Annotated in this window: 61 protein-coding genes; 18 read left to right on the top strand and 43 right to left on the bottom strand. The window is 63.4% G+C overall.

The genetic code is table 11. From position 1 onward, the window contains the following. Positions 1 to 99 precede the first annotated feature (99 nt). Together AC1RTB_RS17325 and AC1RTB_RS17330 are read left to right on the top strand one after the other, a co-directional pair. Positions 100 to 1,008: a DMT family transporter gene (locus tag AC1RTB_RS17325; protein ID WP_492880298.1), complete on the top strand. Its 909-nt coding sequence runs from the start codon at positions 100 to 102 to the stop codon at positions 1,006 to 1,008. A gap of 232 nt (positions 1,009 to 1,240) precedes the next feature. Further along, a complete protein-coding gene (locus AC1RTB_RS17330) occupies positions 1,241 to 3,460 on the top strand; it encodes an AMP-binding protein (protein WP_492880297.1) in 2,220 nt (739 codons plus the stop codon). On the opposite strand, the gene AC1RTB_RS17335 is transcribed toward AC1RTB_RS17330, so the two are convergent. The 5 genes from AC1RTB_RS17335 to AC1RTB_RS17355 form a co-directional block, all read right to left on the bottom strand. Further along, a complete protein-coding gene (locus AC1RTB_RS17335) occupies positions 3,457 to 4,308 on the bottom strand; it encodes a CDP-alcohol phosphatidyltransferase family protein (RefSeq protein ID WP_492880323.1) in 852 nt (283 codons plus the stop codon). The genes AC1RTB_RS17330 and AC1RTB_RS17335 overlap by 4 nt on opposite strands. Positions 4,309 to 4,316: 8 nt before the next feature. After that, complete coding sequence (locus AC1RTB_RS17340; RefSeq protein ID WP_492880296.1) at positions 4,317 to 5,015, bottom strand: phosphatidylserine decarboxylase; 699 nt, start codon at positions 5,013 to 5,015, stop codon at positions 4,317 to 4,319. Between the two features lie 128 nt (positions 5,016 to 5,143). After that, positions 5,144 to 7,039, bottom strand: a complete 1,896-nt coding sequence (locus AC1RTB_RS17345) for an ABCB family ABC transporter ATP-binding protein/permease (protein ID WP_492880295.1) — start codon at positions 7,037 to 7,039, stop codon at positions 5,144 to 5,146. Between the two features lie 14 nt (positions 7,040 to 7,053). Then, positions 7,054 to 7,395, bottom strand: a complete 342-nt coding sequence (locus tag AC1RTB_RS17350; RefSeq protein ID WP_492880294.1) for an ArsR/SmtB family transcription factor — start codon at positions 7,393 to 7,395, stop codon at positions 7,054 to 7,056. 70 nt (positions 7,396 to 7,465) lie between these two features. Further along, a complete protein-coding gene (locus AC1RTB_RS17355) occupies positions 7,466 to 8,824 on the bottom strand; it encodes a LysM peptidoglycan-binding domain-containing protein (RefSeq protein WP_492880293.1) in 1,359 nt (452 codons plus the stop codon). A 110-nt stretch (positions 8,825 to 8,934) separates the two neighbouring features. Here AC1RTB_RS17355 and AC1RTB_RS17360 point away from each other — a divergent pair, with 110 nt between their 5' ends. Then, the gene (locus AC1RTB_RS17360; protein ID WP_492880292.1) at positions 8,935 to 9,546 is read left to right on the top strand and encodes an LOG family protein; all 612 of its coding nucleotides are present in this window, start codon (positions 8,935 to 8,937) and stop codon (positions 9,544 to 9,546) included. Positions 9,547 to 9,566: 20 nt separating this feature from the next. Here the strand turns inward: AC1RTB_RS17360 and AC1RTB_RS17365 are convergent, their stop codons facing one another. The 10 genes from AC1RTB_RS17365 to cysS all read right to left on the bottom strand — a co-directional run bounded on the left by AC1RTB_RS17365 (position 9,567) and on the right by cysS (position 17,749). Continuing rightward, positions 9,567 to 10,247, bottom strand: coding sequence for a glutathione S-transferase family protein (locus AC1RTB_RS17365; protein WP_492880291.1), 681 nt, complete (start codon positions 10,245 to 10,247; stop codon positions 9,567 to 9,569). 18 nt (positions 10,248 to 10,265) lie between these two features. Then, positions 10,266 to 11,174 (bottom strand): EamA family transporter RarD, encoded by a 909-nt coding sequence (gene rarD / locus AC1RTB_RS17370; RefSeq protein ID WP_492880290.1) that lies wholly within the window; start codon positions 11,172 to 11,174, stop codon positions 10,266 to 10,268. 129 nt (positions 11,175 to 11,303) lie between these two features. Then, positions 11,304 to 12,926 carry a citramalate synthase gene (gene cimA, locus AC1RTB_RS17375; protein WP_492880289.1) on the bottom strand — a complete coding sequence of 541 codons (1,623 nt, stop codon included), beginning with the start codon at positions 12,924 to 12,926 and terminating at the stop codon, positions 11,304 to 11,306. Continuing rightward, on the bottom strand, positions 12,923 to 13,879 hold the full coding sequence (gene pip / locus AC1RTB_RS17380; protein ID WP_492880288.1) for a prolyl aminopeptidase: 957 nt from the start codon (positions 13,877 to 13,879) through the stop codon (positions 12,923 to 12,925). Before pip ends, cimA begins: the two co-directional genes overlap by 4 nt. Next, a complete protein-coding gene (locus AC1RTB_RS17385) occupies positions 13,876 to 14,352 on the bottom strand; it encodes a GFA family protein (protein ID WP_492880287.1) in 477 nt (158 codons plus the stop codon). Before AC1RTB_RS17385 ends, pip begins: the two co-directional genes overlap by 4 nt. Beyond that, positions 14,349 to 14,825 carry a GFA family protein gene (locus AC1RTB_RS17390; protein ID WP_492880286.1) on the bottom strand — a complete coding sequence of 159 codons (477 nt, stop codon included), beginning with the start codon at positions 14,823 to 14,825 and terminating at the stop codon, positions 14,349 to 14,351. The genes AC1RTB_RS17385 and AC1RTB_RS17390 overlap by 4 nt, the downstream gene beginning before the upstream one ends. Beyond that, positions 14,822 to 15,313: a GFA family protein gene (locus tag AC1RTB_RS17395; RefSeq protein ID WP_492880285.1), complete on the bottom strand. Its 492-nt coding sequence runs from the start codon at positions 15,311 to 15,313 to the stop codon at positions 14,822 to 14,824. The genes AC1RTB_RS17390 and AC1RTB_RS17395 overlap by 4 nt, the downstream gene beginning before the upstream one ends. Positions 15,314 to 15,325: 12 nt before the next feature. Then, a complete protein-coding gene (locus AC1RTB_RS17400; protein ID WP_492880284.1) occupies positions 15,326 to 15,706 on the bottom strand; it encodes a VOC family protein in 381 nt (126 codons plus the stop codon). Next, positions 15,703 to 16,107: an endonuclease domain-containing protein gene (locus tag AC1RTB_RS17405; RefSeq protein WP_492880283.1), complete on the bottom strand. Its 405-nt coding sequence runs from the start codon at positions 16,105 to 16,107 to the stop codon at positions 15,703 to 15,705. Before AC1RTB_RS17405 ends, AC1RTB_RS17400 begins: the two co-directional genes overlap by 4 nt. 205 nt (positions 16,108 to 16,312) lie before the next feature. Beyond that, complete coding sequence (gene cysS / locus AC1RTB_RS17410) at positions 16,313 to 17,749, bottom strand: cysteine--tRNA ligase (protein ID WP_492880282.1); 1,437 nt, start codon at positions 17,747 to 17,749, stop codon at positions 16,313 to 16,315. Positions 17,750 to 18,097: 348 nt separating this feature from the next. Between cysS and AC1RTB_RS17415 the strand changes: the two genes are divergently transcribed. Then, positions 18,098 to 18,253: a transcriptional regulator gene (locus tag AC1RTB_RS17415; protein ID WP_476785292.1), complete on the top strand. Its 156-nt coding sequence runs from the start codon at positions 18,098 to 18,100 to the stop codon at positions 18,251 to 18,253. Here AC1RTB_RS17415 and AC1RTB_RS17420 read toward each other — a convergent pair. Together AC1RTB_RS17420 and AC1RTB_RS17425 are read right to left on the bottom strand one after the other, a co-directional pair. Then, positions 18,250 to 18,855, bottom strand: coding sequence for a LysE/ArgO family amino acid transporter (locus AC1RTB_RS17420; protein WP_492880322.1), 606 nt, complete (start codon positions 18,853 to 18,855; stop codon positions 18,250 to 18,252). The genes AC1RTB_RS17415 and AC1RTB_RS17420 overlap by 4 nt on opposite strands. Before the next feature lie 32 nt (positions 18,856 to 18,887). Beyond that, entirely contained in the window at positions 18,888 to 19,658 is a 771-nt protein-coding gene (locus AC1RTB_RS17425; protein ID WP_492880281.1) for an SOS response-associated peptidase, read from the bottom strand. Positions 19,659 to 19,775: 117 nt separating this feature from the next. Here AC1RTB_RS17425 and AC1RTB_RS17430 point away from each other — a divergent pair, with 117 nt between their 5' ends. The 4 genes from AC1RTB_RS17430 to AC1RTB_RS17445 all read left to right on the top strand — a co-directional run bounded on the left by AC1RTB_RS17430 (position 19,776) and on the right by AC1RTB_RS17445 (position 21,954). Then, the gene (locus AC1RTB_RS17430) at positions 19,776 to 20,198 is read left to right on the top strand and encodes an NUDIX hydrolase (RefSeq protein WP_492880280.1); all 423 of its coding nucleotides are present in this window, start codon (positions 19,776 to 19,778) and stop codon (positions 20,196 to 20,198) included. Positions 20,199 to 20,246: 48 nt separating this feature from the next. Next, entirely contained in the window at positions 20,247 to 20,624 is a 378-nt protein-coding gene (locus AC1RTB_RS17435) for a TIGR02301 family protein (RefSeq protein ID WP_492880279.1), read from the top strand. A 133-nt stretch (positions 20,625 to 20,757) separates the two neighbouring features. Next, positions 20,758 to 21,015, top strand: a complete 258-nt coding sequence (locus tag AC1RTB_RS17440) for a hypothetical protein (protein ID WP_492880278.1) — start codon at positions 20,758 to 20,760, stop codon at positions 21,013 to 21,015. Between the two features lie 126 nt (positions 21,016 to 21,141). Beyond that, positions 21,142 to 21,954: a hypothetical protein gene (locus AC1RTB_RS17445; protein ID WP_492880277.1), complete on the top strand. Its 813-nt coding sequence runs from the start codon at positions 21,142 to 21,144 to the stop codon at positions 21,952 to 21,954. Positions 21,955 to 22,426: 472 nt separating this feature from the next. On the opposite strand, the gene AC1RTB_RS17450 is transcribed toward AC1RTB_RS17445, so the two are convergent. Continuing rightward, complete coding sequence (locus AC1RTB_RS17450; protein WP_492880276.1) at positions 22,427 to 23,758, bottom strand: dihydroorotase; 1,332 nt, start codon at positions 23,756 to 23,758, stop codon at positions 22,427 to 22,429. Between the two features lie 71 nt (positions 23,759 to 23,829). On the opposite strand from AC1RTB_RS17450, the gene ygfZ reads away from it, so the two are divergent. Further along, entirely contained in the window at positions 23,830 to 24,690 is an 861-nt protein-coding gene (ygfZ, locus tag AC1RTB_RS17455; protein WP_492880275.1) for a CAF17-like 4Fe-4S cluster assembly/insertion protein YgfZ, read from the top strand. A gap of 3 nt (positions 24,691 to 24,693) precedes the next feature. Continuing rightward, a complete protein-coding gene (locus AC1RTB_RS17460) occupies positions 24,694 to 25,305 on the top strand; it encodes an HD domain-containing protein (protein ID WP_492880274.1) in 612 nt (203 codons plus the stop codon). Positions 25,306 to 25,307: 2 nt separating this feature from the next. On the opposite strand, the gene AC1RTB_RS17465 is transcribed toward AC1RTB_RS17460, so the two are convergent. From AC1RTB_RS17465 to AC1RTB_RS17510, 10 genes are all read right to left on the bottom strand, one after another. Further along, the gene (locus AC1RTB_RS17465) at positions 25,308 to 25,934 is read right to left on the bottom strand and encodes a glutathione S-transferase family protein (RefSeq protein ID WP_492880273.1); all 627 of its coding nucleotides are present in this window, start codon (positions 25,932 to 25,934) and stop codon (positions 25,308 to 25,310) included. A gap of 54 nt (positions 25,935 to 25,988) precedes the next feature. Beyond that, on the bottom strand, positions 25,989 to 27,173 hold the full coding sequence (locus tag AC1RTB_RS17470) for a low temperature requirement protein A (protein WP_492880272.1): 1,185 nt from the start codon (positions 27,171 to 27,173) through the stop codon (positions 25,989 to 25,991). Between the two features lie 126 nt (positions 27,174 to 27,299). Continuing rightward, a complete protein-coding gene (locus AC1RTB_RS17475; protein WP_492880271.1) occupies positions 27,300 to 28,091 on the bottom strand; it encodes an SDR family NAD(P)-dependent oxidoreductase in 792 nt (263 codons plus the stop codon). Between the two features lies 1 nt (position 28,092). Continuing rightward, complete coding sequence (locus AC1RTB_RS17480) at positions 28,093 to 28,677, bottom strand: SRPBCC family protein (RefSeq protein WP_492880270.1); 585 nt, start codon at positions 28,675 to 28,677, stop codon at positions 28,093 to 28,095. Continuing rightward, on the bottom strand, positions 28,674 to 29,042 hold the full coding sequence (locus AC1RTB_RS17485; protein WP_492880269.1) for an ArsR/SmtB family transcription factor: 369 nt from the start codon (positions 29,040 to 29,042) through the stop codon (positions 28,674 to 28,676). Before AC1RTB_RS17485 ends, AC1RTB_RS17480 begins: the two co-directional genes overlap by 4 nt. A 62-nt stretch (positions 29,043 to 29,104) precedes the next feature. Next, complete coding sequence (locus AC1RTB_RS17490; RefSeq protein WP_492880268.1) at positions 29,105 to 30,565, bottom strand: RimK family ATP-grasp domain-containing protein; 1,461 nt, start codon at positions 30,563 to 30,565, stop codon at positions 29,105 to 29,107. Continuing rightward, on the bottom strand, positions 30,562 to 31,668 hold the full coding sequence (locus AC1RTB_RS17495) for a peptidase C39 family protein (protein WP_492880267.1): 1,107 nt from the start codon (positions 31,666 to 31,668) through the stop codon (positions 30,562 to 30,564). Before AC1RTB_RS17495 ends, AC1RTB_RS17490 begins: the two co-directional genes overlap by 4 nt. 289 nt (positions 31,669 to 31,957) lie before the next feature. Next, positions 31,958 to 32,389 (bottom strand): GFA family protein, encoded by a 432-nt coding sequence (locus tag AC1RTB_RS17500; RefSeq protein WP_492880266.1) that lies wholly within the window; start codon positions 32,387 to 32,389, stop codon positions 31,958 to 31,960. A gap of 289 nt (positions 32,390 to 32,678) precedes the next feature. Beyond that, positions 32,679 to 33,473: an anti-sigma factor family protein gene (locus AC1RTB_RS17505; protein WP_492880265.1), complete on the bottom strand. Its 795-nt coding sequence runs from the start codon at positions 33,471 to 33,473 to the stop codon at positions 32,679 to 32,681. Then, on the bottom strand, positions 33,470 to 33,988 hold the full coding sequence (locus AC1RTB_RS17510) for a sigma-70 family RNA polymerase sigma factor (RefSeq protein ID WP_492880321.1): 519 nt from the start codon (positions 33,986 to 33,988) through the stop codon (positions 33,470 to 33,472). The genes AC1RTB_RS17505 and AC1RTB_RS17510 overlap by 4 nt, the downstream gene beginning before the upstream one ends. A gap of 235 nt (positions 33,989 to 34,223) precedes the next feature. Between AC1RTB_RS17510 and AC1RTB_RS17515 the strand changes: the two genes are divergently transcribed. Next, the gene (locus tag AC1RTB_RS17515; RefSeq protein ID WP_492880264.1) at positions 34,224 to 35,465 is read left to right on the top strand and encodes an MFS transporter; all 1,242 of its coding nucleotides are present in this window, start codon (positions 34,224 to 34,226) and stop codon (positions 35,463 to 35,465) included. 22 nt (positions 35,466 to 35,487) lie between these two features. Here AC1RTB_RS17515 and AC1RTB_RS17520 read toward each other — a convergent pair whose 3' ends face one another. The 14 genes from AC1RTB_RS17520 to AC1RTB_RS17585 all read right to left on the bottom strand — a co-directional run bounded on the left by AC1RTB_RS17520 (position 35,488) and on the right by AC1RTB_RS17585 (position 48,146). Then, positions 35,488 to 35,913, bottom strand: coding sequence for a type II toxin-antitoxin system VapC family toxin (locus AC1RTB_RS17520; RefSeq protein ID WP_492880263.1), 426 nt, complete (start codon positions 35,911 to 35,913; stop codon positions 35,488 to 35,490). Continuing rightward, the gene (locus AC1RTB_RS17525) at positions 35,910 to 36,155 is read right to left on the bottom strand and encodes a type II toxin-antitoxin system VapB family antitoxin (RefSeq protein ID WP_492880262.1); all 246 of its coding nucleotides are present in this window, start codon (positions 36,153 to 36,155) and stop codon (positions 35,910 to 35,912) included. Before AC1RTB_RS17525 ends, AC1RTB_RS17520 begins: the two co-directional genes overlap by 4 nt. 73 nt (positions 36,156 to 36,228) lie before the next feature. Next, positions 36,229 to 36,669 carry a hypothetical protein gene (locus AC1RTB_RS17530; RefSeq protein WP_492880261.1) on the bottom strand — a complete coding sequence of 147 codons (441 nt, stop codon included), beginning with the start codon at positions 36,667 to 36,669 and terminating at the stop codon, positions 36,229 to 36,231. A 179-nt stretch (positions 36,670 to 36,848) separates the two neighbouring features. After that, positions 36,849 to 37,481: an outer membrane protein gene (locus tag AC1RTB_RS17535; protein WP_492880260.1), complete on the bottom strand. Its 633-nt coding sequence runs from the start codon at positions 37,479 to 37,481 to the stop codon at positions 36,849 to 36,851. 446 nt (positions 37,482 to 37,927) lie between these two features. After that, positions 37,928 to 38,089 (bottom strand): hypothetical protein, encoded by a 162-nt coding sequence (locus AC1RTB_RS17540; protein ID WP_492880259.1) that lies wholly within the window; start codon positions 38,087 to 38,089, stop codon positions 37,928 to 37,930. Between the two features lie 251 nt (positions 38,090 to 38,340). Next, on the bottom strand, positions 38,341 to 41,067 hold the full coding sequence (locus tag AC1RTB_RS17545) for a DUF2339 domain-containing protein (protein WP_492880258.1): 2,727 nt from the start codon (positions 41,065 to 41,067) through the stop codon (positions 38,341 to 38,343). A 139-nt stretch (positions 41,068 to 41,206) separates the two neighbouring features. Further along, the gene (gene recO / locus AC1RTB_RS17550; protein ID WP_492880257.1) at positions 41,207 to 41,968 is read right to left on the bottom strand and encodes a DNA repair protein RecO; all 762 of its coding nucleotides are present in this window, start codon (positions 41,966 to 41,968) and stop codon (positions 41,207 to 41,209) included. An 85-nt stretch (positions 41,969 to 42,053) separates the two neighbouring features. After that, a complete protein-coding gene (locus tag AC1RTB_RS17555) occupies positions 42,054 to 43,235 on the bottom strand; it encodes an MFS transporter (RefSeq protein ID WP_492880256.1) in 1,182 nt (393 codons plus the stop codon). A 122-nt stretch (positions 43,236 to 43,357) separates the two neighbouring features. Then, positions 43,358 to 44,713: a PepSY-associated TM helix domain-containing protein gene (locus AC1RTB_RS17560; RefSeq protein ID WP_492880255.1), complete on the bottom strand. Its 1,356-nt coding sequence runs from the start codon at positions 44,711 to 44,713 to the stop codon at positions 43,358 to 43,360. A 61-nt stretch (positions 44,714 to 44,774) separates the two neighbouring features. Next, complete coding sequence (locus AC1RTB_RS17565; RefSeq protein ID WP_492880254.1) at positions 44,775 to 45,185, bottom strand: DUF2946 family protein; 411 nt, start codon at positions 45,183 to 45,185, stop codon at positions 44,775 to 44,777. Positions 45,186 to 45,243: 58 nt separating this feature from the next. Then, a complete protein-coding gene (locus tag AC1RTB_RS17570) occupies positions 45,244 to 46,563 on the bottom strand; it encodes an MFS transporter (protein ID WP_492880320.1) in 1,320 nt (439 codons plus the stop codon). An 89-nt stretch (positions 46,564 to 46,652) separates the two neighbouring features. Beyond that, positions 46,653 to 46,928 (bottom strand): metal-sensing transcriptional repressor, encoded by a 276-nt coding sequence (locus AC1RTB_RS17575; protein WP_492880253.1) that lies wholly within the window; start codon positions 46,926 to 46,928, stop codon positions 46,653 to 46,655. A 47-nt stretch (positions 46,929 to 46,975) separates the two neighbouring features. Next, the gene (locus AC1RTB_RS17580) at positions 46,976 to 47,206 is read right to left on the bottom strand and encodes a DUF4287 domain-containing protein (RefSeq protein ID WP_492880252.1); all 231 of its coding nucleotides are present in this window, start codon (positions 47,204 to 47,206) and stop codon (positions 46,976 to 46,978) included. 22 nt (positions 47,207 to 47,228) lie between these two features. Further along, positions 47,229 to 48,146, bottom strand: coding sequence for a DMT family transporter (locus tag AC1RTB_RS17585; protein WP_492880251.1), 918 nt, complete (start codon positions 48,144 to 48,146; stop codon positions 47,229 to 47,231). A 49-nt stretch (positions 48,147 to 48,195) separates the two neighbouring features. Here AC1RTB_RS17585 and AC1RTB_RS17590 point away from each other — a divergent pair, with 49 nt between their 5' ends. The 5 genes from AC1RTB_RS17590 (at position 48,196) to AC1RTB_RS17610 (ending at position 51,717) form a co-directional block, all read left to right on the top strand. Next, positions 48,196 to 48,735, top strand: coding sequence for a MarR family winged helix-turn-helix transcriptional regulator (locus tag AC1RTB_RS17590; RefSeq protein WP_492880250.1), 540 nt, complete (start codon positions 48,196 to 48,198; stop codon positions 48,733 to 48,735). Between the two features lie 49 nt (positions 48,736 to 48,784). Then, entirely contained in the window at positions 48,785 to 49,822 is a 1,038-nt protein-coding gene (locus tag AC1RTB_RS17595) for a serine hydrolase domain-containing protein (protein ID WP_492880249.1), read from the top strand. A 68-nt stretch (positions 49,823 to 49,890) separates the two neighbouring features. Next, a complete protein-coding gene (locus AC1RTB_RS17600) occupies positions 49,891 to 50,523 on the top strand; it encodes a LysE family translocator (RefSeq protein ID WP_492880248.1) in 633 nt (210 codons plus the stop codon). Between the two features lie 44 nt (positions 50,524 to 50,567). Continuing rightward, positions 50,568 to 51,227: a pentapeptide repeat-containing protein gene (locus tag AC1RTB_RS17605; protein WP_492880247.1), complete on the top strand. Its 660-nt coding sequence runs from the start codon at positions 50,568 to 50,570 to the stop codon at positions 51,225 to 51,227. 58 nt (positions 51,228 to 51,285) lie between these two features. Then, the gene (locus AC1RTB_RS17610) at positions 51,286 to 51,717 is read left to right on the top strand and encodes a GNAT family N-acetyltransferase (protein ID WP_492880246.1); all 432 of its coding nucleotides are present in this window, start codon (positions 51,286 to 51,288) and stop codon (positions 51,715 to 51,717) included. Positions 51,718 to 51,752: 35 nt separating this feature from the next. Here AC1RTB_RS17610 and AC1RTB_RS17615 read toward each other — a convergent pair whose 3' ends face one another. Next, positions 51,753 to 52,367: an NAD(P)H-dependent oxidoreductase gene (locus tag AC1RTB_RS17615; RefSeq protein ID WP_492880245.1), complete on the bottom strand. Its 615-nt coding sequence runs from the start codon at positions 52,365 to 52,367 to the stop codon at positions 51,753 to 51,755. Positions 52,368 to 52,460: 93 nt separating this feature from the next. Between AC1RTB_RS17615 and AC1RTB_RS17620 the strand changes: the two genes are divergently transcribed. Then, a complete protein-coding gene (locus tag AC1RTB_RS17620) occupies positions 52,461 to 53,087 on the top strand; it encodes a TetR/AcrR family transcriptional regulator (protein WP_492880244.1) in 627 nt (208 codons plus the stop codon). A gap of 412 nt (positions 53,088 to 53,499) precedes the next feature. Then, positions 53,500 to 53,994: a hypothetical protein gene (locus AC1RTB_RS17625; protein ID WP_492880243.1), complete on the top strand. Its 495-nt coding sequence runs from the start codon at positions 53,500 to 53,502 to the stop codon at positions 53,992 to 53,994. Positions 53,995 to 54,066 lie beyond the last annotated feature (72 nt).

Genomic DNA, 54,066 nt, shown 5'->3' on the forward strand with positions numbered 1-54,066 from the left:
GATGCGCACACACTTTCTTCTCCGCAATCTGCATCGCAGCGACGATCATCTTCTGGATCAATGAGTCCTGACCCTAGGCTCCTTCACTGGAGGTGTGGCATGACCAACGAGACCAACGCCGCTTCACAGCACAGGCTCGGCGCCCTGCTCATCGCCAGTTCGGCGGCCGTGTTCGGCCTTGCCGGCATCCTCACCAAGTCGATCGACGCCGATCCCCTGACCATCACCTGCTGGCGCGGGTTGGTGGGCGGCATACTGATCTCGGCCTATGTCTTGTGGCGGCGCCGCGACGGCGGTGGCGAAAGCCTCGAGCTCGGCTGGCAAGGCTGGGTGCTCGCCATATTGGGCACGTTTTCCAGCATCGCCTTCATCGCCGCGTTCAAGAACACCTATGTCGCCAATGTCGTTGTCATCTACGCCACAGTGCCGTTTGTCGTCGCCCTGCTCGCATGGCTGGTCGCCGGCGAGGTCTTCCGGCGCCAGACAGCGATTGCCGCCGCCATATGCCTGGTTGGCGTTGGGATCATGGTCTCGTCCGGGCTAGGCGGTGGCCATGCCTTCGGCGATGCGCTCGCCATGCTGATGACCCTCTCCTTCGCGCTTTATGCGGCACTTGTGCGCCGCTTCCGCAATGCACCGGTCGTCTGGGCCGGCGCCGTGTCGGCCTTTCTCGGCGTCATTCCTGCCTGGTTTGTCACCGATCCACTTGCCATAGCCACAGCCGACATTGCCCCGCTTGTAGCTTTCGGCTTCGCCTTCGCGCTCGCCGCCATCTTGTGGACCGAAGGTGCGCGCCGCATCCCTGCCGCCGAAGCAGGTCTTCTCGGCACGACCGAGGTGCCGTTCGGCATCTTCTTTGCCTGGCTGTTCCTGGCCGAGTTGCCGCCGGTCGCAAGCCTCGCTGGCGGCGCCATCGTGCTGGCCGCCGTGTTTGCGCACGCCTGGTACGACTGGGCCAGCGCCCGCCAAATTCCAGTTACCGCCACGCTGCGCGAAAAAGAAACATAAAAAGTCTGATCCTGCGGAACCAAATCCAAGGCACCGCGTTCTAGGCTCAGGACGGGTTGCCCCATCCCCCCATCCCCTCCACCCGTCCCTTTACCTTAAGCCGGTCGCAAGACCGGCTTTTTCCTGTCCCGGGGCCAAGGGGATGGCGGGATGACGATGCGCATTGACCTTGCGTCGTCATCGTCTAGTTTCAGTGCGCGCGGTGGGTGCTGCGTGCATTGGGAGGTGCGGCATGGTCCTGGCCAGTGCAATTGTGCTCGGCTTCGTCGCGGCATGGATGCTTGCCGCTGGTGTTTTGATGCATGGACGCGGCATCCGCTTCCGCCAGGCGCTGCTTTATCTGCCGCTCAAGCTGATCTACCGGGTGGACGATGCGGCCCTGCGCCAGGCGCGCGACGCCGATACGCCGGTGATCTACGTCATCTCGCACCAGTCGCGCATTGAGCCAGCGCTGATGCTGTCGCTGCTGCCCGAGCAGACGCTGCACATCCTCGACGAGGCATCCGCCCGCGCCCATTGGCTGGAGCCCTGGCGCGAGTTGGGCCGTACCATCGCCTTCAACGCCGAGCACGTCTTCGTCAGCCGCCGCCTGGTGCGCGTGCTGCGCGGCAAGGGCCGCCTCGCCGTCTACCTGCCCGACACCGTCGAGCCCGACGTCAAGTCGTTCAGGCTGTTTCGCGCCGTTGCCCGCATCGCCATGCAGGCCGACGCCCGGATCGTTCCGGTCTTCGTCAGCGGCGCCCGACATCTGCCCTTCTCGCTGACCCCGGCTGAACGCGCGCCGCGCCATTGGTTCCCGCGCCTCAGGATCGCAGCCCTTGCGCCGATGACCATGGCCGATCTGCTTCAGCGCGCCGGCTATTCGCAAACCACCACCGCCAACGCCTTGTTCGACCGCTTTGCCGAAGCGCGCCTTGCCGGCACCGATCTCGACCGGGGCGTGTTTTATTCGATGTGCGACGCCGCCAGCCGCTACGGCGCCTCGCGGCCCATCATCGAGGACGTCGTCAGCGGCGCCTTGAGCTACCGCAAGCTTTTGACCGGCGCGCGCGTGCTCGGCAAACGCTTCGAGGCCCTGTCCAGCCCCGGCGAAGCCGTCGGCATCCTGCTGCCCAATGCCAATGGCGTGGTGCTGGCCATGCTCGGCCTGATCTCGGCGGGACGCGTGGCAGCGATGATCAATTACACCGCTGGCAGCGCCAACGTCGCCTCGGCAGTGAAAACGGCCGCCATCAAGACAATCGTCTCCTCGCGCGCCTTCATCCAAAAGGCCGACCTCGGCGATGTCATCGCCGCCGCGGAACAGGCCGGCGCCGGGATGATCTGGCTGGAGGAGCTGCGCGACAGCGTCTCGACCGCCGAAAAGCTCGCGGCCGCGCTGCAATGGCGGCATGCGCTGTATCAGCAAGATGCGTCCAAACCGGCTGTCATCCTGTTCACCTCAGGGTCGGAAGGCACGCCCAAGGCGGTGGTGCTGTCACACCGCAACCTCGTCGCCAACGCCATGCAGGCCGAGGCGCGGATCACCATCTCGCCGGTCGACAAGCTGTTCAACGTGCTGCCGGTGTTCCACTCCTTTGGTCTCACCGGCGGCACCATCCTGCCGCTGCTCACCGGCGTACGGTTGTTCCTCTATCCCTCGCCGCTGCACTACAAGCTCATCCCTGACGTGGCGCGGAAAATCCGGCCAACGATCATGTTCGGCACCGACAGCTTCCTTTCCGCCTATGCGCGCACCGCCGAAGACGGCGATTTCTCCAGTCTGCGCTTCATCGTCGCCGGTGCCGAGCCGGTTCGGGCCGAAACGCGCCGCGTCTGGCGCGAGCGCTTCGGCGCCGAGATCATCGAGGGTTTTGGGCTGACGGAAGCCGCCCCCGTTGTCGCCGTCAACACGGCGACACACAGCCGCGACGGCACTGTCGGGCGTTTGCTGCCTGGTATGCGGATGCGGCTCGAAGAAATCGAAGGCGTGGCCGAAGGCGGGCAGCTCTGGCTATCGGGGCCCAACCTGATGATGGGCTACATGACCGCCGACCGTCCCGGCGAGCTGCAGCCGCTGGAAGGCTGGCACGACACCGGCGACATCGTTTCGGTTGACCGCGAGGGCTTCATCACCATTCGCGGCCGGGCCAAGCGCTTTGCCAAGATCGCCGGCGAAATGGTGTCGCTGGGTGCCGTCGAAATGCTGGTGCAGGCGCTGTGGCCGGAGGAACGCCATGCGGCGGTCGCCGTGCCCGACAAGCGCCGGGGCGAGCGCATCGTTTTGGTCACCACCGCCGGCAACGCTGATCCCGAGGCCTTGCGCCTCTACGGCAAGCAGGCCGGCGCCACGGAGCTGATGGTGCCGCACGACATCATCAAGGTCAGCGAGCTTCCGGTGCTCGGCTCGGGCAAGACAGATTATGTCGCCGCCCGCCGCATGGCGCTCGACCAGCTTGGATTGGCCGCTTAAGCTTCCGGCTTGGTATCGTCTGGCGTGGTTTCGGCGGCCGCTGCTTCGGCCGCCGCTAACGCCGCAGCACCTTCGATCTTGGCCCGGCGCGCATAAGCGCTGGCGCTCAGCGGCAAAAACAGCAGATAGCCGCCCACGGACGCCGTCAGCGTCTGCCAGGGATAGACGGTCAGAAGCAGCACGTAGAACACCGCAGCCAGCATCACCGGCAGCAGATATTCGCGCCGGACCCTGAGTGTCTTGCCGGAATAGATCGGCAGCCGGCTGACCAGCAGGAACGCGACCAGAATAGCAAAGGCGGTGCCGACATAGGCAACGGTGCGTGTCGGTTCGAGGCCGAGGAAACAGATGTACATCGGCGCCATCACCACCACGGCGCCTGCGGGTGCGGGCACGCCGACAAAATACTCCGCCTGCCAAGCCGGCCGGTCGAGGTCCTCATCAAGCACGTTGAAGCGGGCGAGCCTGAGGCCACAGGCAATGGCGAAAAGCAGCGCTGCGATCCAGCCAAGCGGGCCGGCACGGTCGAGCAGGAAAGCATAGAGCACGAGCCCGGGCGCCACGCCAAAATTGACGATGTCGGCGAGCGAATCCATCTGCGCGCCGAACTTCGACGTCGCCTTGAGCATCCGCGCCAGCCGCCCGTCGATACCGTCGAGGAAGGCAGCCAGCAGCACCATCACGACTGCCGATTCGAAGCGGCCTTCGAAGGCGAGGCGAATGCCTGACAAGCCGGCGCAGATCGCCAGAACGGTGATCAGATTGGGCAGCACCATGCGCAGCGGAATCTCGCGAATGCGCGGGCCGCCCTGGCCATGGGGTTCAAAGGGTTTGAAGGATGACACCAGCGTTGTCCTCAGGAGACCCGCACCAGCGGTGCGTGGCTGGTGCCGCCGAATTCGGCAAGCACGGTTTCACCCGCAACCGCGGTCTGGCCGACGGCGACGCGTGCAACAGCTGAAGTAGGCAGGAACACATCGACGCGCGAGCCGAAGCGGATCAGGCCGAAACGCTCGCCAACGCCGATATTGCCGCCGACATCGGCCCAGCAGACGATGCGCCGTGCGATGAGACCGGCGATCTGCACGGCAGCCACCTGGCCATTGGGGCTGTCGATGACAATGCCGTTGCGCTCGTTTTCCTGGCTCGCCTTGTCGAGTTCGGCATTGAGGAACTTGCCCGGACGATGCTCGATGCGCACGATCTTGCCGCGCACCGGCGCCCGGTTCACGTGGCAGGAAAAGACGTCCATGAACACCGAGATGCGGGTCATTTCGGCGGTGCCAAGGCCAAGCTCGCGCGGCGGCACGGCGGGACCGACTGCCGACACCACGCCATCGGCGGGACTTACCACCAGCTTGTCGTCGACAGGCGTCACGCGCTCGGGGTCACGGTAAAAATAGGCGCACCAGGCGGTGAGAATCGCCCCGACCCAGAACAGCGAAGTAGAGAAGAAGCCCAGCAGGACGGCGACCGCCGCAAATCCGGCAATGAAGGGGTACCCCTCGCGATGGACCGGAACGAAGGCGTTGCGGATCGTGTCGGCTATGCTCATGAAGGGGAGGCCGTTGCTGTTGAAGTCCCGGAGTGCTTACCGGAAACGACGCTAGGCCGCAACGCGGCATTGGCAGCGCCCACCGCTATCACCGGCAACGGGCGGCAGATGCCGCCCGCATGCGCGGATTACCCGGCGTCGGTGACCTCCGGGGTCCGGCGGCGCACAACGACGCCGAACTCGTCGGCCTCGCGCGCCTGGCGCAGCCGCTCCTCGGCCTCGGTGGCTTCGCGCTGGCGATCCCACATCGAGGCGTAGAGCCCGCCCTGCCCCAGAAGCTCACCATGGGTGCCGCGCTCGGCAATGCCGCCGTCGGCCAAAACGATGATCTCGTCGGCCGAAATGACCGTCGACAGCCTGTGGGCGATAACGATCGTGGTGCGGCCCTTGCTGACCAGGTCGAGCGCGCTCTGGATTTCCTGCTCGGTCTGGGTGTCGAGCGCCGATGTCGCCTCGTCCAGCATCAGGATCGGCGGCGCCTTGAGGATGGTGCGCGCGATCGCCACGCGCTGCTTCTCACCACCCGACAGTTTCAAGCCGCGCTCGCCGACCATCGACTTGTAGCCGTCCGGCATGCGCTCGATGAAGCTCGAAATCTGGGCCAGGTCGGCTGCCCGACGCACATCCTCTTCATCCGCGTTCATGCGGCCGTAGCGGATATTGTAGGCAATCGTGTCGTTGAACAGCACCGTATCCTGCGGCACCATGCCGATCTCCCCGCGCAGGCTCTCCTGGGTGACGTCGCGAATATCCTGGCCGTCGATCAGGATAGCGCCCTGCTGAATGTCGTAGAAGCGGAACAGCAGTCGCGAGATTGTCGACTTGCCGGCACCGGAAGGGCCAACGATCGCCACCGTCTTGCCGGCCGGCACCTCGAAGCTCACGCCCTTGAGTATCTGGCGGTTCGGGTCATAGGCGAAATGCACGTCGCGGAACTCGACGCGGCCGGAGCCGACAACGAGTGCCTGGGCGCCCGGTCTGTCGTTCACCTCCTGCGGCACGTCGAGCAGCTCGAACATCTTTTCGATGTCGGTCAGGCCCTGGCGGATTTCACGGTAGATCATGCCGATGAAGTTGAGCGGCACCGAAAGCTGCATCAGCATGGCGTTGACGAAGACGAAGTCGCCCACAGTCTGGGTGCCGGCCATCACCTCTTTTGCCGACATCCACATGACCACCGTCATGCCGAGACCGAAAATGACGCCCTGGCCGAAGTTGAGCCAGCCGAGCGAGGTCCAGGTCTTGGTCGCGGCCGACTCGTAGCGCGCCATCGAACGGTCGAAGCGCTCGGCTTCCATGCTCTCGTTGTTGAAGTATTTCACCGTCTCGAAATTGAGCAGCGAATCGATCGCCTTGGTGTTGGCGTCGGTGTCGGAATCGTTCATCTCGCGGCGGATGGCGATGCGCCAGTCGCTCGCCCGCACAGTGAACCAGACGTAGAGCCACACAGTGACGGCCACCACCGCCACATACTGCCAGCCATAAGCGAAGGCAAAGATGCCGGCCGTCAGCGCGAATTCCAAAATGGTCGGAGCGGTGTTGAGAATGGTGAAGCGGACAATCGTCTCGATGCCCTTGGTGCCACGCTCGATGATGCGCGACAGCCCACCCGTCCGGCGCTCGAGATGGAAACGCAACGACAGCTGGTGCATGTGCACGAAGGTACGATGGGCGAGCTGGCGCACCGCATATTGGCCAACGCTGGCAAACAGCGCGTCGCGCAGCTGGTTGAAGCCGAGCTGGACGATGCGCACGAAATTATAGGCGACCACCAGCATGACCGGAGCTGCCAGCAATGCCGGCAACGCCAGCGGCGTACGCTGGTCGCCGGCGAGCGCATCGGTCGCCCATTTGAAGAAATAAGGCCCAGCCACCAGCGTCAGCTTGGCGACGAACAGGAACACGGTTGCCCAAATCACGCGGGCCCTGAGGTCGGGCCTGTCTGCGGGCCACATATAGGGCCACAGGTTCTTGATCGTGCTGAGGGTCGAGCCGCGTTCGGCGGAGACGGTCTTGTTAGCCACTATGCTTGCCTTGATTAGATGTCCGCGCCTTCAACGGCGCAGCAGGATTCGACGAGCGCCGAGACGGATGCGGAAACGGCAGTCAGTGCCGCCTGGTCGATCTGATAGCGCGAGCGTTGCCGCTCCGGCGCGTAGCGGACCAGTCCGGCCTCGACGAGGATTTTCAGATGTTGCGAAACTGTCGACTGGGCGAGGTCGAGATGCGCGACCACTTCCTTGCAGCAGCACGACCTGCCGCCGCCGAGGCGCCGCAGGATTTCAAGCCGTGCGGGATGCGAGAGTGCCGCAAGCTTTTGCGCCACATCCGCAACGGATGGGGCGCGGCATGACGGTGCGGCGGCGGAGAATGATTTCATCGTTCATCGACGATAAACGATGAAATCTATCCGCGCAACCCGCCTTAACTGAAATGCGGTACCCGAAAAGCTACGGCTTGGGCGCGGGCATCGCCTGCTCGCCCATCGCGCCCATGTTGGCAGCCTCGCCCTCCTGGGACTTTTCCGGCACACGGAACACCTGGCCCGGCCAGATGCGGTCGGGATCGCTGATCTGGTCCTGATTGGCGAGATAGATGTTGGAATAGCGCACGCCCTGGCCATAGACGCGGCGCGAGATGCGCCACAAGGAATCGCCGCGGCGGATGATGACGGCACCATCGACCGATTCGAGTTTGGGCGCCGTCGCTTCGGGCATGGCCGGTGCCGAGGCAACTTCGGCTGGCTTTTCTTGCGACGCCGGAGCCTGAGCCGATGGCGCTGCGGGCACTTCGCCAGCCGTCGCTGCCGGGGCTTGGGGCTTTGCTGCGGCGTCAGCCGGTGCCGGCGCGACAGCCGCGACCGCTTCGCCCGGCTCGCGCTGGAACGGCACGGCCGCACGCGCCACGACCTTCACACCGTCCGGCTCAAGCGCGTCGGCGCGGATGATGTAGTCGCCGACTGGCAGTTCACGCTCGGCTTCGATCAGGAAGCGGCCTTCCGGCGTCGTCTGGGTTTCGCCGATCAGGATCTCGTTGGCATAGGCACGCACCTTGCGGCCCGCATCGGCAATACCAGCGATGAAGATCTTCTTGCCTTCGATCTCGACGGCTTCGACTGCGATCTTCACCTTCGATGCTGATGTGACAGGTTTTGCCGGCGCCGGCTGCGATGCGGTCTGTCCTTCGGGTGCCGCTGCCGGCGCGTTGGCCGGCTGTTCCGCGGCGGGCAGCTTCGTCGGTGCCTGGGCAGGCTTGGGGACGGTAATCAGCTCGGACGGTTTGCCCGGCTCTTCGACAAGCGCAAGCACCTGTCCGCCCGGCTCCGAAGGCACGGAAACCACGGCGGTTTCGGTCGACGTCGCCACGACATTGTCAGGTGCCGTCGCGCGCAGCACGATCTGGTAATCGCCCGGCTTGAGCGGCTGGTCGAGCACGACGGCGAAATCGCCGTCGACGCCTGCGACCGCGGCCCCGATGACCTTCGACCCCGTGACTATCTCGACCTTGGCATTGCCTGCCGCCTTGCCGGCAACCACCAGTGCACCATTGTCTTCGACGCGCACGACATCGAAGGACGGCGCCACCACAACGGGTGCCAGCGCTGCGGGGGCTTGCCCCTCGGCTGCCGGCTTCGCCGTCCCCGGAATCTTGTCCGCCTTCGGCGCGGCTGTTGTAGGTGCCGGCAAGCTCGCCACCACGGCGGGCGGCGCCAGATAGGGATCAAGCGCACCAGACACATATGCAACGGTCACAGCAGCGGCCGAGCCGCCTGCTGCGAGAAGGAAGATTTTCAACGGATTAATTGCCATATATCCCTGCCCCTAGCCCTCAGATGGGTCTACCTTGTTTTGCCGGCAGCGACAAGAAAAAGCCCTGTCCGGGCTTGACCCGGTCTGTGGAGGCAATACCCAATCATATCATGAACACGATTCGATCCATCTGCGTCTATTGCGGCTCCTCGCCGGGCCACGATGAAGTCTACATCAAGGCCGGCCATCTGCTCGGCCACTCGATCGCCAAGGCGGGCCTCAGGCTCATCTATGGCGGCGGCACCAAGGGCATCATGGGCGCGGTCGCCGATGGCGCGCAGCGCGCCGGCGGCAAGGTCACCGGCATCATACCGCGTTTCCTGATGAACAAGGAAGCGACCGAAACCGCCCTCACCCGGCTCGACGAACTGGTCATCACCGATAACATGCACGAGCGCAAGCACATGATGTTCGAGAAATCGGACGCTTTCGTTGCGTTGCCTGGTGGCATCGGCACTGTCGAGGAGATCGTCGAGATCATGACCTGGGCGCAGCTCGGCCATCACCTCAAGCCGATCGTCTTCGTCAACGTCAAGGGTTTCTGGGACCCGATGCTGGCCCTGCTCGATCACATGAAGGCCGAAGGCTTCGTGCATACCTCGCATCTGGTCCAGCCGATGGTGGTCGACGAACCGGAAGCCGTGGTCCCCGCGATCCTGGTCGCGGCAGGCTCCGACTCCACCCCTACCGAAGGCGTTCAGTCGCTCATCGACAAGATGTGAGAACGGCCGCTCAGACCTATCTACGCACGCAGATCGGCAGTGATGACGCCCGAGGCCAAAATCTCGTCTTCATGCGGCGGATCGCGCCAGGTCTCCGCCAACGCCGCATTGTACCAATCGTGCATGGCCGCAGTTTTGAGCATGGTGGCGATGTAGGCGCCTGAGCCTCCGCCGAAATCGAGCGCGTAGGTCTGTGCCCGGAAGACGACCGGGGCGAAGAACGCATCCACCGCCGTGAATGTGTCGCCCGCCAGGAACGGGCCGCCGAAGCGCTCGAGCCCCTGGTTCCACAGCGCACCAATGCGCGCGATGTCTTTTTCCAGCCCCGCCGAACGCTCCTTGAGGCTGACACGCACGCCGCAGCTCATGCCGCAGACATTGCGCAACGTTTGAAATCCGGAGTGCATCTCGGCTGCGGCTGAACGCGCCCATGCCCTAGCTGCGGGATCGTGCGGCCAGACGCTCTCATGGCGCTCGGCCAGATATTCGACGATCGCCAGCGAGTCCCACACGGTCAGGTCGCCATCGATGAGGACCGGCACGCTGCTCGTCGGCGAAAACGAATGGAAATCCGGCTGGCCTGGCGGGTTTCCGAACTGCATCTGCCGCTCGGTGAAGGCAATGCCCTGCATGCGCATCAGCACCCAGGGCCTGAGCGACCAGGACGAATAGTTCTTGTTGGCGATATAGAGCTGGTACATCCGCTTTGACTTCCGCAATCAGCCGTTCTTCGAGCGTTCAGAGAACATCGACCACGTGTAGATCGCCAGCGCCACCCAGATCAAGGCGAACGCCACCGCGCGCTCGCTCGAGAACGGCTCGTGGAAGATGAAGATCGCAATGACGAAGATCATCGTCGGCGCGATGTATTGCATGATGCCGATTGTCGACATCCTGAGCAGCTTGGCGCCATTGGCAAACAGGATCAGCGGTACGGCGGTGACGACGCCGCAGCCGAGCATCAGCCAGACGTCGGTCATGCCGGTGGTGCCAAAATGGCCGGCGCCAGTCGCCTGGAGATAAAAGATATAGCCCAGCGCCGGCAGCCCGAGGATCAGCACTTCGAGGAAAAACCCCTGCGCCGGACCGATCGGCAGCGTCTTCTTGAACAGCGCGTAAAAGCCCCAGGACAGCGCCAGAACGATGGAAACCCACGGCAAACCGCCGCTTTCCCAGGTCAAAAGGGCGACCGCAATCGCCGCAAGCCCGATCGCCACCATCTGCGCGCGCGTCAGCTTTTCGCCCAGCACGATGGCGCCCAGGAACACGGAAAACAGTGGATTGATGTAGTAGCCGAGCGCGGTTTCGAGCGCGCGGTCATTGCCGATAGCCCAGACATAGACGCCCCAGTTGATGGTGATCAGGGTTGCCGTCAGCGTGCCCATCAAAAGCGTGCGCGGATTGCGCAGTGCCACCTTGATGTCGGAGGTGCGGCCGAGCCACCACAGCAACAAAGCCGCAATCGGAATCGACCAGGTGATGCGATGCGCAATCACCTCAGCGGCGGGAATATGGGCCACGGCCTTCATGTAGAAGGGCAAAAAGCCCCACATCAGATAGGCCGAAAGGGCAAACAGGAAGCCGCGGGAGGCTTCGTCCTTGGTGATCGCAGGCGTGTTGATGCTCATGGCGCGATCCTATGCGCCCGCTTGTCCGGACAGGCCATTTCAAAATACTGATGGTCCACCCGCTTTTCATTGATGGATCAATCAATAGGGCCAGCTTTCAGCGCCGGCCCTAACGCTCCAAGCCAGCTGCTATTCCGCCGCCACCAGCCCGGCCATCTCGCGGTTCTTCATCAGCTTGTAGATGATCGAATCCATCAACGCCTGGAACGAGGCGTCGATGATGTTGGTCGACACGCCGACCGTCCACCAGCGCGCGCCGGTGCTGTCATGCGATTCGATCAGCACGCGGGTTATCGCCTCGGTGCCGCCATTGAGGATACGCACCTTGTAGTCGACAAGTTCGAGGTCGCCGATCTCGTTCTGGAACTTGCCGAGATCCTTGCGCAGCGCGATGTCGAGCGCGTTTATCGGCCCGTCGCCCTCGGCCACCGACATCTTCTCCTCGCCATCAACCATAACCTTCACCACCGCTTCAGACACGGTCTTGAGATTGCCGTTGGCGTCGAAACGACGCTCGACAAGACAGCGGAACGAGGTCACGCGGAAGAACTCCGGCACCTCATGCAGCATGCTGCGCGCCAGAAGCTCGAAGCTGGCATCGGCCCCTTCATAGGCATAACCCTCGGCCTCGCGCTCCTTGACCACTGAAATCAGCGAATCGAGCCGACGGTCGTCCTTGGGCACGTCGATGCCGCGCCGCTTGAGCTCGGCGATGAAATTGGCCTTGCCGCCCTGGTCCGACACCATCACCTTGCGGCGATTGCCGACCAGCTCCGGCTGCACGTGCTCGTAGGTCTTGGGCTCCTTGGCGATGGCCGAGGCATGGATGCCGGCCTTGGTGGCGAAGGCCGATGCCCCGACATAAGGCGACTGCGCCTCGGGCGCGCGGTTGAGCAGTTCGTCAAACGCACGCGACAGCCTTGAGATGCCGGCCAGGGCATCAGCCGAAACGCCCGTCTCGAAACGCTCGGCGAAATGCGGCTTGAGCGCCAGCGTCGGCACGATGGTGATCAGATTGGCATTGCCGCAGCGTTCGCCGATGCCGTTGATCGTGCCTTGGACCTGGCGCACGCCGGCTTCGATGGCCGCGAGTGAATTGGCGACCGCCTGGCCGGTGTCGTCATGGGCATGGATGCCGAGATTGGCGCCCGGAATGCCCGAAGCGATCACCTTGGCGACGATCTCGCGCATCTCGGCCGGCTGTGTGCCGCCATTGGTGTCGCACAACACCACCCAGCGCGCGCCGGCAACATAGGCGGTGCGGGCGCAGGCCAGCGCATAGTCGGGATTGGCCTTGAAGCCGTCGAAGAAGTGCTCGCAATCGACCATCGGCTCCTTGCCGGCGGCGCGGGCCGCTTCGACCGAAGCCTGGATCGACTCGAGGTTTTCCTCGTTGGTCACGCCGAGCGCGACCCGGACATGATAATCCCAGCTCTTGGCGACGTAGCAGACGGCGTCCGACTTGGCCTGCAGCAGGGTGGCGAGGCCGGGGTCGTTGGAAGCCGACACCCCTGCCCGCTTGGTCATGCCGAAGGCGACGAATTTGGCCCGCTTGGTCCGCTTTTCGGCAAAGAACGCCGTGTCGGTCGGGTTGGCGCCGGGATAGCCGCCCTCGACATAATCAAGACCGAATTCGTCGAGCATGGCGGCGATCGCGATCTTGTCTTCGACCGAAAAGTCGATGCCCGGCGTCTGCTGGCCGTCGCGCAGTGTCGTGTCGAAAAGATAGATGCGTTCGCGTGCCATTGTCATTTCCCTGCGAACCTGTCTGTCGCCCTGACCAGCTGGTTCAATATGCCCGGCTCCGAGTAAGCATGTCCGGCGCCCTCGATGAGATGGAACTCGGCTTGCGGCCAGGCCTTGTGCAGCGCCCAGGCATATTTGGCCGGGCACGGCATGTCATAGCGCCCATGGACGATGACGCCGGGAATGTCGCGCAGCTTGTGGGCGTCACGGATCAGCTGGCCCTCGTCCATCCAGCCGGCATGGACGAAATAGTGGTTCTCGATGCGGGCAAAAGCCACGGCGAAGTCGTCCTCGCCGAATTTGCCGCTGGTATCGGGGTCAGGCAGCAGCGTGATCGTCTCGCCTTCCCACAGGCTCCAGGCAAGAGCGGCTTCGACCTGCGCCTTCCGGTCGTTACCTACGAGGCGCTTGCGGTAGGCGCCCATCATGTCGCCGCGTTCGGCCTCGGGGATCGGGGCGATAAAACGCTCCCATTTGTCGGGAAACATCTCGGAGACGCCGAACTGGTAATACCACTCAAGCTCGGCCCGGGTCAGCGTGTAGATGCCGCGCACCACGAGCTCGCTCACCTTGTCGGGATGCGTTTCGGCATAGGCCAGCGCCAGCGTCGAACCCCAGGAGCCACCGAACACCAGCCATTTGTCGTGGCCTGCCATCTCGCGCAGCCGCTCGATGTCGGCGACGAGATGCCAGGTCGTGTTGGCGTCGAGCGAGGCGTTGGGCACCGACTTGCCGCAACCACGCTGGTCGAACAGCATGATGTCGTAGAGCTTCGGGTCGAACAGGCGGCGATGCTTGGGTGAGGTCGCACCGCCTGGACCGCCATGCAGGAACACCGCAGGCTTGCCACCCCTGGTGCCCGAGCGCTCCCAATAGACCTGGTGGCCGTCGCCGACATCGAGCATGCCGCTGTCGAAGGGTTCGATCTCGGGATAAAGGCCGCGCAGTTCGGTGCTCATAGTTTCAGTCCGTGTTCCGGCCAGTTGGCCGTTTCTTGATCGGGATGCTGGAAGGAGATGATCTGCTCCTGCCGTTTATAGTAGTCGGGGTTGTCGTGGACCGGCTGGTCGAAGACCGTCTCGACCCAGGGCAGCCGGGCGCCATGGTTGATCTGGATCGTCGGCGCGAGATCGGAGCGGTCGTCGAACGAACCGATGGAGATTTCGAGCCCGTCCGGCTGGCGGTAGGTCATCGGCGTGCCGCAGCGCTGGCAGAAACCACGCGCGATGTTCACCGAGGACTGAAAGTAGCTCGGCTCCTCGCGAATCCATTCGACACCGTCTGTCGGAACACCGACAAAAGCGCCGAAAAATGAGCCGAATTGCTTCTGGCACATGCGGCAATGGCAAATGGAGGCGCGCCCAAGCGTGCCATGGATGCGAAAACGCACGGCGCCGCACTGGCAGCCGCCTGTTCTAACTGTCTCGGTCATGACCTTTTCTCCGGTGGCCATTGTTCAGTGTCGTGATCTGGGTGCTGGCGGTTCGACGGGGCGACCGCTGCGTACCAAGCCGTTTCGTCCGCCGACAGCTCAACTGTGTCGAGTTCGCCGAACCACGGCATCTTGGCGGCGAAACCGCACTGGAATGTCGGCGTGACGGAGCCCGGATCGTCGAGTGAGCCGAGCACCACATTGACCGTATCGCGTGCCACCACGTCGAACAGCAGTGGCGTGCCGCAGCTACGGCAGAAGCCCCGCCGCACGACGTCGGACGACTGGAACCAACCGACCTCGCCGCGCGTCACCACGAACTTCGCCTTAGGCGTGCGCGCCAGCGGCAGGAAATAGTTGCCGGAGGCTTTCTGGCACATGCGGCAATGGCAGATATGCGCGTTCTCCAGCGCCTGGTCGACGCGGTAACGTACGGCACCGCACTGGCAGCCGCCTGTCAAGGGCCCGTTCATTTGCGCTCCTGCGGTGGCCATTGATCGGTGTCGTGATCGGGATGCTGGTAAGAGACGATGTCGTTGACGAAGTCGGCAGCGTCCGGGTCGTCCTCCGTCGTGTAACCCGGCAACTCGTGGACATGGTCGACATAAGGCAGCTTGCCCTCGAGCCCCCACTGGACGGTCGGCGCGATCTCTTCCGGCTCGTCGAAGGCTGCGATCGCCAAGGCGACGCCGTCCGGCGCCTCATAGCTCAGCGGCGTGCCGCATTCGCCACAAAAGCCGCGATAGGCAAAATTCGAGGAACGGAATTTCTTCGGCTCGCCGCGCGTCCAGATCAGTTTCGCCTGCCGAACAGAGACTAGCGGCGCATAAAAATTGCCGAACGCCTTCTGGCACATGCGGCAATGACAGACCGAGGCATCGCCGAGCGCGCCTTCGATGTGAAAACGCACCGCGCCGCATTGGCAACCGCCGGTATAAACAGGCTTGTTGTCGAGGCTCATCATGGCATTCCCTTATGCCGGCGCATGGCATACCGCCTCGATGTTGTTGCCGTCGGGATCAAAGACGAAGGCGGCATAATAGTCGGGATGGTAGTGCGGGCGCGGGCCCGGCCCGCCATTGTCCTTGCCACCAGCTGCGATCGCCGCGGCGTAAAACGCATCGACCTCGGCGCGGCTGCGGGCGGTAAACGCATAGTGGCGCCCCGGACCGGCTTCCGCCTCATGCAGCCAGAACACCGGGCGCTCGCGGCCATAACCACCAACCTTGACGCCGCCGGTATATTCGCCCGGCACCATCATCAAAAGCTTCGCACCCAGCGGCGCGAATGCCTTGTCGTAGAAGGCCGTCGCCTTGTCGAAATCGGCAACCGAAATTCCAGTATGGTCGATCATTGCACGAACTCCTGCTTCATGCGCGTGGCTCCGACCGTTCCGCCTTGGCCGGCAGAGATGACGATATGCTGGCAGACATTGTCGATAGCGCGAAGAATGTCATCGTTCCAGAAGCGGAGGATGGTCCAGCCGAGATCCTGCAGCTTGGCGGTGCGTACCGCGTCTGCTTCCGCAACTTCGGCTGAGCCGTGCTGCGAACCGTCAATCTCCACAATCAGCTTGTGCGTTGGACAGGCAAAATCGACAATGTAGCCGGCGATCGGCATTTGCCGGCGAAACCCCAGTCCCATCAGGCGATGCGCTCTCAACTCATTCCAGAGTTTCAGCTCAGCATCGGTCATCTGCTTGCGCATCTTGCGCGCATTGCGACGGTTCGCCTGAACGACTGGGTAGTGGGTCATTGCCGTCCACCCCCCTCTGCCCTGCCGGGCATCTCCCCCTCAAGGGGGGAGATCATGCTGTGGCGGCGTTTCGCCTTGACTTGAAACGTTGGCGATTGGGCTGGTCGGCTGATGACGGCATGATCTCCCCCCTTGAGGGGGAGATGCCCGGCAGGGCAGAGGGGGGTGGGCAGCCCCGCACTTTCCACACCTTGCGCCGCCCTCATCACCGCTTGACCTCCCATGTCGTCACGCGCTCGCCACTCACCGGATCCTTGCCGTCCTTGAGTTGTACGCCCTGCGCCAACAGTTCATCGCGGATCCTATCGGCCTCGGCCCAGTTCTTGGCGGCGATGAAGGCCAGACGTTGCGCGATCACGTCGGCAACAGCAGCCTCGTCGACCTCGGCCGCCTCAAGCCCAAAGCCGAGAAACAGCAGTGCCGCTTTCAAACGCGCAGCCGCTTCGACATTCCCAGCCGCTTCGCTCGCCAGCTGCGAAAGTCCATGGAACGCCGTCGCCGTTGCCAGATCGTCGCTCAGCGCCGCAACCAGTGCTTCGGGCACGTGACCGTCCGCCGTGCCAGCTACGTCAGCCGCGCGCTTCCATTTGCGCAGCGTATTCTCGGCCTCTTCGAGCTTCCTCACCGAAAAGTCGATCGGCTCGCGGTAATGCGTCATCAGCATCGCCAGCCGCAGCACCTCGCCCGGCCATTTGCGTCCGCCGAACCGTTCCGTCTCCAGCAACTCCTGGATGGTGAAGAAGTTGCCCAGGCTCTTGGACATCTTCTGGCCCTCGACCTGCAGGAAGCCGTTGTGCATCCAGTAATTGGCCATGACCTCGGTGCCGTGGGCGCAGCGCGACTGGGCGATCTCGTTTTCATGATGGGGGAAGATCAGGTCGAGCCCGCCGCCATGGATATCGAAGACCTCGCCGAGATAGGCCGACGCCATGGCCGAGCACTCGATGTGCCAGCCAGGGCGGCCTCGCCCCCAGGGGCTTTCCCAGCCCGGCTCTTCGGCCGAGGACGCCTTCCACAAAACGAAATCGCCGGGGTTCTTCTTGTGGGCCTCGACCTCGACGCGGGCGCCGGCCTGCTGCTCGTCGAGATTGCGCTTCGACAATTGCCCGTAGTCGGCCATCGAGCCGGTGTCGAACAGCACTTCGCCTTCAGCTTCATAGGCATGGCCGCGTTCGATGAGACTGAGAATCAAGGTGATCATGTCGGCGCGGCCGTCGGCGCGTGGTTGCACGAACTCCGTCGCCCGCGGCTCGACTGTCGGTTCGAGGCAGCCGAGCGCCTTGACGTCGGCCTGGTACTGGTTCGCCGTCTTTTCGGTGACACGCCTGATCGCCTCGTTGAGCGGCAGATCGGGGAAGTCACGCAAGGCGCGCGCGTTGATCTTGTCGTCGAGGTCGGTGAGGTTGCGCACATAGGTGACGTGATCGGCGCCATAGAGGTGGCGCAGCAGGCGGAACAGCACGTCGAAGACGATCGCCGGGCGCGCATTGCCGATATGGGCGAAGTCGTAAACCGTCGGCCCGCAGACATACATCCGCACGTTTTGCGGATCGATCGGCACGAAGTCCTCCTTCGTGCGCGTCAGCGTATTGGTAAGGCGCAAGCCCTTGAACGCCCCGGACTTCATCGATGCTTCAGACATAGAACTCCCCTGGCCTGCTGGCCCGGGCGTTTGTCCTGTCTCGTGTGAAGATGAGGCGAAAACGTCCTGACCAGCGCGAACGCTAGCCAATAATGCAAATGCCGGAAATGGCGAAAGACGTTTTCATCACGGGCTTTATCGCCTCACCAACCTGTTGCCGTCAAGACGCATCGACATGAAACTTTACCGCCCGAACCGGAACGGAAGCAGTACTGAAACAATTTATTAAACATCCCGGCACCGTAATGAAACATCGCCCGGATAAAAGGCGCTGCATGCCACGAATTCGACCGAATCCGTAAGCAAATGCAGCCGCTCACAACAGAGCTGACTTTAGGGAAGAGACCAATGAAACGAAAACAAGCCGAAGCAGACCGAGCGCGTAGCCAGTACGCCGAACTCGCCAAGCACTACCGGGCCATCGGCCCCGCAGCAATTCTTGCCGCGCTGATCTGCGCGCCGAAGAAAGACAAGGCACAGCCCAAGCTTACCAAGGCAGCCTAGGCCCGGCTCACCAGGCTGAGACCGATCGCGGTCATCACCACGCCGATCAGAAGATCGAGCACGCGCCACGCGGCAGGCCGGGCAAAGACCGGCTCGAGAAGCCGGGCGCCATAGCCGAGCCCGAAGAACCAGACGAACGATGCAGTCGCAGCGCCCAGCCCATAGGCCAGGCGCGCCTGACCTTCATAGGCGGCCGACAGGCCGCCCAACAGCACCACCGTGTCGAGATAGACATGGGGGTTGAGGAAGGTGAAGGCGAGACAGGCGGCGACGGCCGGCCACAACCGCGTCTCCCCTGATTTGGCCGCTTGCAACACTTCGGGTTTCAGGGCGCGGCGGAAGGCGATCACCGCATAGGCGAACAAAAACAGGGCGCCACCCACCGTCACCGCCATGATCAGGTTCGGCGACCGCGAAATCAGCGTGCCGAGCCCGGCGACGCCGGCGGCGATCAGCAATGCGTCCGACAGCGCGCAGATCAGGCTCAAAATGAAGACGTGCTGGCGCAAAAGCCCCTGGCGCAGGATGAACGCGTTCTGCGCGCCGATCGCGATAATCAGCGAGGCACCAAGCAGAAAACCGGAGATGGCGGCGGAAAAAATCGGCTGTGTCACGCCGCTCTTCTAGCTCGACCTCAAAACAGTTTCATCTGGTCGTCGTCGCTGGACTTACGCTTTTCCACTTTTGGCTTTTCAGGTGCGGCCTCCGGCAGCGGCTCGACCCGGTCCTGGATCTCGGGGCCGACATTGGCGACCTTGTTGACCAGTTCCGACACCGGGATCTGCTCGAAGAAATCGGTCTGCGCCGGGCGCATCAGCTTGGCGACGTCGCGCGGCTCCTGGGTGCGGCAGTCGAGCCAGCGGGCGAAATCCTCAGGCTGGATCACCACGGGCATGCGGTCGTGGATGTGCAGGATGTCGGCGCTGGCGCCGGTGGTCAGGATGGCAGCGGTGTCCATCTCCGAACCGCCCGGTTCGCTCCAGGTCTCCATCAGCCCGGCCAGCGCCACCAGCCCGCCCTTGCGCGGCCTCAGCCAATAGGGCTGGCGGCGGTTGCCCGGCAGCTTTTTCCACTCGTAAAAGCCGGAAACCGGAATCAGCGCCCGCCGGTGGCGCATCGCCGTCTTGAACGAGGCCTTTTCGATCGCCGATTCGGAGCGCGCGTTGAACAAAAGCGGCATGTCGGCCGGGTTCTTCGCCCAGGCGGGAATGAGCCCCCAGCGCGCCAGCAGCGCCATGCGGTCGGGCAGGTTCGAGCCCGGCGGGCGCTGCGGCCCGGCCATCACCACGAGGATCGGCTGCGTCGGCGCCACATTGTAGCGCGGCGGAAAACTTTCGAGATCGCCCACGCCCATGAAGGCGGCCGTCTCGTCGGGCGATGCCAGAACCGCTATTCGTCCGCACATGAATTTTGGCCTTCCATGACATTCGAGCTGAAAGTGGCGATGGATCGCCACGATCGCAACCGCTAAAGCAGTTGCGGTCGGCTGTTACATAATGGAACACGACCCAGGCGAGAACAGATGAACGAACCCCAGATTGTGCCCGCCGTTTCAGTCGCCGTGCTGCGCGGCCGGGCGATCATGCTCGTTCGTCGTGGCCGCGCGCCGTCCAAAGGCCTCTATGCCTTTCCCGGCGGTCGCGTCGAGGCCGACGAAACGCTTGAGGACGCCGCTCGCCGCGAGCTCATGGAAGAGACCGGCATCGCCGTCGGTGCGCTTGTGCCGTTGCGCGAAATCCTCATCGACAGCCGCGCCGAAGGTGCCTCGGTCTATCGCCTCACTGTCTTTGGCGCGCGCCATGTCGGCGGCGAGCCGGTCAGCGGCGACGACGCCGATGAAGCGGCATTTCATGACCTCGAAGAGATCGAGCGCTTGCCGCTCACCGATTCGACGCTCGACATCGTGCTCGAACTTCTTGACGGGCGAGTAATTCTGCCGGGATAGCCGCGCTCGCGGCCTTGCGGGCGACAAATTGTTTCGCCACAAAAGCTTATGAGCCGCGCTTCGACCTTGTTGATTGCTATCACGCTTGCCGCGAGCACCGTGCTTGCTGCACCCGCGCGGGCAGTCGATGCGCCATTCGAGCCGGGCCTGCTGCGCCTCGCCGAGGTTTTGGGCTCGCTGCATTTCCTGCGCAATCTGTGTGGCGAAAAGGGCACCCAGTGGCGCGGCGAGATGGAAAAGCTGCTCCAGGCCGAGAATCCCACACCCGAGCGCCGCGCCCGATTCATCGCCAGCTTCAACCGCGGCTACCGCTCTTTCGACGGCGCCTACACCGCGTGCACGGCCTCCGCCACCGAGGCGATAACCCGCTACATGAAGGAAGGCGAGACGCTCAGCCGCGACATCGCCTCGCGCTACGGTAATTAACAGGCTATTTACTTTCCCGGCATTGCCGACCGTACACGGACGGCCGATTGTGTTAGCTGTCTTAACGGGACATTAAAGGGATAGCTCAAGTTGATCCGAATCACCGGGTCGCTTGGCAGGGTGAAAGACCGAAATGGAACAAAGCGTAACCGACATCGACGCCCTGGTTCGGGAAGAAAAGCGCCTGACCGCCGTCGAGAGCCATAACGAGGCGTGGGCGGAAGGTCTTTCCGCCGGCATCGAGCCCGAGATCATCGCCGAAGCAGCGCTTGCGACCGCTTTTGCCGAGATCGTGGCCGCCAATGGCGAGCGCGCGGCCCTTGCGATGCTCGAGCGCATGCGCGCCAAGGTCGAGGCTGGCGAATTCGAGCCGCTGCGCCTGCGGCATTGAGCCCAACCCCTGTTCTTTGACTAGCCGACACGGTTTCGGCATCATGCCGGGCAGATGGAAGTGTTGGAGCGTCCTTGCGCCTCCAACGGGACGCGCGGCACTCTAAAATACCGGAGCCTGGAATTGATGCGGCCACAGACTGATACAGCGCCCCGCGGCGCATCGCGACTTGCTGTTCTCGGCCTTGCCGCGTCGCTTGTCCTGCCGCTTTATGCCTCGTCGGCGTTCGCCTTGAGCGAGATCAAGCGCGAGGAAATTCCGGCACCCGTCACCCCGCCCAAGCCTGCGACCGACCAGAGCGGGACTCCGGAAAAGTCGGTGCCGATGCCCGACCCGATCCAGACGCCTCCGGCCGCCACTCCCCCTGCTACCGACCAAGCGCCCGAGGACCAGCAGACCGAACCGCAGGACGAGCCGGCCACGCCCGACGCCACCGGCCCTGCCGCGCCGCATCTCGACACTGAGGGACCACTGCCCGAGATCGTCTACGACCTCAGCCGCCTGCCCGAGCCGGTCGCGCGCATGCGCAGCCTGCTCGTTGAAGCCGCCAAGACCGGTGACATCGAAAAGCTTCGCCCACTGATCGGCAAGGGTGATGCCATGCCGCAGCTGTCTTTCACCGAAGTCGAAGGCGACCCGATCGCCTTCATCAAGGGGCTTTCCGGCGACGGCGAAGGCCAGGAAATCCTCGCCATCATGGAAGAGGTCCTGAACGCCGGTTACGTCCATCTCGGCGAAGGCACTGACGAGGACCTTTATGTCTGGCCCTATTTCTTCGGCATCCCGCTCGACAAGCTCGATCCGCGCCAGAAGGTCGAACTGTTCAAGATCGTCACCGCCGGCGACTATGAGGACATGAAGCAATACGGCGCGTACGTCTTCTACCGCCTCGGCATCACGCCCGAGGGCCGCTGGGCGTTCTTCGTCGCCGGCGATTGAGGATCGAACCCTTCCTTCGCCCCGTTTACGGGGAGAAGGTGGCCCGAAGGGCCGGATGAGGGGCAACTCCACGACCGGGGATAGTGCGCGTTGGTCGCGCGCTTGGAGCGCCGACTCCCACGGTTTCACCATTCATGCGGCGCCCCGCTGATCCACGTCACGGCATGGATTCCCGACACTCTCCGCTCGTTCCTCGCTCACGAGGTCGGGAATGACGGAGTGCAGGAGGGCGAACTCGCAAAAACTTCAACGCCAGCGGTAGGCGCACGAACAGCCTCGGCGATTGGTCAAACGCAAACGCTGGCGTTTGGCGGAAATGGTGAATGAAGATCGTCATTCCCGACCTCGTGAGCGAGGAACGAGCGGAGAGTGTCTGGAATCCATGCCGTGACGTCGACGAAGTCGGAACGGTGCAAGCACTGCCGACCCGAATGACTGGCGGCATCGGTGCAAAACCGGGGCTGCCCCGGTGTTACCTCACCACAGCTTCCGAAAACTCCACCGCCTTGCCCTGCGACGGCGTGACAATCTCACCCTGCCACATGACGCGGATGCCACGGATGATGGTGCCGACCGGCCAGCCGGTGACCTGCTTGCCGTCATAAGGCGTCCAGCCGGCTTTCGAGCCGGCCTGGGCGTTGGTGATTGTCTCGGTGCGCTTCATGTCGACGACGGTGAAGTCGGCGTCGTAGCCGGCGGCAATGCGGCCCTTGCGCGCCATGCCGAAAATGCGGTTCGGGCCGTGGCTCGCGAGATCCACGAAACGTTCGAGCGTCAGCCTGCCGGCGTTCACATGGTCGAGCATGATCGGCACCAGCGTCTGCACGCCGGTCATGCCCGAAGGCGATGCCGGATAGGGTTTTGCCTTTTCAGCCAGCGTGTGCGGCGCATGGTCGGAGCCGAGCACATCGACGACGCCTTGCGAAATGCCGTGCCAGATGCCGTCGCGATGGCGCGCGGCTCGCACCGGCGGGTTCATCTGCAGCAGCGTGCCGAGCCTGGCATAATCGTCCGAGCTCATGGTCAAATGATGCGGTGTCGCCTCGCAGGTGGCGACATCCTTGTGATGTTCGAGGAAGGCGATCTCTTCGGCCGTCGAGATGTGCAGCACATGGATGCGCGCGCGGGTCTCATGCGCGATGCGCACCAGGCGCTCGGTGCACTGCAGGGCTGCGATCTCGTCGCGCCAGATCGGGTGCGAGGACGGGTCGTTGTCGACACGCTCACCAAGCCGCTCGCGCAGGCGGAACTCATCTTCGGAATGGAAGGCGGCGCGGCGGCGGGTGTTGCGCAGGATCGAGGCCACGCCCTCGTCGTCCTCGACCAGAAGGTCGCCAGTCGACGAGCCCATGAACACCTTGATGCCGGCGGCGCCTGGCAGGCGTTCCAGCTCGGCCACATCCTTGGCGTTCTCGCGTGTGCCGCCGACCCAGAAGGCGAAGTCGCAATGCATGCGCGCGGTGGCGCGGCTGACCTTGTCGGCGAGCGCTGCCTCGCTTGTCGTCAGCGGGTTGGTGTTGGGCATCTCAAAGACCGCGGTGACACCGCCGAGCACGGCCGCGCGCGAACCTGTCTCCAAGTCTTCCTTGTGCTCGAGGCCCGGCTCGCGGAAATGCACCTGGGAATCGACCACGCCTGGCAGGATGTGCAGGCCGCGGCAGTCGATGGTCTCGCCAGCCGATGCGTGACCGAGATCACCGATGGCGGCGATCCTGCCATTGGTCACGCCGACGTCGCGGACGCCTGTGCCGTCATGATTGACGACGGTGCCGCCCTTGAGGATGAGATCGAAGGTGGTTGCCATGTCGCGCGTGCCCTTGTCTGGGAATTGACTGCGGCTTACGTAATGGCTCTCCGAAATGCAAGATCAGGTCCATGCCGACAGCCATCCTCGCAGACCGCGCCATAACAGATGTTTCCGGCCCCGACGCCGAGCATTTCCTACAAAACATCCTGACGCTTGATCTGGATGCACTCGGCATGCACGAGGCGAAACCCGGCGCGCTGCTGGCTCCGCAAGGCAAGATCATGTTCGATTTCCTGGTCTCGCGCAGCGGCGAAAGCGCGTTTCGGCTGGAATGCCGGGCCGACATCGCGGACGATTTCGTCCGCCGCCTGATGCTCTACCGCTTGCGTGCCAAGGCCGATATTTCCAAGCAGGAACAGCCTGTTGTCGCTGTTTCATGGCAATCTGATTCAGCCGCTTCGCAGACTGAATCAAGTTCGGCCGTCCGTGACAGCCGCTTCCCCTCGCCCGTCACTCGTTTCTACGGCGATGCACCCGTAGCCGACGCCACTGAAGCCGACTGGCACGCCTTCCGCATCGCCAATGGTGTCGCCGAAAGCGGGCCTGACTACGCACTCAGCGACGCCTTCCCGCATGACGTTTTGCTCGATCAGATGGGCGGCGTCGGCTTCAAGAAAGGCTGCTTCATCGGCCAGGAGGTCGTTTCGCGCATGCAGCATCGCGGCACCGCACGCCGCCGCGTGCTGCTCGTCTCGGCAGGCTCGGCCCTGCCTATCGCCGGGACCGAGCTCAAGGCCGACGGCAAAGTCATCGGCACGCTTGGCTCCGCCTCCGGCACGCATGGCCTTGCCATCGCCCGCATCGACAGGGTCAAGGCGGCACTCGACGCCGGCAGCGAAATCACCGCCGGCGACATCGCCGTGTCGCTTCAAATCCCCGCCTGGGCGAGCTTCACCTATCCCGAAGCCGCCGGCGCGGAAGACGCCTGAGACATGGCCGACCGCCCCGGCGCCCCGCCGCGTGCCTGGCAGCGCATGCTGTCGGGCCGCAGGCTCGACCTGCTCGACCCCTCGCCGCTCGACATCGAGATTTCAGACATCGCGCATGGGCTGGCGCGTGTCGCCCGCTGGAACGGCCAGACCTCGGGCGACCACGCCTTTTCGGTGGCGCAGCACTCGCTGCTTGTCGAACAGATTTTCTGCGCCATCGAACCGGAAGCTTCGCCCGACGCGCAGCTTGCCGCGCTGCTGCATGACGCGCCCGAATATGTCATCGGCGACATGATCTCGCCGTTCAAGTCGGTTGTCGGTGGCGGCTACAAATCGTGCGAGGAGCGCCTCCAGCATGCCATCCATCTGCGCTTTGGCCTGCCGGCCGAGATCGGCCAGGGCCTGAAGAAGGACATCAAGCGCGCCGACCAGATATCAGCCTATTTCGAGGCGACGATGCTTGCCGGCTTTGCGGTTTCAGAGGCGACAGAGTTCTTCGGCCGCCCACGCGGCATCACAGCCGATGGGCTCGATCTTACGCCACAACCGGCGAAAAACGTGCAGGATGCTTTCCTCAAACGCTTCGCTGTGATTGAAAAGCAGCGATACAGGTAGATTTACGCCGGCGGGATGAATTCCTGGCTGATCTCCTTGAACACCGGCATGGCCTCGAGCCGCGCCGCGTCCCTTGCCAGCGCAGGGAAATCGGCCATATCCAGCAGCCCCTGATGCGCATCGTTGATGAAACGCAGCACGACAGTCACGGCGATATCGGCATGGCCGATGCGGTCGCCGAACCAGTAGTCGCCGCCGCTTTTGCCTCGTTCGGCTTCGAGCACTTCGAGAACCGACGCTATCTGCGTGCGGCAGCGCTCGACCCAGACGTCCGACACATGGGTATGCAGCCGCTTTTCGTAAAACAGGCTGACGGCCTTTTCGCCGACGCCCATCGCCAGCGAGGCGATCTTCAGCGCCTGATGCCGCGCCGGCTCGGCTGAGGGGAACATCGCCTGGTCAGCGGGTGCCAGGCTGTCGAGATAGTCGAGGATGATGTGGCTTTCGATCAGCACCTCGCCATTGTCGAGCACCAGCGTCGGCACCCGCGTCAGCGGGTTGTAGGCGCGGATCTTGTCGGCATCGCCAAAGGCCGACCACGGCTCGTGCTTGAACGGCAGGCCATAAAGCCTGAGCGCGACGCCGACGCGGCGGACGAAGGGTGAGTCAAACTGGCCGATGAGGATCATGGGGCTGCTTTCTGCGGTCTGATGGTTCGAATGAAAGGCCATGGCGGCCGGCAGTCAAGTCCTGGAATGCCGACCCGGCTGGCCGCGCAGCTCAAGCACCGTCACCAGCACCATCACGGCGGTCGTCGCCGCCCCCACAAGCAACGGCGACAAGTGGCTGGCGAGCGGCACCATGGCCGCGAGGATGGCGATGCCGATCAGGTGCGACAGCGGCGTCCTGCCGGTGACGTAGCGCTTGAACAAAAGATTGCCGAACAGATACAGCGCCGAGCCGCCGACCGAGGTCCAGATCACGGCGGCTCCAGAATGGCCGAGCGGATGGGCCAGCACCAGCTCGTCCGACACCGCCACCACGATGATGCCGGCAACCAGCACGACGGGGATGTAGGTGTAGGCGACGCGCGCGATGCGGCCCCTGTCGGCGGCCTCTGATATCTTGTGATGCGCCATCTCCTGGCCGACATTGAAATAGATCAGCCACATGGCGACCGAGGCGAAGAAGGTGGTGAGAAATGCCGCCAGGTTGATCCAGTTCCATTCGAGTTCGGCGAAGGTCGCGCCCGAAACCAGGATCGATTCACCGAGCGCTATGATGATGAAAAGTGCTGAGCGCTCGGCCATGTGGCCGCCGTCGACATCCCAGTCGGCGGTCGTCGAGGCACCATGCCATGGCGTCCAGAAACCGAGCGCCGGCGAAATCAGCTCGATCGCCAAGGCGATGCCCCAGAGCAGGAAACGGCTTTCGGGTGCTGCCAGCCCGCCTGATATCCAGAAGATTCCGGACAGGCAAAGCCACAGGCCGATGCGCACGAAATTGGCGTGATTGTCGGGATTGTGGTGCTTGAGCGCCCACAGCATGAACAGCGTGCGGCCGAGCTGCATGAATACATAGGCGACAGCGAACTGCAGGCCGCGTCCCTCGAAGGCCTCAGGGATCGACGTCGACAGCATCAGCCCCGCCAGCATCAGCACGAACAGCATGCCGCGCACCGGCGCTTTGGTCGGGTCGAGCCAGTTGGTCACCCAGGCGGTGTAGTTCCACACCCACCACACGGCGATCAGCATCAAAAGGCTTTCGAGCGCGCCTCGCATGCCGAGGTCGCGCAAAAGGAAATGCGACAGCTGGGTAATGGCGAAAACGAAGACCAGGTCGAAGAACAGCTCGACGAAGTCGACCCGCGCCGCCTCGCCCGTGCCGCGCTTGCGCTGATAGTTATGCGTTGCCCCTGTGATCGCCATGCCCGCCCCCGTTGCTGGTGGCCCACAGCTTCAACGGCGATCTCCCCGCGGTCAAGTCGGGTCGGTCGACGCCCCCCTCTCCCCGTTCTTGCGGGGAGAGGGCAAGGGTGAGGGGCAGCGCTGACATTAGTCGACCAGCGTGCCGCAGCTCAGATTGGCGATAGCACCGGTCATCGCGCCGGCACGGTCGGAGGCTACGAAAGCGGCGAAGTCGCCGATCTCGGCCAGCGTGGGAAAACGCCGGAGCAACGGCCCGGAAGCGGCGCGGGCAGCGAGCATGTCGTAGACCGACATGCCGGCGCGCTTGGCGAAGCCCTCGAAGGCCGCGCGGGCGTGCGAAATTTCAAGGGATTCCGGGATGGCATCAGGTCTCAAGCAGATCACCCTGATGCCTTGCGACCCGAGTTCACCGGCGAGGATGCGCGACATGGCTTCGACAGCCGCACTTGCCACGCCGTTGCCGAGAAAGCCGACGCCCGACAGCCGCGCACCCGGCGTCGACAGAGTCAGGATCACGCCCTTGCCGCGCATGTGCCGCGCCACCGCCTTGGCGGTCAGGAAGTTGGTCCTGGTGTAGGCAGAGACAGGCGTTTCGAAATCGGCAAGCGAAAGTTCGGCGAACGGCGTGCCCTGCACATGGGCGATGCCGACAGCGTTCAGCGCGATGTCGATGCCGCCAGTCTTTTGCGCCACCGCATCGGCATGATGCTCCACGGCCTGCTCGTCGAGCGCGTCGAGTATGGCAATTTCCGCGAAACCGCCCACGGCGCGAATGTCGGCCACGACAGTCTCCATCCTGGCGCGCGTGCGCCCGGCAAGGAACACGCGCGCGCCGTCACGGGCGAATGCCTTTGCAGCAGCTCCGCCGATCGCGCCGCCGCCGCCATAGACGACGGCCGTCTTGTTCTTGAGCAACATGTCACTCTCCAGCCTTTGAAGTGGTCTGCGAACTGCCGATACGCTCAGCGTATTCCGCCACCAGCCGCGTGTGGGTCCGCCAGAAGCCCTCGGGCTCGCGTCCCTCAAGCCTGTCGGCAAGTATGCCGAGATGCGTGTGCCAGCCGGCCGCGACGTTCAGCATCGCGCCGTGGTCGGTGAGACGACGATGGGTGACCGTCAGCAGCACCTTGCCGTTGCGCGGAGCGAGTTCGAAACGCACCTCCGAGCTTGCGCCCGCCTCTGGCGCACCGCCCCAGCTGTAGGCGAGCAGATGCGGCGGCTCGCAGGCGATGATCTCGCCAGGCACCCGATGCTCGGCGAAGGCGGCCATATGCGCAGGCGGCGGGTCGTCGTTGCGGGTCAGTTCGGAATTGCGGAAGATATTCTCGACCTGCCCGCCTGCCGTGAGTTCCATTGGCCCCGCCGCGAGCCATGTCCGGCGCTTGTCGGACTGTGTCAGGTACTCCCACACCCGCTCGATCGGGCCGGGCAAAAGTCGCTCGATGCGCAAGGTGCCGGGTTCGGTGACAACGCCGTAGGAAGCCTGCAGAGCCTGAATGGTCATGGCTTGATTCCTTTCTGTCTGTCCTCGGCGGCGGCGCGATCCTCCGCCTCCAGGATGGCCTCAAGTGAGTCGAGTTGCTGGTTCCAGAATTTCTCGTAGTGGCGCATCCACTCGACGCCGGCATGCATCGGCAGCGCATCGAGGCTGCAGACATGGGTGCGACCTTGCACGCTGCGTTTCACCAGCCCCGCCTTCTCCAGCACCTTGATGTGCTTTGACGCCGCGGCCAGCGACATGTCGAAGGGCGCGGCAAGGTCGCCGACATTGCGCGGTCCCCTGGCCAGACCGTTGAGCATCGCCCGGCGGGTCGGGTCGGAAAGCGCGTGAAAGATCGCGTCGAGCAGTTCTGTATTTTGTTCAACCATAAGGTTGAAGATAGAGCCGCAAATCCAAATAGTCAACCATTCGGTAAAATTATTTTTTGAGGCTATTTGCCGTTGCGCTCCAGCCGGTCGAGGAACCACTGGGTCAGGCGCACCCAGACCTCGTCCTTCTCGCCGGAATCCTCGACACCGTGGTCGAGATTGGGATTGTCGTTGACCTCGATGACGAACACGCCGTCCTTAGTCTCCTTGAGGTCGACGCCATAGAGCCCGTCGCCGATGCAGCGCGCCGCACGCACGGCGGTGTCGATGACATGGGCCGGCGCATTCTTGAGCGTGAACGTCTTGATGCCGCCCTCGTCGGGCTTGCCGGCGCGGTCGTGGTTGACGATCTGCCAGTGCTTCTTGGCCATCAGATAGTGGATGGCGAATAGCGGCTGGCCGCCGAGCACACCGACACGCCAGTCATATTCCGTAGGCATGAATTTCTGGGCGATCAAAAGATCGGAATCCTCGAGCCACGAGGTCGCCAGCGTCTTCAGCTCGTCGAAATTCGACGCCTTCTTGACGCCGCGCGAAAACGAGCTGTCGGGGATCTTCAGCACCAGCGGAAAGCCGAGCGTGTCGGCCGCGAGCTGCAGATCCGACTGTCCCGCGATCATCACTGTCGGCGGCACCGGCACGTTGTTGTAGGCCATCAGCTCGTTGAGATAGACCTTGTTGGTGCAGCGGATCATCGACAGCGGGTCGTCGATGACGGGCATGCCCTCCTGCTGGGCACGGCGGGCGAAGCGGTAGGTGTGGTTGGAGATCGACGTCGTCTCGCGGATGAACAGCGCGTCGTAATTGGCGAGCTTGGCCAGGTCCTTCCTGGTGATCGGCTCGACCTCGACGCCCATCTTTTCGGCGATGCGGGCCCAGTAGCGCAGCGACGAGATTTCCGATGGCGGCATCTGCTCGTTGGGATCGATCAGCGTGGCGAAGGTGTAGCGCGAGGGCGTGCGCGCCTTGGTGTCGCGCCATTCCCGGCTGGTGTAGGCTTCAAGTGCTGCCACGAAGCGCTTCTTGTCGGCATCGTCGAGCCGCCCAAGGGCTGCAAAGCCGATCTTGTGGATCGAGGCCCATTCGCCGTCCTTGATGGCGACTTCCAGTGCCGGCGCGCGGAACCAGTCGAACAAAAGCCGGGCGAAGCGGTCCCAGGCTTTCGACGGGCCGACGCCGAAAAAGACAGTCACCTTCGCCGGAAACGTGCCGCCAAGGTCCTTGCGGCATTTGTTGAGCGCCAGCTCCAGTTCCGGCAGCGCGTTTTCGTAAAGCTTGCGCTCCGACAGGTCGATCATCGTCTCGACTGTCGGGATCACCTTGTGCCCACGCGAGCCCGCAAGCAGCGAGGCGTAGTAACCGCGGCTCTGATAGGCATAGCGGTTCGACAGGTTGATGATTTTCGGCCGCTGGCCGCGAAACAGCGCGGGATGGGCGAGATAGTCGCGATTGGTGATGATTTTGTGCGGCGTTGCCGCCTGGTCGAGATCGCTTTGGCGGCCGGTAAGAATGACCCAGGTCATCGTATCAAGGGCTTTCCGAGAATGATTGCGGCGCGCAGGCCATCGCGGCCGAACTGCGCCATGCGCATGAAGATGTCGTAGGGAACAGGAATGTTGGCGGCGTCCGAAGCGGTCTCGCGCTGCTCGTCTTCGATCCACGGGTCGTGGATCAGGATGTGGCTGCCATCATCGCTGATGGCCAGCACCCAGTGCGGCACCTTCTTGCCGAACATCAGGAAGCCCGAGATCAGCACCAGCACAAGCTTGCCCTCGGCCAGCTTGCCTCTGATATCGTCGAGGGCGAACGGGCGGTAGGTCACCGGAATAGCGTATTTTTCGGCGCGGTTGCGGAAATCGGCTTGCGCCAGTTCCATCACCCGGCGCTTTTCAGCACTGCGCACCGACTGCAAAAACAGCGCGCCGGGGAAGGACACGAAAATCTCGGTGCCGAGGCCTGCTTCATATGCGGCGACCGCCAACCCAAACGGTTCGCAGCCGCCCGGCCCCGACATCATGAAGATCGTCGTTGCCTCGCGCCACAGCCTGATTTCCATCACCGGGTCGGGCACGAAACCCCGGTCGAAATTGGCCATGGCCATCATCAGGCAGCACGGGCCGCAGGTGAAGTCGCAGGTCTGGGCGTAGAACGGCACCTTGGTCGCCACCGGCACGTCGCCGCGCAGCGTCTTTTCGTAGCGCAGCGCGGTCATGCCGTCTTCGTAATAGTCCGGCTCCTGGCCGATCTTGCGGTAGCCGTTCTGCTCGTAGAGCCGAATGGCGCGGGCATTGTCCTCGCGCACCTCAAGCCGCAGCATCATGCGGCCATGCTCGTAGGCGACATGCTCGGCCGCATCGAGCAGGCTGCGGCCGATGCCCTTGCCGCCAAAATCGGGCGCGATCGCAAACGAATAAAGCCGCGCCACGCCGCTGCCCTTGCGAAACAGCACCATGGCGTAGCCGGCGACGCGTCCGTCGCTGTCGGCGACAAGTGCCTGTGCGGTTTCATGATCGATCAGCTGGCGGAAGGATCGGCGCGAGATCCGGTCGCCTTCAAAGACGGCGTTCTCGATGGCGCAGAGCGCATCGACATCATCTGCGCGGGCCGTACGAATGTCGGCAGCCATGCGGACCTGAGAACCTCGATTGGGCGGAAGAGAGCCCTAAGGATGCATCCTGCGAAGCACTCATGCGCTCGCCATTCCAGCGCAGTCACGCCTCGATTCGGGCCTTATTGTGACATGGGGCGGGGGCGGCTGGGCATATGAATCTTGTAGGGAAATGCTCTTGGCCGGAACGTCGCCGATCCCCCCACTTCCTTCCAAGGTCGCGGCATGGCTTCCCGGCACTCTCCGCTCGTTTCACGCGCTCACGAGGTCGGGAATGACGAGCTTCGTCAGCCGTCAGCGGCAATAGCTATTTCGATTCCACGGCGTCGATGGTCGGTTCGGCCTCGTCGCGGTCTTGATCGAACTGGGTAGCTTCGGGCAGTGGCGTGAGCCAATGCTCGCGCCTGGTAACCCAGAGTTCGTATTGCGGGACAAGATCGGTCGGAACTTCATCCAGGCTGCCGATCGTGACTTCGGCTTCGCCCTCGCTGACCCAGGCGACGCGGCCGCCGCAGGTCGTGCAAAAGCTTCGGTTGGCATAGGTGCTGGTGTAGCCGGTCTCCTGCTCGAATGCCTCGATAGGCCACACAGCATAGGCCGCAAACGGCGCGCCGCTGCTCTTTCTGCAGTCAGCGCAGTGGCAGATGCCGACCCGGAGCGGTTCGCCGCTCACGCGGAACGTCACACCGCGGCAAAGACAGCTTCCGGAACGGATGGGCGTCGCGACAAGGTCCTGCACCGCAAGTCTCCTTTTCCGAACAAACGGCGCATCTGCCGGTTTGTTCCCACCGACCGGCGGAGCCATCTTTAAAGCAATTTTGTTGCGACCTCGGGAAGCTGGCCTACGAATGCGGGGATACTGCACTGCAAGGAGCACCTTCACCTCATGCTGATGCGAAAGCGCCCTGCAATCCGTCATTCCCGACCTCGTGAGCGAGGAACGAGCGGAGAGCGTCGGGAATCCATGCTGCGACCGCCAATGGCCACAAGCCGTCAGAAACCGGCGCCCTCCGTGCCTCAACGTACGCCTAAGACTGCCTCAGCCCCGCGCCGGCCAGCAGCTGCTTGTAGGCATCCCTCGCGACCACGCCCATCTGCTCCGCCGGCAGCGTGCCGACGATGACGCAGCCATAGCCCTTGTCCTGCCAGTAGACAGCCTCGGGGCCACCGCTGGCGAGCGTGACTGTGCCCTTCGAGCGCGCGCTGCCTTCGGTGGTGACATAGACCGAAATCCGGTTGCCCTCGGCGTCGGCATAAAGCATCAGCGCGGCGGTGCTGCCATTCGCAGGCACCAGGCGTCCGCCCAAAAGCTTGAAGCCGTTGTTGCTGAGATCAGGCGCCACCAGCTTCAGCCCGGTGCGCTTGGACAGCCAGCCGGTCAGATAGGCCTGGTCGCTGCCATCGACCTCGACGGGCCGGTTCTTGTCGGCGGCAAAGGTCTGATGCGCGGCGATCGCCAGCTCGGCCATGCGGTCGTCCGTATCGGAACCGGAGCCGAGCCCGCTTGCGCCAGCGAAATAGCCGCCGAGGCCGCCGGCGACCAGCAATGCGGCGGCTGCCGCCATGCGCCAGCGCTGTGGTGCCTCCTTGCGCTTGGGCGCCTCGCCGTTGACGGCCGCTTCTAGCCGCGAAGGCACATTTTCGTCGAGCACGCCGGCAAAGATGTCGCGCAATGCCGAATTGTCGGCGGCATAACGCTGGCTCTTCGCCTTCATGTCGGGATTGGCCTCCAGCCAAGCCTGATAGGCGGCGCGTTCGTCCTCCGGCAGCTCGCCGTCAAGCGCCAGGTGGATATCGCGATCGGTAAAGGCGCGCGCGTTCATTTCTCGACGATCCTTATCGTCCGCCGGCGTGCCTGATCGTCAAGCAGCCCTCGCAGTTCCTCGCGTCCGCGCGCGATGCGCGACATCAGCGTGCCGGCCGGCACGCCGAGCATCATCGCGGCCTCGGCATAGGAAAAACCTTCGATGGCGACCATCACCAGTGCGGCGCGCCGGTCGGGACTGATCGCCTGCAGCGCATCGACAATCTCGCGCGAGGCGACACTTTCCGCCTGCATCGCCGGTGTTGCCAGCGCCTCACTGGCATCGAGCGGCAGCATCGCCGCCTCGCCGCGCCGGTTCACCTTGCGCATTTGGTCGATGAATAGATGATGCATGATCGTAAACAGCCACCTCCTGGGGTTTTCTCCGGTTCGCCAGTTGTCCATGCGCACGAGCGCGCGTTCGAGGCAGTCCTGGACAAGGTCGTCGGCAGCATCGCGGTCGCGCAGAAGCGCGCGCGCATACCGGCGCAGACGGGGAATCTCCTGAAGTATCGCTGCCTTCTTTTCGTCCATGACCGCGGATCGCAAGTCGCCCTCTTTGCACGCCGATTGAACGCGCCTTATCGGCGCGACGCAAGCGTGTGACCAACGGCGGCTTGCCACCCCAGTCACCCAAGCGCACAACTAACGATTGCCGGGCGCGTTCTATTCCCGACACATCAGAATTGTTGAAGCATTGCGCTAGTTCAATTGATTTTGAACATCGCGCGGGATCGGCTAAAAAAGCGACTCCACGGGAGATGCGACCATGACTGCGGCAACTGCAACCACCAAGTCGCAATCGAGCGTTCCCTGGCTCATCATCATCTGCGGCTGCCTGATCGCCGCGCTGACCTTCGGCCCGCGCTCGGCGATGGGCTTCTTCCAGCTTCCCATGCTTGCCGAAAAGGGCTGGGACCGGACCACTTTCGGCCTTGCCATGGCGATCCAGAACCTGTGCTGGGGCCTTGGCCAGCCGATCTTCGGCGCCATCGCCGACAAGTTTGGCAGCTGGCGCGTGCTGACGCTCGGCGCGGTGCTCTACGCGCTCGGCCTGTATCTGATGGCCCATGCCGACAGCGCCACCATGCTGCATCTGAGCGGTGGCGTGCTTGTCGGCCTTGGCGTTGCCGCAGGCTCGTTCAGCATCGTGCTGGCTGCCTTCGCCCGCAACACCAACCCTGAGAATCGGTCCATGGTGTTCGGCATCGGCACGGCAGCAGGCTCCGCCGGCATGTTCATCTTCGCGCCGATCAGCCAGGGCCTGATCGACGCCTATGGCTGGTCCGACACGCTCGTCTACATGTCGATCGCCATGCTGGTCATCCCGGTACTGGCGATCCCGCTGGTCGGCAATGCGCGCTCGGGCAAGGTATCGCAGGCCGAGGTCGACCAGACGCTCAGTCAGGCGCTGTCCGAAGCATTCGGCCACAAGAGCTACCTGCTGTTGACGTCCGGCTTCTTCGTCTGCGGCTTCCAGGTCGCCTTCATCACCGCCCACTTCCCTGCCTATATCAGGGACATCGGCATCGACGCGCGTTACGCCGTCATCGCATTGGCGCTGATCGGCTTCTTCAACGTCATCGGCTCGCTCGCCTCTGGCGTCATTGCCCAGAAATACTCAAAGCCGCACTTCCTTGCCTGGATCTATATAGCCCGCTCGGTGCTGGTGACGGCCTTCCTGCTGTTGCCGCAGACACCGACAAGCGTGGTGATCTTCGCCATCGTCATGGGGCTGCTGTGGCTATCGACAGTGCCGCCGACCAACGGGCTTGTCGCCATCATGTTCGGCACCCGCCATCTCGGCATGCTCGGCGGCATTGTGTTTTTCTCGCACCAGATCGGCTCGTTCCTCGGCGTCTGGCTTGGCGGCTACCTCTACGACCATTTCGGATCCTACAATCCGGTCTGGTGGCTCGGCGTGATCCTTGGCCTGTTCGCCGCCGCCGTTCATTGGCCAATCAAGGAACGCCCGGTCGCACGGCCAGCAGCGCTGGCGCCAGCGGAGTGAGGCTATCGCTGGCCTGACTGTTTCAGGCCAGATCGGTTTGGGAAAAGTCGTTGCCCTTGTAGAGCAGCTTGGCGCCGAGCGTCTTGGCGCAGGCATAAGCAAAACAATCGCCGAAGTTGAGGTCGGCTGGATGGCCGACCGCCTTGCCGTAACGCATGCCGGCGTCAATGGCGACCGAGCCGATCTCGCTTGAGATCGCTGTTTCCTGCGCTCCGATTTCGAGGATAAAACCGTCGACCAGTTCGCGCGCCTGGAACACGACTTCCGGAAGAGGTTTGCGTCCTGTTGGTCCGGCCGCCGCGCGCGCCAGCGCCATCACCGCTTCGAAGCGAACCAGTGGCGAGACATGGCGCTCGCCAGGAATGTCGCCCAGCCGCTTGACCAGTTCTTCCCAGCCGGCTTCCTGGTTCAGGATGGCAACGATCACCGACGCATCGACGAACATCATTCGCCGTCCCACATCTCGTCGGTGAATTTCTTCATGTCGAAGTCTGGATTGGGCAGGCCGATGCCGGCTGCCCTGGCCTGCAATTTGGCCAGCCGATCGCGCAGCGGCACCTTGGCGCGATTGCGCGCGAGTTCGTGCAGCAGTGCCGTGCGTACGGCCTCGGTCTTGCTCACGGCGCCCGACACCTGCTGCAGCTCGGCCGCCAGTGCATCGACTTCATTGTCTCTGATATAGAGCGGCATCTGAATATTCCTTCTGCATATCCAGATATTCCATCTTGCATATTCATTCAAGATGGATCGCGCACGCCAAAACTCAGCTGCAATAAAAGCGGCGGCCGCCGTCGCCGATGAAGGTGTTGCTGCGCCGGTCGTAGCCATAGCGCCGGTGGCACGGCCGGTTCACCTGCTCGCGCTTGCGCTCCCTGGCATTCTGCTCGGCTACCGATCCGGCAACGATGGCACCGACGGCAAGTCCCAGAATGCCAAGACCGATCGCGGCCTCGACGTCGCGATCCTTGTCGCGCTTGCGGCGTTCGTGGCGGTCCTGACGGTCGCGCCACCGATCGCACTGCCGGCGTTCGTAGCGATCGCGCAGCCACGCGCAGTCGATGTCGTCGTCATCATCGTCATAATAGCTGTCGCCGACCAGCTGCACCGAAGCACCCGCCGTAGCGCTGCGGCTGCCGGCATGCGCTGGCAGACTGGCCAGCAGGCTCGCAGCCAGCAGGCAGGCAAGCGATTTTGCAAACAACATTTTCGCCCTCATCTTTGGGATCGCCCGAGCATCGGAAACAGGCCGATTGGGAGCTGGGCCTGTCTTCGATGCGATGGAAAGTGCTGCGCGTCCTCCCTGGAGGGGCAAAGGACGCGGCAGCACTTTGGACCAGGTCCGATCCGTCCCGAAAATCGCTGCCGATCTTCGGGAGGCATGCGTTAGAAGCGGTAGTTCAGGCCGAGCTTGACGCTGTGGCTGGCAAGGTCGTCGCTGCGGCGGGTACCGCCGGCAACCACGGAGCTGACCTCGCCATAGTTGACGTAATTGTATTCGGCGCGGGCCGAGATACCGCCGGCGAAAGCCTGCTCGACACCGCCGCCGATCAGGTAGCCGCCTTCCCACTTGTCGTCGGAAATCACGTTGCCCTTGGCCTTGAACTTGGCCATGGAGTAGCCGGCCGTGCCGTAGACGAGCGTGCGATCGAGGCTGACGCCGGCGCGGACCTTGGCCGCACCGTTCCAGGTACGCTGGAGTTCGGCACCGCGACCGAGGTCGTATTTCGACCCGCCGGAATAGCTGCCCTCAAGCTCGGCGCCGTAGACCATGACACCGGACTGGAAGTTGGTGCCAACCTGGCCGCCGAACTGCAAGCCGCTCTTGTCTGCGAACGGATTGGGGAAACCGGAAGATGCGGAACCGAGGTGAACACCGGCATAGATGCCCGACCAGTCATAAGGCGCATCGGAAAACTGCTGGGATTCGTAGTTCTGGGCCACGTCCGCTGCCATCGCGGGCATGGCAAAAGGCGCCAGGCCAGCGAATACAACGACAAACAGATTTCGCTTGGACATGATAATTCTTGCTCCGACATTGACGTTGGGCTGCGAAGCAAGTGCCTCGCAGCCCGTTGACGGGGCATCGACGCGGCGGCAACGGGGGGAGAACCCGCCGGCGAAGTCCCGTGCAGCCTATTTGGTTGCGAGCGGAAACTGCGCCTTCTGCATTGCAGCAACATTGCATCAAATATAATAAAATCAGCTATTTATCGGTAATCTTTCAGTAATCTTCATTAAGCGATCCTTTCACCTGGGCGCTCGGACGCGCCGAGATTCAGATCAGGCCCAACTGAAAATGCTGGGTGCCGAGACGGCTACACGGCCAACTATGCGGCCTATGTCCACTACAGCGCCGAAGGCGCCGAGCCTCGGCCATGGGGACGCTGGTAGCGCAACGCTGGCAGATGACTGTCGAGGCCAAAGCGGCCGAAGTAAAAGCCCGATTGGGATTGTAGCGCGGCCTACGGCGCGAAATTGCCAGTCATCACCTGGAAGGCCATGACGACGAGTGGAATAAGCAAAACTACAATCAGCAAGCCGAGACCGACTAAGATCACCAAGCCCGCACTGGCTTTTCTGGTTTCTCGGGTGGTAGGCTCCTGATCTTTGCCTTCTGTCTTCACGATCTCACCTCTGCTCTACATCGACATTTCGCCGAAAAATCTGAGGTCAAATCAAGCGCCATCAATCGAAACATCGATAGAGGCGGCGCTGTTCGCCCGCGTGGCGTCGCTTGTCCCAGTGATGCCGATTGCCTGGCCTCACCTGAGCTTTAATCCGCCGGCTCCGAGAACCGGAACGGAACGTGCATTCGGGTACGTGAGTACCGGAAGCGGAGGGAGCCGGCATTTGCAAGCCGGCCTCATCTGAATCTCTAGCGGGCGGCTCGCGTGAGCAGCTTTTGGTAAAACAACCCGATACCGATCAGCACCGCACCCAGGCCGATGAAGGACAGCGCGCGCAGAACGCCCTCGAGTTCGGACATGTCGAACAGGAAGACTTTTGCCACCGCAATCGAGATCAGCGCTGCCGAAGCGATACGCAGGACCTGCGATTTCAGCGTCACGCCGGCGACCAGAAGCCCAACGCCCATGGCAAGCCAAAGTGCCGAATAGGTGTAGGTCTCGACCTGGCCGAGCCCGGCCCACAAGCCGATATGCTCGCCCTGGAACAGCCGCCTGACCGACAGCGTGGCATAGGCGAAGGCGAGCAGTGCCGCGACCAGCGCCAGCATTGCCGAATACCATTTCGGCCGCTTGCCCCTGGCGTAGTAGGCGAGCCCGGCGGCTGCCACCGCCGGCAGCAGATAGGCAAGGAACAACAGGTTGAAGAAAACGATCCTGCCGGTGCCCTCGTCTGTGAACAGCGGGTTGAGCACCAGGAAGTGCTGGGCAAGGATGAACAGCACCGAAAGCACGCCCATGCCAAGCGAACCGTAGCGCAGCACCGCACTTGGCGAGCGCATGTCGAGCGCCACCATGATGGCTGCGCCGCCGATCGAGATCAGCGTGTAGATCGCCTGCTCGGCCAGGGTCGGGGCATTGGAAGTGATGACGCCGCCATTCATCGCATGGCGCAGCAGCATCGCCACCGTCAGCAGCGAAAACAGCGCGGCCACCGCTTCCATGACCAGACGCGGCCGGCCGTTGGTGGTGCGCGCCAGCTGCCAGGCGCCGAAGCCGAAGGCAAGCGCGGGGATGCCGTAGCCGGGCAGCAGCCAGTTGAACACCGGCGTCCTGCCCAGGACATCGGCGCCGACGATAGTGGGGTCGAAGGCGACGCGCACGAGCACGGCGATGGCGGCGGCGACGCTCAGCCAGCCAAGCACCGGATAGCTCCGTTGGCGGGTCGCCAGCGCCGGCACGACGGCGGCCAAGCCAAGCAGGACCGTTGTGAAGCCGGAGCCAAACCCCATATGCAGGGCCAGCAACAGCGCCACCCCTGCCCCGCCGAATGCGAAAGACACCGCCGGCCCGCCGGTCAGCGGCAGTTGTTCGCCGCGCGCGATCCACTCGCCGCTGGCGACAAAAGCGGCGACCAGAGCGGCAGCAATGAGCGCGCGCACAAGGTCGCGGTCGGGGTTGCCGTAGGCGATCCAGAGCGAAAACAGCACCACCAATGGCACGGTAACGCCCCAGCCGGCCCAGCTTGCCGCACGCCAGGGTGCCGCCACCACCTGCCGCCTGGCGCTCCAGAAGCCCGCGCCGGCAAAGACCAAGGCCAGCCCCCAGCCGATGCGGGTCAGCGTCGAACCGGCGATCTCGATCGGCAGGCCCTCGACAGTCAGTGCGCCGATCGGCAGCTCCAGGTCGAACGTGCCGCCGATGGCGTTGCGCAGATAGATCAGCACCACGGCAAAGCCGGCGGCAAACAGCATGGACAGGGCTGCCGGGCGATAAAGCGCGACCGCCAGCATGCCGAGCAGCAATAGCGTGCCGCGCTGCGGGCCGCCAAGCGCGGCATAGGTCGGATGGATGAACAGCACCAGCGTAGTGACGGCGATAAAGAACGCCGGCACCATCGACGGCCAGTCGAGTTCTGCCTCATCGTCGCCGCGTCCGAGCCACAGCCAGGCAAGCGCTGCAAGCGTCACGGCACTCATGAACAAGACGATGGTGAAACTGACCAGCGGCGCGTCGGCGAGGTAGAGCAGCGTCCACAGGCCGGTGCCGATGAAGGCAGCCCCGATCAGAAGCGACCATCTGCGTGTGCGGGCAACGGCCGCAGTCGCAACCAGTACGATGGCGAGATAGCCGAACAGCGCCCAGTAGTTCGGTGCAGTGGACGAGACCAGCACAGGCGTCACCAGCGAGCCGAGCAGGCCAAGACCGGCCAGCGCCTGGCCATGTGCCAAGGCTGCGGCAATTGTCGCCACACCGACGATGCCCAAAAGGGTGAAGGCCGGACCGGCGCCGATGAAGCCGTAGATGCCGTGCGCGGCATAGATGGTGCCGAAAAGCGTGAACGCGCCAGCGGCGGTCAGGATCGCCGGGATATAGGCGCTGCCGCCATTTTGGATCGGCACGCGGAAGCCGGTGCGGCGGATGAATTCGCCGCCGCCGACAAGGATGAGGCCGAACACAGCAGCCATTGTCAGACGCGCAGCGGGGCCGAAGAAACCGGATTCGATCGAATAGCGGATCAGGAACACACCGCCGAAGGCCAGCGCCAGTCCGCCGACCCATACCGCCCAGCGCGTGCCGAGCGCGGTTTCGATATCGGGCCTTTCACGCGCCGGTACCGGCTGTGCCGGTTCGGCCGGCGCAGGCTTGGCGCTCCATGGTCCAGGCTCGCCCGCCTCGGCCTGTGCTGCGACCGGCAGTTCTTCACTGACGGGTGTTTCGGCGGCAGCAGCCACCGGCTCCGCCGCTACAGGCTGGTCGGCCGCCGTGGCCGCCAACGCCTCGGGCGCGGTCGGTTCGCTGACCGTCTCCGCTGAAATTTCCGCCGCCTTCGCGGTCGGCGCGGGCACCGTGCCTGACAATACCAAGGAGCGCAGCGCGCGCAGTTCGCGTTCGAGCAAGCCAAGCCGGCTTTGCTGCTTCGACACGATGATGATCAGCGCGACAATGGCGATGACGCCCAAAAGGCTCTCAAGCATGGCCGTTCCCCCTCAGATTGGCCTGCTCACCGCGCCGCCGGGCGGGCAGCGGGAAAGCATGTTTCGGTGCCGCAAACGAGCAGCGTGCCGTCCTTGTCCCTGGGCATAACCTCGGACAGGGCTGCTGTAGGTACTTCGCTCATGCGGCAGTGTCTCCATGGGAGATGGCTTGGGCAGCGTAGAATTTTCTCAGCGCCATGAGCAGCCCGCCTCGCGCGTCGGGCACGTCGATGCCACGCGGCTCGTAGACATGGCGGGCAAAAAAGAAGCTCGACAGCCGGAAGGCATCCTCGATCGCCTTGAGGTCCGCACCTTGCCGGGCCCCGCGCTGCAAGAAGGGCGGCAGCGCAAACAGCTTGTCGCGCCATGGTTCGCCGGCGGTTCGCGACACCGCGCGGCCCGATTTCGGCGAGACATAAGTCAGCTCCTCGACAGTACCGGTCGCGGCGCATTCGGAGAGATCGAGGCCAAAGCCAAGTTCTTCCAGCACCAAAAGCTCGAAGCGCACCACCAGTTCGCCCACAGCCTCGGCTTCGTTGAGGTGATCGATCAGGATGGCCAGCGTCTCATAGAGCGCGCCATGCGGGTCGCGCTCGGGCAGAAGCCTCAGATGCGCGGCCAGTGTCTGCAAGGCATAGACCGCGATGGCGCTGTCGATCAGACGCGCCGCATTAAGCTCGATCGGCTCGGCCTGGAAGGTGCCCAGGTGCTCGTCGAGCCGCGCACGCCAGACAAGGTCGACGCGGTTTCCAGCCTGCAGCACCGGCTGTTGCTTGCGCGAACGGCCGCCGCGCACAAGGCCAAGATGCCGGCCATGCGCACGCGTCATCACCTCGAGCACGGCAGAGGTTTCGCCATGCTTGCGGGTGCCGAGGATGATTCCTTCGTCGTGCCATTCCATGGCCGGACCATCAGCCGGTTAGGTGGCGAAATCAAGAACTATGGCTGGCAAGCAGCCAGCCGCGTGGCGCCTTACGCACCGTGGCTCACCTGTCTGGCAGCGGCGGTATCAAGGCGAGCAACAGCAAGGCGCAGACCACCAATGCGGCAGCTACAATCGCCAGCGGCAACAGCCCCAGTGTAATGAAGGGTGCGACCGCCGCCGTTCCCGCAGCCGTGGTGCCGAGGATCGCAACGACGACGAGAGCGGCGCCGCGCGCATCGTCGCCATGCGAGGCAACAACGGCGCGATGGAAGCCGGGCGGGCCGCGAAAGCCAAGGCCGAGATTGATCGGCACGAACAGCGCGGTGATGACAAGCGTGCCGGCACCGCCGAAAAGCGCGTAAGCCAGCATCGACAGGCCGCCGACGACGGAAAGGCCGGTACCGAACCAGATCATGCGCTCCGCGCCGAAGCGCCTGGTCAACCTGCCGGCGGCATTGGCTGCGATGATGAAGGTGATGATGCCGGTGACCTGCATAACGATGAAATCACTGAGCGTCGCCCCAAGCGCCGTGACAAAAACTGTCGGCGCGGCAAAGACGATGACCAGCAAGGCACCCAGCGTGAACGCGTGGCTGACCGCATAACGCAGAAACACGGCATCGCGCAGCAGATGGGCATATCCGCCAGCGCGGCGTCCTGTCACGACAGGCGGCAAATGCCGGCCGAGCATCGCAACGGCCAGTGCCAGGACGAAAGCCAGGACGGCGATCACCTTGAACGACGCATTCCAGCCGGCGATGGAGAGCAGCCAGACGCCCGCGACCGGCGCCAGTGCCGGTGTCAGCGACTCGATGCTTCCCAAAAGCCCAAGTTTGCCGACGGCATGCTCGTCGCCGTAAAGCGCGCGGATCATGCCCGGTGCAAACACCGCCGCCGCCGAACCCGCCGCACCTTGCACGAAACGCAAGCCGATCAGCATGTCGAGCGATGTGCTGAGGCCGGCCAATGCCGAGACAAGGCCGTAGGCAACGAGCGAACCGACGAGCAGACGGCGCTGGTCGAAGCGCGCGCCGAGCGAACCGAAGACGAGCAGGCCAAGTGCCGAACCGATGACGAATGCCGCCAGAACGAACTGCGCCTTGGCATGCGTGCCGCCCAGGATCTCGGGCAAGCCGGGCACGGCCGGCAATACGAGGTCGGTGCCGGCTATGCCGAGCACGGTGCTGGTGACGATAAGGGCGAGGGCGATGCCGCCATGGCCGCCGTTTTGGTGGGTGGTCATCTGTTCTGCTCGAGCAATCTTGTGTGCGGGCTATTTGCCGCAGAGGTGCCAGGCGGTCAAGGCAAGCCGTTTGGTCCAAGCTGCGGGATCGGCCGCCGCGTCGCCACGGCGGCCGGATTGGATCAGGCCGGTTTCATCACCCGGGTGCCGAGCCAGTCGAGCGCGAGCATGACCAGCAGCGAGATGCCGACGAGCGGAAACAGGATGCCGCCCACAGCGAGAATGGCGATCAGCCCACGGAAGACGCGCCTGTCGGTGGGCAGCGGCGGCACGCCGAGCGAACCGGTCGGGCGGCGCTTCCACCACATGACGGCAGCCGAAACGGCCAGCAAGACGATCCCCAGGCAGACGGCCAGCAAGACCAGCTGATTGGCAAGGCCGAACTCCTGGCCCATATGCACCGATATCCCCCACTCCAGCCATTTGCCGAGCGGGCCGTAGTCGGCAAAGCCCATGTCGATCAGCGGCTTACCGCTATACTGGTCGAGATGGACGACACGTTGCTGGCTCGCATCGTCGGGATAGACCGAGCCGGTATAAACACCATCCGGGCTCGCCGGGATGTTGACGGCATAGCCGCGATGCAGGCCAAGCTTGTCGAAAGTCGCCACCGCCGCGTCGAGGCCGATCGGCGCCATCGTATGCTCGGCCGTCGATTGCGGCATCTGCGCCTGCTCGAGCGACCACGACGTCTTGGCGACATGGTTCAGATGTTCGTCGGACATCGGCACGGCCACGCGCACACCAGCGGGATAGCCGAAATTGCTGCCATTGGCCCATTCGTTGACCTTCTCGCCCCACACGCCCGACCAGGGCATGCCGGTGATCGCCAGGAAGACGATGAAGAAGCCGACGAAAATGCCCGTCACCGCATGGGTGTCGCGCCAGAACATGCGGTTTTTCGGCTTGCCGCGCACGGTGACGACGCCGCCCGGTCTGTTGCGCGGCCACCAGAGATAAATCCCCGTCGCGACAAGCAGGATCGACCAGCCGCCGGCGAGTTCGATCAGCATACGCGCCGTGTCGCCGAAATATTTGAGGCTGTGCAGATAGCGCACCATCCACATGATGGTGCCCCGGTCGGGCAGCGTCCCCAGCACCTGGCCGCCATAGGGATTCACGTAGACCGCAAGCTTGCCCTCGGTCTCCGTCTTGATGGTGATCTCCACCGATCCTGTCGGTGAAGCCGCGTCGGTGAATTTGACGGCGGTGCCGGGGTGGGCCGCAAGTGCCGCCGCCACCATGACAGAAGGTGCGGCCTCGCCTTGCGAAATCTCGACACGTTTGAGGTTGGAATAGACGACGGCGTCGATCTCGTCCTTGAACAGATAAAGCGCGCCGGTCACGGCAAGGCTGATCATGAAAGGCAGCACCAGCAGGCCGGCATAGAAGTGCCAGCGCCAGACGGCGCGATAAAGATTAGACGGCGAGCGCGCGGCAGTGCCAGCGCGCTCCCGTCCGAGGGTCAGTTCGGACATGGTTTGTCTCCTTAGGCGTGAAATGTCAGGCCGAAGCGCATCGGCCTTGATCGGTTCGACGTCAGATGGAGCGTGCTGGTGGTGCCCTCGCCTCGGCGATCAGGCCACGGAAGCTTGAATGGGCAAGGCCGTCCGGGCTGAAATGCGCCCTGCCCGTTTCGTCCTGAGCGGCAAGGACCAACTCGGCCGGATCGGTCGGCAGAACCGAAGCCACGGCCGAAGCCAGCTGGCATAGCGTGCCGCACGGACAATCGGCGGCCTTGCGCAACGGTTCATGCTCGCCGCCTGCCGGATCGACGGAGACGGCACCTTCGACGGAGCAGATGACATGCAGCGGGTCGCCAGCTGCCGCCGCCATCGCCCCTTGGGCAGTGCCCACCAGAAGGCCCTGCAGCAGAAGCAGGAACGCGATCATGCCGGCGATGGCGCCGGTCGAAAGCTTGTCCCGCAACAAAAGCCGCATGCTCTTCATGGTGGCGCCATGCCACCATTTCGCCGCAAAGTCACTGCGGCACGAGCGCTTTCACCCGTCAGCGCTCGCGCGGCCAATCCAGATGGAGACTGTCAATCACGAAGCCATGGGCATGCCGGCGTCCCCGGCGGTGGTCGCCCACGGCCCAATGCGGATCGTCCTCGGCAAGGTCGTGATGGTGATGCCCCAAAACATCGGGATCGGAAGCCGGCCACAGGGAGATTGCCGCAGCCACCGCTGCTGTGGCGATGCCGGCCATGATGACGAAGGTCTGGGAAAGGCCGACCGTCACACCGAGCCAGCCGGCCAGCGGATAGGTGATCAGCCAGCAGGCGTGGGAAAGCGCGAACTGGGCGGCAAACAATGCCGGCCTGTCTTCCGGGCGCGACGAACGCCTGAGCAGCCGGCCCGCCGGCGTTTGCGCGATCGAATAACCAAGGCCGAGGACAAACCACAGCGGCAGCAGCGAATTGAAGCCTTGCACCAGCGTGCCGCAAACAAGCCCGACCGCCAGCAAGGTGATGCCCGCCAGCATGATCGAGCGGTCCTGGACCCGGTCGAGAATTCTGGGCAGCATGAGTGCCGCCACCATCGACCCGCCGCCATAGGCGGCGAGCGCCATGGCGGTCGACTTCTGCGTCAGGCCGTATTCGCCCTGCACGATGACAACTGTGTTGACGATCACCATCGCGCCCGAGGCTGCGACCGCCATGCTGACCGCCAGCAGGCCCTGCAGCCGCGGCGTCGCGAGATAGATCCGCAAACCCCGCGTGGTCCGCTCAAAGATACCGCGCGGCGCGGACGCGTGTGGGCTCGGCAGCGTCACCGAGACGACAAGAGCGGCAGAGGCCAGGAAACCGACAACCGTGCCGGCAAACAGGTTGTGGAAGTTGATCACCGTCAAAAGGGCGGCCGCCAGAATGGGGCTGACCAGGCTTTCGAGGTCGTAGGCGAGCCGGGACAGCGAAAGCGCGCGGGTATAGTCCTTCTCATCGGGCAAGACGTCGGGAATTGTCGCCTGGAATGCCGGCGTAAACCCGGCGGATGCCGATTGCAGCACAAAGATCAGCACATAGACCTGCCAGACCTCGGTGACAAAAGGCAAAAGCAGCACCACCGCCGCACGCACGAGATCAAGGCAAACCAGCATCAGCCGTCGCGGCAATCGCTCGGCAAAGGCCGCTGCCACAGGTGCCACGATAACAAAGGCGATCATCTTGATCGCCAATGCGGTGCCAAGCACCACACCGGCGTCCGGCCCCGCCAGATCATAGGCCAAAAGCCCGAGCGCCACTGTGGCAAGGCCGGTGCCGATCAATGCGATCAGCTGGGCCGCGAACAAATGGCGATAGGTTCGGTTGGACAGGATCTGAAGCATCGTCAGGCTCGGTAATCTCAGGCGGCCCGAAGGCTGCAACAATTGCTCGACAGCAGGCGACGAGACCGGCGCAGCCGGCAGCGGCGCGCTCACAGATACTTGGTGATTTCCTTGAACTCGTCGATCGACTGCCGCTGCTCGCGCGGCAGCGGCCCGACCGCCTCTTCCAGGCAATGGTCGAGATGATCCTGGATCAGCGTGCGCTTGGCCTGGCCAACGGCTTTTTCCACCGCGTGCAATTGTTGCGCGACGTCGAGGCAAGGCCTGCCCGCCTCGATCATGGCGATGATACCGCGAAGATGGCCCTCCGCCCGCTTCAATCGCTTGAGCGTATCGGGATGGGAGGCGTGCGCATGTTCCGTCATGCCTATATGCTATCCCCCTGGGGGGCATATGGTCAAGGTAGCGTCGGCTACAGGTCGCCGACGTTCTTCTTGCCGCTCAACAGTGCGAAGACCGCCATCGAATGCCCGTGCCCGAGACCGAAATCGTCACCGAGCCATTTGATGACCTGCCCGGCCTTCACGCCGGTCTTGAGCTTTCCCTGTTCGGAAAAGCCCTTTTCGTCGGACAGTTTCAGAAGGTCTTCCGGCCCCTTGCCGGTCTTGCGCTTGATGGTGTCGAGATAGGCTTGAAAGGACATTGCAGCTTCTCCTTTGAAATCTTCAGGCCATTCTTCTGCGGTTGGCCAGCACCCCGCCAAGGATGATCGCGGCGAGCCCGGCAACCGACAGCGCCGTCAGCACGTCGCTGAACAAAACTGCCGCCATCAGCACGCCAAAGCCGGTGCCCCAGCAGCCAAGCTGGCTGAAGAACACCGGGCCGCCGATCTCCTGCAGCCGGAAATTCAGCAGATAAGACAAGGCCGAGGTGCCGATCATGCAGGCGATCCAGAACAGCACCGTGGACCCGGAAAACGTCCACGCCAGCGGTGCTTCGAAGACAGGGGCAAGCACTGCGACAAGCAGGCTCGAGCTCAACAGGATGCCGCAGGAGAAGGCGAGCGCCGACGAGCCCTTGGGCCAAAAGGCCGAGCGGATGATGTTGCCGGCAGCGGCACAGGCCGGGATGGTGATGCCGAGCAGCACCCATACCGTCTGCGAGAAGTCGATCTGTTCCAGCTGCTGCTGCACAAGGGCCGCCATGCCGGCAAGGCCGATCAGGATGCCGGCGAAGCGCCTGAGATACATGCGCTCGATGCCGAGCCCCGCGGCAAAGCTCATCGTCAGAAGCGGCGATAGCGAATAGACGGTCGAGGTATAGGCCGGCCCGACGCGGTCGACGATGTAATAGCCGAGTACCGTGGGCACAGTGAAGCTTATGATGCCGAGCACCAGGTAGAGCACGATATGCCGCCACTCGCGCGGGATGCCCTGCCCCGACGCGGCCAGCAGCGGCAGCAGGATCAGGCCAGCGCCGACATTGGCAACCAGCGCCAACTGGAACGGCTGCATGCCCGCGTTGAGTGCTGCCTTGGAGATCATGATCCTGGCAGCGAAGACGAAACCGCACAGCATCAGCAGGACCAAGGGCGAGCGCGCGACGGCCGAAAGCGGCGATGCAGCCAAATCTTGTTGCGTCATCTCTCACCTCAATATATCTTACCGTTAAGATAAATACGGAATTATCTTAGTGTCAAGACATCTCGATCAGGACGAACAGGGCGAATTTCCAGACGGCATCGATGCGCGGCGCGCGCAATGGGCCAAGGAGATGCCCGATCTCGATACGCGCGGCATGGCGATCCTCGGCCGCGCCCGCTGGATCACGCTGGCCGCCCGCCCGAAGATCGAGGCGATCTTCGCCGCCTATGGGCTCGACAGCGGCGAGGCCGACGTGCTGTTCACGCTTTTGCGTTCCGGGCCGCCCTACCGTCTTCGCCCGACGGAGCTCTACCGCTCGATGATGATTTCGTCCGGCGGCATCACCAACCGAATCAACCGCCTCGCCAAGGCGGGACTGGTCAGGCAGGTCAGTGCCGAAGGCGACGGCCGCAGCCTGCCGGTCGAACTGACCGACGAAGGCCGCAGGCGCGCCCGAGAGGCATTCGAGGCCGACATGGCCGTCGAGGCAGTGATGCTCGAAAGCCTGACCGAAGCCGAGCAGGAGCAACTCACAAAGCTTTTGCGCAAACTGGCGCTATCCCTGGGCAGCGGCAGCGCGCCAGAGTGATTGCCGAATCAGGCATTGCGATGCCGGCCGCCAAATCCAGGGAAACTGAATGAACCGGGAAGACCTCGCCGCGCATTTGCGCCAGCAACAGGCTGCGATGACCTTGTATGCTACAGGCCAGGGTCTCGATCAGCCTTGGGAGATTTCGGCCGGCATGGCCGATCAATCGGCCGGGCGAGCGATTACCGTCGACACGCCGCTGCGAGTGGCCAGCAACACCAAGACCTTCGTTGCCGCCACCGTTCTCCGCTTATGGGAACAAGGGCTGGTCGACCTCGACAGCCCGGTCGCGCCACTCATCGCGCCTGAATTCACCAAACAGCTCTCGTCCGCCGGATACCGCATGGACAAGATCACCGTTCGCCATCTGCTGAACCACAGCGGCGGGCTGTGCGATCACGCCGACGATCCGCGCTACTTCGCCTCCGTGCTGGCTGACCCGATGCGCTTCTGGACGCGCGAGGAGCAGGTGCGTCTCGCGGTGGAATACTCTCCGCCCTCGAGCGAAGCCGGGACCCGGTTCAGCTATTCCGACACCGGCTATATCCTGCTTGGCGACATCATCGAGCGCATCTCGGGCCAAGCCCTCGCCGCCACGGTCCGGCGCGAAATGTCGTTCGACAGGCTTGCCCTGACATCGAGCTGGTGGGAGATCGCGGAGCCTCAGCCCGCGTCGACCGGGCCAAGAGCGCGGCAGTTTCTGGGCGAAATCGATGCCACCGATATCAGCGCGTCGATGGACCTTTATGGCGGCGGCGGACTGGTGATGTCCGCGCGCGACCTCGCCACTTTCTTTGCTGGCCTGTTCGAGGGCCGTGTTTTCGACAGCCCGCAGACGCTTGAGCAAATGCTCTCCAAAGGCACGCATGAGGGCGCAGACAGCTACCGTCTCGGCATAGCGGTGAGCCGGGTCGACGGCGTCGAATGTTATTCGCATCTCGGTTTCTGGGGCACGGCGGCCTACTACTCGCCGGCCTCAGGCACGGCCATCGCCGGCTTCACCACAAACCGCGTCTCGCGCCCCGAGTTGGTTGCGGTCATTGAGAAGCTTCTTGCAACAAAGCTACCCGTTGCCGCTGTCGCCTGAGCAAAGATCATGTAGTTTCGCGAAGTCGGCCGCAGGGCCTGCCCAAGACTGACCACTGGAGCGCAGACATGCCGTCGACCGAGCTGCTGATCGCCTTTTTCGCCACCACCGCGATCTTCGCCTTCATGCCGGGCCCTGCCATGCTTTACGCCGCCGCCCAGACGCTGGCGCGCGGCCGCTGGTCGGGGATGATGGCAGCGCTCGGCATCCATCTCGGCGGCTATGTCCATGTCATCGCCGCCGCAGCCGGTCTGTCGGTGCTTTTCCACGCCGTGCCGCTCGCCTACATGGCCGTCAAATTTGTCGGCGCGGCCTATCTGATCTGGCTTGGCATTGCGCTGTTTCGCGCCAAGGTGCAGGGCAACGGCGATCTCCCGATCATCGAGCCGAAATCCGCCCGCCGCGCCTTTTTCGAAAGCATCACCGTCGAGGTGCTCAATCCCAAAACGGCGATCTTCTTCATGGCCTTCCTGCCGCAATTCATCGACGCATCGGCGGCATTTCCGGTCTGGCTGCAATTCTTCCTGCTAGGCATGATCGTCAATTTGATGTTTTCGAGCGCCGATGTCGTCGGCGTGATGCTCGCCGGCGCAATGATCTCAAGGCTGCGGCGCTCGAGCCGCGCCCAGCGCCTGATGCAGCGCGCCGGCGGTGCCGTGCTCGTCGGCCTTGGCGTCCACGTCGCCCTGCAAAAGAGCTGAACAACAAACCCGCCGCCCGATCGACTGACAAAGCCCTTTCGAAAATGACGCCAGCCGACCACACCATTTCCCTCGCCGATCAGCTCGCCCAGGGTCAGCGCTCATTCAAGGGCCTGCAACTCGCCGCAAGCGATCTCGCGCGGCTTGACCTCAGCGCGTGTGAGTTCGTCGACTGCAATCTGGCCGGATGCGATCTGTCGGCTGCAACGCTCACCGACGCGCGCTGGACAAGCTGCCGCATGGCAGGCGCCAAGCTTACCGCGATCGATGGCGTCGATGCCCAATTCCACAATTGTGACCTCTCCAACACCGACTGGACGCGGTCACGGCTCAACGCCTCGAAGTTCAGCCAAAGCAAACTGACGGGGGCGAATTTCGCCGATTGCACGCTGATCGGCGCCGACTTCCAGGAGTGCCGGCTGGTCAGCGCCTTCCTGCCCGCCGCTTCGTTCCGGCGCAAGTCGCTCAGCAATCTCGATTTCAGCGATGCCGAACTTAGGGGCTGCGATTTCCGCGAGGCGATCTTCGACGGCTGCAGCCTGCGCGGCGCAACCTTGCGCTCCTGCCGTTTTGAAGGTGCCGACCTGCGCGGCTGCGACCTTGGCCCGCTGAAGCTCAACGAGGCGGCGATCCTCAAAGGTGCCGTGATCTCGAAAAGCCAGGCCACCGACCTGTTGCGCAATCTCGGGCTGCAGGTGCTGTAGTCGAAAATGGCCCACAACTGAGCTTGACCGTGTCCGGTTCACGTTGCCAGAATAGATGATGGCATCAGCAGTTCCAGTACCGACCGGTGGCAACAATCCGCGTTTCGAATGGCGCGGAGCGTTCACCAACGACGAAATTAACGCACTACACGCCGAGTGTTTCGAACACCCTTTGTTCAATGACGACTGGTGGGCGCAGGTCAACAAGTTCAGCCTCGGCTGGGTTTGCATGCGAGTCCCAGGCAACCTCGCCGGCTTTGTCAATGTAGCCTGGGACGGCGGCGTCCATGCATTTCTGCTCGATACGATGATCACCTCGTCGTTGAGGCGCCAGGGCCTTGCTGCCGCACTTGTCGAACATGCCGTCAGCCATGCGAAGAGATCGAACTGCGAGTGGCTCCATGTCGACTTCGACCCGCACCTCCGCGACTTCTACTTCGGCGCTTGCAAGTTCGAGCCGACGGATGCAGGCCTCATACGACTGCGATAGTCGGCCTAAATGCGAGACGGCAGCGCGCTCAGAACTCACGCTGCCTCTGCCGCCACGCTTGGTGCATCGAAGAGCGTGCGGCCGATGGTCCGCGCGGCGTCCAGATGGTCGACCGGGCCGTGCGTTTCCGAGTCGAGCAAAAGCTCGGACGTCACCACGGGGGCACCGACATAGTCGAAGATGCCGTGGTCGATCTGCGTCTTCATGGCGCCGAAATAGCCGTGCCGCGCATAGGTTCGGGTCGTTGCGCCGCCGATGGCGACGAGATGAACCTTAAGGTGACGCAGCCTCTTCACCGGCTTGATACCGGGGCCCTCGTCGTAAGCCCAACCATTGGCGAACACGCGGTCGATCCATCCCTTGAGCAGCGCCGGCATCGACCACCAGTAGACGGGATAAACAAGCACAAGCGTATCGGCGCGCTCGATCCTTGCCTGCTCGGCGGCCACATCGGCCGAAGGCGCCACCTCCCGGCGGTGAACGGCGAGGTCGATGGCGGTGTAGCGCGGATCGAAAGCTTCCGCCGAAAGGTCGGCGATTTCGAAGCTGTTGGCCGGATCGGACAGCGACAGGCCCTCGGCGATTTGCGCGGCGATGGCGTGGCTGAGCGACGTTGGATCGGGGTGCGCGACAACGATGAGGGCGTGCATGCCGAAAACTCCTGCTTGGTGGTTGCGGGCAGCTGGCGCAGCTTATATACTTTTTGTAAGCTACTTACAGTAATGTACTTTTGGTATATAGCGATGTCAAGCGCCGAAACGACAGCCCCACGCCCGCGCCGCCGCCTGTTGCGCGAAGATCGCCACCGCCAGCTTCTGGACGTTGCATGGGGCCTGATCAGCGAGGAAGGAACCGAGGCCCTGACGCTGCCACGGCTAGCCGAACAGGCGAGCGTGGCAAAGCCCGTCGTCTACGACCATTTCGCCACGCGGCCGGCGTTGCTCGCAGCACTTTACCAGGAGTTCGACACGCGCCAGACCGCGCTGATGGACGCCGCATTTCAGGCGAGCGAACCGACCTTGGCGAGCAGAGCCACGGTCATTGCATCCTCTTATGTCGACTGCGTGCTTCTCCAGGGCCGCGAGATACCCGGTGTGATCGCAGCCCTTGCCGGCTCGCCCGAACTGGCAAAGCTCAAGCACGACTACGAAGCGATCTTCATGGAGAAATGCCGGACCCTGCTTGCCCCGTTCGCCAAGGACGGCGCCATCACAACGGCCGGACTTCGAGCGATGCTCGGCGCCGCCGAAGCCCTGTCATTCGCCGCCGCGAGCGGAGACATCACGCCCGTGCAGGCCAAGGACGAACTGTTCGAAACGATCCTGGCCATGGTTGCGAGAAGCCCCGGCCATGCCAAGGAAGCCCCATAGCCACGCGAGCATCCAGCAAGGTCGGCGAAACCCAGTTCCAGATCGACGACCAGTCTTATCCGAACGACGTGCTGCGATACACTCTGGCTTAGCATTCCCGTTGCCAGATGGCGGAATTGACGGCCTTCGGCATTGCCTTTGTCGGCGCTTGCCTTGCGAACGGAGCATTGTTACCGTCCTCCAATTCCCGGGGACGTTCCAGCATTCGATAGTTCAGCCCGGCGTTGCCTTTTCCAACGCGACTTGCTCGACAAGCTCGACACGACGAAAAGCAAGCCCAGGAGGGGAATTCACGCCAACCAGACTTTGCAGTTTTGGCCAAACTGTCCGGCTCAACGCCCCCGGTTTCTGATCTCAGCGCAACCGCACGTGCAGCAATGGTTTTCCACCAAGCACAACAAAGGAGAAGCGCATGTACACGAAGACAGTAGTGGGTATGGCACTGGCTTTTTCCGCCTTGGCTGCCACGGCCTTTGCCCAGGAGCCAAAAAAATTCGGGACCGAGGCCGGCTGGGACATCTTTATCAAGTCGGACATGGGCCCCGGCTGTGTGATCACTAAGAAACTCAACAATGATGCGCAGTTCCAGATGGGCATCGACGCGACCGCCTCGAAACGTGGCTACATGGCGCTCTATACCAAGGCCGATGCCAAGGTCGGCGCCGGAGACGAAGTCGCAGTGATATTCGACGTCGACGGAGAGAAGTTCAGCGGGGAGGCCACCGGCCAGCAGATAGATGGGATGAAAGGGGCATTTGTCTGGGTCAACAATCCCGAGTTCATCTACGATCTCGCCAAGAAAAAGAGCCTGACGATCGCCCCGGCGGGACGTGAAGCAATCGTGCTGCCCCTCACCGGCACCGACGCCGCCTTCAAGTCCCTGCGCGCCTGCCAGGAGGCTCAGTAGCGCATCAGTTGCCAGTCGACATATGCGGTTGAATGACCAGGAGGTGGAGCCGACGCTCCGCCTCCTGTTTGC

The organism is Aminobacter sp. GW821-FHT11F06 (assembly GCF_058808215.1).

Bases quoted from the DNA above. Each gene is read 5' to 3' on its own strand.
- AC1RTB_RS17325 (WP_492880298.1), top strand. From the start codon at position 100: ATGACCAACGAGACCAACGCCGCTTCACAGCACAGGCTCGGCGCCCTG.
- AC1RTB_RS17330 (WP_492880297.1), top strand. From the start codon at position 1,241: ATGGTCCTGGCCAGTGCAATTGTGCTCGGCTTCGTCGCGGCATGGATG.
- AC1RTB_RS17340 (WP_492880296.1), bottom strand. From the start codon at position 5,015: ATGAGCATAGCCGACACGATCCGCAACGCCTTCGTTCCGGTCCATCGC.
- AC1RTB_RS17350 (WP_492880294.1), bottom strand. From the start codon at position 7,395: ATGAAATCATTCTCCGCCGCCGCACCGTCATGCCGCGCCCCATCCGTT.
- AC1RTB_RS17355 (WP_492880293.1), bottom strand. From the start codon at position 8,824: ATGGCAATTAATCCGTTGAAAATCTTCCTTCTCGCAGCAGGCGGCTCG.
- AC1RTB_RS17360 (WP_492880292.1), top strand. From the start codon at position 8,935: ATGAACACGATTCGATCCATCTGCGTCTATTGCGGCTCCTCGCCGGGC.
- AC1RTB_RS17365 (WP_492880291.1), bottom strand. From the start codon at position 10,247: ATGTACCAGCTCTATATCGCCAACAAGAACTATTCGTCCTGGTCGCTC.
- rarD (WP_492880290.1), bottom strand. From the start codon at position 11,174: ATGAGCATCAACACGCCTGCGATCACCAAGGACGAAGCCTCCCGCGGC.
- cimA (WP_492880289.1), bottom strand. From the start codon at position 12,926: ATGACAATGGCACGCGAACGCATCTATCTTTTCGACACGACACTGCGC.
- pip (WP_492880288.1), bottom strand. From the start codon at position 13,879: ATGAGCACCGAACTGCGCGGCCTTTATCCCGAGATCGAACCCTTCGAC.
- AC1RTB_RS17385 (WP_492880287.1), bottom strand. From the start codon at position 14,352: ATGACCGAGACAGTTAGAACAGGCGGCTGCCAGTGCGGCGCCGTGCGT.
- AC1RTB_RS17390 (WP_492880286.1), bottom strand. From the start codon at position 14,825: ATGAACGGGCCCTTGACAGGCGGCTGCCAGTGCGGTGCCGTACGTTAC.
- AC1RTB_RS17395 (WP_492880285.1), bottom strand. From the start codon at position 15,313: ATGAGCCTCGACAACAAGCCTGTTTATACCGGCGGTTGCCAATGCGGC.
- AC1RTB_RS17400 (WP_492880284.1), bottom strand. From the start codon at position 15,706: ATGATCGACCATACTGGAATTTCGGTTGCCGATTTCGACAAGGCGACG.
- AC1RTB_RS17405 (WP_492880283.1), bottom strand. From the start codon at position 16,107: ATGACCCACTACCCAGTCGTTCAGGCGAACCGTCGCAATGCGCGCAAG.
- cysS (WP_492880282.1), bottom strand. From the start codon at position 17,749: ATGTCTGAAGCATCGATGAAGTCCGGGGCGTTCAAGGGCTTGCGCCTT.
- AC1RTB_RS17415 (WP_476785292.1), top strand. From the start codon at position 18,098: ATGAAACGAAAACAAGCCGAAGCAGACCGAGCGCGTAGCCAGTACGCC.
- AC1RTB_RS17425 (WP_492880281.1), bottom strand. From the start codon at position 19,658: ATGTGCGGACGAATAGCGGTTCTGGCATCGCCCGACGAGACGGCCGCC.
- AC1RTB_RS17430 (WP_492880280.1), top strand. From the start codon at position 19,776: ATGAACGAACCCCAGATTGTGCCCGCCGTTTCAGTCGCCGTGCTGCGC.
- AC1RTB_RS17435 (WP_492880279.1), top strand. From the start codon at position 20,247: ATGAGCCGCGCTTCGACCTTGTTGATTGCTATCACGCTTGCCGCGAGC.
- AC1RTB_RS17440 (WP_492880278.1), top strand. From the start codon at position 20,758: ATGGAACAAAGCGTAACCGACATCGACGCCCTGGTTCGGGAAGAAAAG.
- AC1RTB_RS17445 (WP_492880277.1), top strand. From the start codon at position 21,142: ATGCGGCCACAGACTGATACAGCGCCCCGCGGCGCATCGCGACTTGCT.
- AC1RTB_RS17450 (WP_492880276.1), bottom strand. From the start codon at position 23,758: ATGGCAACCACCTTCGATCTCATCCTCAAGGGCGGCACCGTCGTCAAT.
- ygfZ (WP_492880275.1), top strand. From the start codon at position 23,830: ATGCCGACAGCCATCCTCGCAGACCGCGCCATAACAGATGTTTCCGGC.
- AC1RTB_RS17460 (WP_492880274.1), top strand. From the start codon at position 24,694: ATGGCCGACCGCCCCGGCGCCCCGCCGCGTGCCTGGCAGCGCATGCTG.
- AC1RTB_RS17465 (WP_492880273.1), bottom strand. From the start codon at position 25,934: ATGATCCTCATCGGCCAGTTTGACTCACCCTTCGTCCGCCGCGTCGGC.
- AC1RTB_RS17470 (WP_492880272.1), bottom strand. From the start codon at position 27,173: ATGGCGATCACAGGGGCAACGCATAACTATCAGCGCAAGCGCGGCACG.
- AC1RTB_RS17475 (WP_492880271.1), bottom strand. From the start codon at position 28,091: ATGTTGCTCAAGAACAAGACGGCCGTCGTCTATGGCGGCGGCGGCGCG.
- AC1RTB_RS17480 (WP_492880270.1), bottom strand. From the start codon at position 28,677: ATGACCATTCAGGCTCTGCAGGCTTCCTACGGCGTTGTCACCGAACCC.
- AC1RTB_RS17485 (WP_492880269.1), bottom strand. From the start codon at position 29,042: ATGGTTGAACAAAATACAGAACTGCTCGACGCGATCTTTCACGCGCTT.
- AC1RTB_RS17490 (WP_492880268.1), bottom strand. From the start codon at position 30,565: ATGACCTGGGTCATTCTTACCGGCCGCCAAAGCGATCTCGACCAGGCG.
- AC1RTB_RS17495 (WP_492880267.1), bottom strand. From the start codon at position 31,668: ATGGCTGCCGACATTCGTACGGCCCGCGCAGATGATGTCGATGCGCTC.
- AC1RTB_RS17505 (WP_492880265.1), bottom strand. From the start codon at position 33,473: ATGAACGCGCGCGCCTTTACCGATCGCGATATCCACCTGGCGCTTGAC.
- AC1RTB_RS17510 (WP_492880321.1), bottom strand. From the start codon at position 33,988: ATGGACGAAAAGAAGGCAGCGATACTTCAGGAGATTCCCCGTCTGCGC.
- AC1RTB_RS17515 (WP_492880264.1), top strand. From the start codon at position 34,224: ATGACTGCGGCAACTGCAACCACCAAGTCGCAATCGAGCGTTCCCTGG.
- AC1RTB_RS17520 (WP_492880263.1), bottom strand. From the start codon at position 35,913: ATGATGTTCGTCGATGCGTCGGTGATCGTTGCCATCCTGAACCAGGAA.
- AC1RTB_RS17525 (WP_492880262.1), bottom strand. From the start codon at position 36,155: ATGCCGCTCTATATCAGAGACAATGAAGTCGATGCACTGGCGGCCGAG.
- AC1RTB_RS17530 (WP_492880261.1), bottom strand. From the start codon at position 36,669: ATGTTGTTTGCAAAATCGCTTGCCTGCCTGCTGGCTGCGAGCCTGCTG.
- AC1RTB_RS17535 (WP_492880260.1), bottom strand. From the start codon at position 37,481: ATGTCCAAGCGAAATCTGTTTGTCGTTGTATTCGCTGGCCTGGCGCCT.
- AC1RTB_RS17545 (WP_492880258.1), bottom strand. From the start codon at position 41,067: ATGCTTGAGAGCCTTTTGGGCGTCATCGCCATTGTCGCGCTGATCATC.
- recO (WP_492880257.1), bottom strand. From the start codon at position 41,968: ATGGAATGGCACGACGAAGGAATCATCCTCGGCACCCGCAAGCATGGC.
- AC1RTB_RS17555 (WP_492880256.1), bottom strand. From the start codon at position 43,235: ATGACCACCCACCAAAACGGCGGCCATGGCGGCATCGCCCTCGCCCTT.
- AC1RTB_RS17560 (WP_492880255.1), bottom strand. From the start codon at position 44,713: ATGTCCGAACTGACCCTCGGACGGGAGCGCGCTGGCACTGCCGCGCGC.
- AC1RTB_RS17565 (WP_492880254.1), bottom strand. From the start codon at position 45,185: ATGAAGAGCATGCGGCTTTTGTTGCGGGACAAGCTTTCGACCGGCGCC.
- AC1RTB_RS17570 (WP_492880320.1), bottom strand. From the start codon at position 46,563: ATGCTTCAGATCCTGTCCAACCGAACCTATCGCCATTTGTTCGCGGCC.
- AC1RTB_RS17575 (WP_492880253.1), bottom strand. From the start codon at position 46,928: ATGACGGAACATGCGCACGCCTCCCATCCCGATACGCTCAAGCGATTG.
- AC1RTB_RS17580 (WP_492880252.1), bottom strand. From the start codon at position 47,206: ATGTCCTTTCAAGCCTATCTCGACACCATCAAGCGCAAGACCGGCAAG.
- AC1RTB_RS17585 (WP_492880251.1), bottom strand. From the start codon at position 48,146: ATGACGCAACAAGATTTGGCTGCATCGCCGCTTTCGGCCGTCGCGCGC.
- AC1RTB_RS17595 (WP_492880249.1), top strand. From the start codon at position 48,785: ATGAACCGGGAAGACCTCGCCGCGCATTTGCGCCAGCAACAGGCTGCG.
- AC1RTB_RS17600 (WP_492880248.1), top strand. From the start codon at position 49,891: ATGCCGTCGACCGAGCTGCTGATCGCCTTTTTCGCCACCACCGCGATC.
- AC1RTB_RS17605 (WP_492880247.1), top strand. From the start codon at position 50,568: ATGACGCCAGCCGACCACACCATTTCCCTCGCCGATCAGCTCGCCCAG.
- AC1RTB_RS17610 (WP_492880246.1), top strand. From the start codon at position 51,286: ATGGCATCAGCAGTTCCAGTACCGACCGGTGGCAACAATCCGCGTTTC.
- AC1RTB_RS17615 (WP_492880245.1), bottom strand. From the start codon at position 52,367: ATGCACGCCCTCATCGTTGTCGCGCACCCCGATCCAACGTCGCTCAGC.
- AC1RTB_RS17620 (WP_492880244.1), top strand. From the start codon at position 52,461: ATGTCAAGCGCCGAAACGACAGCCCCACGCCCGCGCCGCCGCCTGTTG.
- AC1RTB_RS17625 (WP_492880243.1), top strand. From the start codon at position 53,500: ATGTACACGAAGACAGTAGTGGGTATGGCACTGGCTTTTTCCGCCTTG.